At 59.5% G+C, this 57,238-nt stretch carries 50 protein-coding genes, 1 tRNA gene, 3 pseudogenes, 3 riboswitches and 1 other annotated feature (2 of these 58 only partly in view); of the genes and pseudogenes, 21 read left to right on the forward strand and 33 right to left on the reverse strand.

Annotation, left to right across the window (positions count from 1 at the left end; genetic code table 11):
* The 3 genes in view from FZE95_RS00260 to FZE95_RS00270 are tightly spaced (each overlapping or abutting the next) and all read right to left on the reverse strand, a layout consistent with a single transcriptional unit that may run on beyond the window.
* Positions 1-1,060: the 5' portion of an efflux RND transporter permease subunit gene (locus FZE95_RS00260; RefSeq protein ID WP_150298820.1), read on the reverse strand. It extends 2,081 nt beyond the left edge of the window; the window shows 1,060 of its 3,141 coding nt (coding positions 1-1,060); it begins with the start codon at positions 1,058-1,060; its stop codon lies off the left edge, out of view.
* The gene (locus FZE95_RS00265; protein ID WP_150298821.1) at positions 1,050-2,510 is read right to left on the reverse strand and encodes an efflux RND transporter periplasmic adaptor subunit; all 1,461 of its coding nucleotides are present in this window, start codon (positions 2,508-2,510) and stop codon (positions 1,050-1,052) included. Before FZE95_RS00265 ends, FZE95_RS00260 begins: the two co-directional genes overlap by 11 nt.
* Entirely contained in the window at positions 2,507-3,760 is a 1,254-nt protein-coding gene (locus FZE95_RS00270; protein ID WP_150298822.1) for a TolC family protein, read from the reverse strand. The genes FZE95_RS00265 and FZE95_RS00270 overlap by 4 nt, the downstream gene beginning before the upstream one ends.
* A gap of 225 nt (positions 3,761-3,985) precedes the next feature.
* On the opposite strand from FZE95_RS00270, the gene FZE95_RS00275 reads away from it, so the two are divergent.
* Complete coding sequence (locus FZE95_RS00275; protein WP_150298823.1) at positions 3,986-4,414, forward strand: hypothetical protein; 429 nt, start codon at positions 3,986-3,988, stop codon at positions 4,412-4,414.
* A gap of 104 nt (positions 4,415-4,518) precedes the next feature.
* Here the strand turns inward: FZE95_RS00275 and FZE95_RS00280 are convergent, their stop codons facing one another.
* The 7 genes and pseudogenes from FZE95_RS00280 to FZE95_RS00315 form a co-directional block, all read right to left on the reverse strand.
* A complete protein-coding gene (locus FZE95_RS00280) occupies positions 4,519-5,841 on the reverse strand; it encodes a substrate-binding domain-containing protein (RefSeq protein WP_150298824.1) in 1,323 nt (440 codons plus the stop codon).
* Positions 5,842-6,141: 300 nt separating this feature from the next.
* Positions 6,142-6,321, reverse strand: a complete 180-nt coding sequence (locus FZE95_RS00285; RefSeq protein WP_150298825.1) for a con-10 family general stress protein — start codon at positions 6,319-6,321, stop codon at positions 6,142-6,144.
* 48 nt (positions 6,322-6,369) lie between these two features.
* Entirely contained in the window at positions 6,370-6,660 is a 291-nt protein-coding gene (locus FZE95_RS00290) for a hypothetical protein (RefSeq protein ID WP_150298826.1), read from the reverse strand.
* A 56-nt stretch (positions 6,661-6,716) separates the two neighbouring features.
* A pseudogene (locus FZE95_RS20005) lies at positions 6,717-7,432 on the reverse strand (chemotaxis protein CheB).
* A 568-nt stretch (positions 7,433-8,000) separates the two neighbouring features.
* Positions 8,001-9,041 (reverse strand): DUF2955 domain-containing protein, encoded by a 1,041-nt coding sequence (locus FZE95_RS00305; protein WP_150298828.1) that lies wholly within the window; start codon positions 9,039-9,041, stop codon positions 8,001-8,003.
* Between the two features lie 7 nt (positions 9,042-9,048).
* A complete protein-coding gene (locus FZE95_RS00310) occupies positions 9,049-10,113 on the reverse strand; it encodes an HlyD family secretion protein (RefSeq protein ID WP_150298829.1) in 1,065 nt (354 codons plus the stop codon).
* Positions 10,110-10,601: a MarR family transcriptional regulator gene (locus FZE95_RS00315; RefSeq protein WP_150298830.1), complete on the reverse strand. Its 492-nt coding sequence runs from the start codon at positions 10,599-10,601 to the stop codon at positions 10,110-10,112. Before FZE95_RS00315 ends, FZE95_RS00310 begins: the two co-directional genes overlap by 4 nt.
* A 477-nt stretch (positions 10,602-11,078) precedes the next feature.
* Here FZE95_RS00315 and FZE95_RS00320 point away from each other — a divergent pair, with 477 nt between their 5' ends.
* Complete coding sequence (locus FZE95_RS00320; protein WP_150298831.1) at positions 11,079-12,149, forward strand: SDR family oxidoreductase; 1,071 nt, start codon at positions 11,079-11,081, stop codon at positions 12,147-12,149.
* A gap of 23 nt (positions 12,150-12,172) precedes the next feature.
* Here FZE95_RS00320 and FZE95_RS00325 read toward each other — a convergent pair whose 3' ends face one another.
* The 7 genes from FZE95_RS00325 to FZE95_RS00355 all read right to left on the reverse strand — a co-directional run bounded on the left by FZE95_RS00325 (position 12,173) and on the right by FZE95_RS00355 (position 18,890).
* Positions 12,173-13,153 carry an aldo/keto reductase gene (locus tag FZE95_RS00325; protein ID WP_150298832.1) on the reverse strand — a complete coding sequence of 327 codons (981 nt, stop codon included), beginning with the start codon at positions 13,151-13,153 and terminating at the stop codon, positions 12,173-12,175.
* Positions 13,154-13,163: 10 nt separating this feature from the next.
* Positions 13,164-13,988, reverse strand: coding sequence for an aldo/keto reductase (locus FZE95_RS00330; RefSeq protein ID WP_150298833.1), 825 nt, complete (start codon positions 13,986-13,988; stop codon positions 13,164-13,166).
* 89 nt (positions 13,989-14,077) lie between these two features.
* A complete protein-coding gene (locus FZE95_RS00335; RefSeq protein WP_150298834.1) occupies positions 14,078-15,184 on the reverse strand; it encodes an alkene reductase in 1,107 nt (368 codons plus the stop codon).
* Positions 15,185-15,325: 141 nt separating this feature from the next.
* Entirely contained in the window at positions 15,326-16,345 is a 1,020-nt protein-coding gene (locus tag FZE95_RS00340) for a zinc-binding alcohol dehydrogenase family protein (RefSeq protein WP_150298835.1), read from the reverse strand.
* A gap of 10 nt (positions 16,346-16,355) precedes the next feature.
* Positions 16,356-16,649, reverse strand: a complete 294-nt coding sequence (locus FZE95_RS00345; protein WP_150298836.1) for a putative quinol monooxygenase — start codon at positions 16,647-16,649, stop codon at positions 16,356-16,358.
* 89 nt (positions 16,650-16,738) lie between these two features.
* Positions 16,739-17,728, reverse strand: coding sequence for a zinc-dependent alcohol dehydrogenase family protein (locus tag FZE95_RS00350; protein WP_150298837.1), 990 nt, complete (start codon positions 17,726-17,728; stop codon positions 16,739-16,741).
* Between the two features lie 226 nt (positions 17,729-17,954).
* Positions 17,955-18,890 carry an LLM class oxidoreductase gene (locus FZE95_RS00355; protein WP_150298838.1) on the reverse strand — a complete coding sequence of 312 codons (936 nt, stop codon included), beginning with the start codon at positions 18,888-18,890 and terminating at the stop codon, positions 17,955-17,957.
* Between the two features lie 252 nt (positions 18,891-19,142).
* Here FZE95_RS00355 and FZE95_RS00360 point away from each other — a divergent pair, with 252 nt between their 5' ends.
* Entirely contained in the window at positions 19,143-20,039 is an 897-nt protein-coding gene (locus FZE95_RS00360) for a LysR family transcriptional regulator (protein WP_150298839.1), read from the forward strand.
* A gap of 320 nt (positions 20,040-20,359) precedes the next feature.
* On the opposite strand, the gene FZE95_RS00365 is transcribed toward FZE95_RS00360, so the two are convergent.
* Together FZE95_RS00365 and FZE95_RS00370 are read right to left on the reverse strand one after the other, a co-directional pair.
* Positions 20,360-21,454, reverse strand: a complete 1,095-nt coding sequence (locus FZE95_RS00365) for an MFS transporter (protein ID WP_397387065.1) — start codon at positions 21,452-21,454, stop codon at positions 20,360-20,362.
* Positions 21,455-21,893: 439 nt separating this feature from the next.
* Positions 21,894-22,243, reverse strand: a pseudogene (locus FZE95_RS00370) (carbohydrate porin); the annotation flags it as partial.
* On the opposite strand from FZE95_RS00370, the gene FZE95_RS00375 reads away from it, so the two are divergent.
* Complete coding sequence (locus FZE95_RS00375) at positions 22,230-22,637, forward strand: LysR substrate-binding domain-containing protein (protein ID WP_190324445.1); 408 nt, start codon at positions 22,230-22,232, stop codon at positions 22,635-22,637. The pseudogene FZE95_RS00370 and the gene FZE95_RS00375 sit on opposite strands and share 14 nt — an antisense overlap.
* 33 nt (positions 22,638-22,670) lie before the next feature.
* Here FZE95_RS00375 and FZE95_RS00380 read toward each other — a convergent pair.
* From FZE95_RS00380 to FZE95_RS00400, 4 genes are all read right to left on the reverse strand, one after another.
* Positions 22,671-22,766, reverse strand: a tRNA-Sec gene (locus tag FZE95_RS00380).
* 3 nt (positions 22,767-22,769) lie between these two features.
* On the reverse strand, positions 22,770-24,656 hold the full coding sequence (gene selB / locus FZE95_RS00385) for a selenocysteine-specific translation elongation factor (protein WP_190324446.1): 1,887 nt from the start codon (positions 24,654-24,656) through the stop codon (positions 22,770-22,772).
* Between the two features lie 69 nt (positions 24,657-24,725).
* Positions 24,726-25,262 carry a UGSC family (seleno)protein gene (locus tag FZE95_RS19950; protein WP_317845765.1) on the reverse strand — a complete coding sequence of 179 codons (537 nt, stop codon included), beginning with the start codon at positions 25,260-25,262 and terminating at the stop codon, positions 24,726-24,728.
* The gene (locus tag FZE95_RS00400; RefSeq protein WP_150298845.1) at positions 25,259-26,695 is read right to left on the reverse strand and encodes a thioredoxin family protein; all 1,437 of its coding nucleotides are present in this window, start codon (positions 26,693-26,695) and stop codon (positions 25,259-25,261) included. Before FZE95_RS00400 ends, FZE95_RS19950 begins: the two co-directional genes overlap by 4 nt.
* 188 nt (positions 26,696-26,883) lie before the next feature.
* On the opposite strand from FZE95_RS00400, the gene FZE95_RS00405 reads away from it, so the two are divergent.
* Positions 26,884-27,573, forward strand: coding sequence for an IMPACT family protein (locus tag FZE95_RS00405; protein WP_223824913.1), 690 nt, complete (start codon positions 26,884-26,886; stop codon positions 27,571-27,573).
* Between the two features lie 158 nt (positions 27,574-27,731).
* The gene (locus FZE95_RS00410; protein WP_150298846.1) at positions 27,732-28,388 is read left to right on the forward strand and encodes a glutathione S-transferase; all 657 of its coding nucleotides are present in this window, start codon (positions 27,732-27,734) and stop codon (positions 28,386-28,388) included.
* A 931-nt stretch (positions 28,389-29,319) separates the two neighbouring features.
* Here the strand turns inward: FZE95_RS00410 and FZE95_RS00420 are convergent.
* Genes FZE95_RS00420 through cbiE form a run of 3 tightly spaced genes read right to left on the reverse strand, consistent with a single transcriptional unit; the run spans position 29,320 to position 32,014 of the window.
* Entirely contained in the window at positions 29,320-30,045 is a 726-nt protein-coding gene (locus FZE95_RS00420; protein WP_150298847.1) for a (2Fe-2S) ferredoxin domain-containing protein, read from the reverse strand.
* A gap of 32 nt (positions 30,046-30,077) precedes the next feature.
* Complete coding sequence (locus FZE95_RS00425; protein WP_150298848.1) at positions 30,078-30,815, reverse strand: cobalt-precorrin-6A reductase; 738 nt, start codon at positions 30,813-30,815, stop codon at positions 30,078-30,080.
* On the reverse strand, positions 30,812-32,014 hold the full coding sequence (gene cbiE, locus FZE95_RS00430) for a precorrin-6y C5,15-methyltransferase (decarboxylating) subunit CbiE (protein ID WP_150298849.1): 1,203 nt from the start codon (positions 32,012-32,014) through the stop codon (positions 30,812-30,814). The genes FZE95_RS00425 and cbiE overlap by 4 nt, the downstream gene beginning before the upstream one ends.
* Before the next feature lie 61 nt (positions 32,015-32,075).
* Positions 32,076-32,278: riboswitch (cobalamin riboswitch) on the forward strand.
* Between the two features lie 96 nt (positions 32,279-32,374).
* Here cbiE and cobG point away from each other — a divergent pair.
* The 5 genes from cobG (at position 32,375) to FZE95_RS00455 (ending at position 37,677) form a co-directional block, all read left to right on the forward strand.
* Positions 32,375-33,727 carry a precorrin-3B synthase gene (cobG, locus tag FZE95_RS00435; protein ID WP_150298850.1) on the forward strand — a complete coding sequence of 451 codons (1,353 nt, stop codon included), beginning with the start codon at positions 32,375-32,377 and terminating at the stop codon, positions 33,725-33,727.
* Entirely contained in the window at positions 33,720-34,346 is a 627-nt protein-coding gene (locus FZE95_RS00440) for a precorrin-8X methylmutase (RefSeq protein ID WP_150298851.1), read from the forward strand. Before cobG ends, FZE95_RS00440 begins: the two co-directional genes overlap by 8 nt.
* Positions 34,346-35,092 carry a precorrin-2 C(20)-methyltransferase gene (locus FZE95_RS00445; protein ID WP_150298852.1) on the forward strand — a complete coding sequence of 249 codons (747 nt, stop codon included), beginning with the start codon at positions 34,346-34,348 and terminating at the stop codon, positions 35,090-35,092. Before FZE95_RS00440 ends, FZE95_RS00445 begins: the two co-directional genes overlap by 1 nt.
* Positions 35,092-36,753, forward strand: coding sequence for a precorrin-3B C(17)-methyltransferase (gene cobJ / locus FZE95_RS00450; RefSeq protein ID WP_150298853.1), 1,662 nt, complete (start codon positions 35,092-35,094; stop codon positions 36,751-36,753). The genes FZE95_RS00445 and cobJ overlap by 1 nt, the downstream gene beginning before the upstream one ends.
* A gap of 31 nt (positions 36,754-36,784) precedes the next feature.
* Positions 36,785-36,988: riboswitch (cobalamin riboswitch) on the forward strand.
* Positions 36,989-37,026: 38 nt separating this feature from the next.
* On the forward strand, positions 37,027-37,677 hold the full coding sequence (locus FZE95_RS00455) for an energy-coupling factor ABC transporter permease (RefSeq protein ID WP_150298854.1): 651 nt from the start codon (positions 37,027-37,029) through the stop codon (positions 37,675-37,677).
* 24 nt (positions 37,678-37,701) lie between these two features.
* Here the strand turns inward: FZE95_RS00455 and cobF are convergent, their stop codons facing one another.
* From cobF to cobW, 5 genes are read right to left on the reverse strand one after another with little or no spacing between them, the layout of a single operon-like run.
* Entirely contained in the window at positions 37,702-38,469 is a 768-nt protein-coding gene (gene cobF / locus FZE95_RS00460; RefSeq protein WP_150298855.1) for a precorrin-6A synthase (deacetylating), read from the reverse strand.
* 12 nt (positions 38,470-38,481) lie between these two features.
* Positions 38,482-39,177 carry a vWA domain-containing protein gene (locus FZE95_RS00465; protein ID WP_223824938.1) on the reverse strand — a complete coding sequence of 232 codons (696 nt, stop codon included), beginning with the start codon at positions 39,175-39,177 and terminating at the stop codon, positions 38,482-38,484.
* Positions 39,159-40,178, reverse strand: coding sequence for an ATP-binding protein (locus tag FZE95_RS00470; protein WP_150298857.1), 1,020 nt, complete (start codon positions 40,176-40,178; stop codon positions 39,159-39,161). Before FZE95_RS00470 ends, FZE95_RS00465 begins: the two co-directional genes overlap by 19 nt.
* A gap of 32 nt (positions 40,179-40,210) precedes the next feature.
* Complete coding sequence (gene cobN, locus FZE95_RS00475) at positions 40,211-43,954, reverse strand: cobaltochelatase subunit CobN (protein WP_150298858.1); 3,744 nt, start codon at positions 43,952-43,954, stop codon at positions 40,211-40,213.
* A 6-nt stretch (positions 43,955-43,960) separates the two neighbouring features.
* The gene (cobW, locus tag FZE95_RS00480) at positions 43,961-45,016 is read right to left on the reverse strand and encodes a cobalamin biosynthesis protein CobW (RefSeq protein ID WP_150298859.1); all 1,056 of its coding nucleotides are present in this window, start codon (positions 45,014-45,016) and stop codon (positions 43,961-43,963) included.
* A gap of 94 nt (positions 45,017-45,110) precedes the next feature.
* Positions 45,111-45,329, reverse strand: a riboswitch (cobalamin riboswitch).
* 101 nt (positions 45,330-45,430) lie between these two features.
* Here cobW and FZE95_RS00485 point away from each other — a divergent pair.
* Positions 45,431-45,853 (forward strand): cobalamin biosynthesis protein, encoded by a 423-nt coding sequence (locus FZE95_RS00485; RefSeq protein WP_223824914.1) that lies wholly within the window; start codon positions 45,431-45,433, stop codon positions 45,851-45,853.
* Positions 45,850-46,602 carry a precorrin-4 C(11)-methyltransferase gene (cobM, locus tag FZE95_RS00490; RefSeq protein WP_150298860.1) on the forward strand — a complete coding sequence of 251 codons (753 nt, stop codon included), beginning with the start codon at positions 45,850-45,852 and terminating at the stop codon, positions 46,600-46,602. The genes FZE95_RS00485 and cobM overlap by 4 nt, the downstream gene beginning before the upstream one ends.
* 451 nt (positions 46,603-47,053) lie before the next feature.
* On the opposite strand, the pseudogene FZE95_RS00495 reads toward cobM, so the two are convergent.
* Together FZE95_RS00495 and FZE95_RS00500 are read right to left on the reverse strand one after the other, a co-directional pair.
* Positions 47,054-48,292 (reverse strand): annotated as a pseudogene (locus FZE95_RS00495) (IS3 family transposase).
* Positions 47,883-48,014: a sequence feature (AL1L pseudoknot), on the reverse strand. It overlaps the preceding pseudogene by 132 nt.
* A 430-nt stretch (positions 48,293-48,722) precedes the next feature.
* The gene (locus tag FZE95_RS00500; RefSeq protein WP_190324447.1) at positions 48,723-49,532 is read right to left on the reverse strand and encodes a DUF2971 domain-containing protein; all 810 of its coding nucleotides are present in this window, start codon (positions 49,530-49,532) and stop codon (positions 48,723-48,725) included.
* A gap of 382 nt (positions 49,533-49,914) precedes the next feature.
* Here FZE95_RS00500 and FZE95_RS00505 point away from each other — a divergent pair, with 382 nt between their 5' ends.
* The 8 genes from FZE95_RS00505 to FZE95_RS00540 all read left to right on the forward strand — a co-directional run.
* The gene (locus tag FZE95_RS00505) at positions 49,915-51,300 is read left to right on the forward strand and encodes a tyrosine-type recombinase/integrase (protein WP_150298862.1); all 1,386 of its coding nucleotides are present in this window, start codon (positions 49,915-49,917) and stop codon (positions 51,298-51,300) included.
* Positions 51,297-51,830, forward strand: a complete 534-nt coding sequence (locus FZE95_RS00510; protein WP_150298863.1) for a hypothetical protein — start codon at positions 51,297-51,299, stop codon at positions 51,828-51,830. The genes FZE95_RS00505 and FZE95_RS00510 overlap by 4 nt, the downstream gene beginning before the upstream one ends.
* Positions 51,831-52,216: 386 nt before the next feature.
* Positions 52,217-52,405: a helix-turn-helix transcriptional regulator gene (locus FZE95_RS00515; protein WP_150298864.1), complete on the forward strand. Its 189-nt coding sequence runs from the start codon at positions 52,217-52,219 to the stop codon at positions 52,403-52,405.
* A 1-nt stretch (position 52,406) separates the two neighbouring features.
* Positions 52,407-52,718, forward strand: coding sequence for a hypothetical protein (locus tag FZE95_RS00520; RefSeq protein WP_150298865.1), 312 nt, complete (start codon positions 52,407-52,409; stop codon positions 52,716-52,718).
* Positions 52,715-52,924, forward strand: a complete 210-nt coding sequence (locus FZE95_RS00525; RefSeq protein ID WP_150298866.1) for a hypothetical protein — start codon at positions 52,715-52,717, stop codon at positions 52,922-52,924. The genes FZE95_RS00520 and FZE95_RS00525 overlap by 4 nt, the downstream gene beginning before the upstream one ends.
* Positions 52,921-55,281: a hypothetical protein gene (locus FZE95_RS00530; RefSeq protein ID WP_150298867.1), complete on the forward strand. Its 2,361-nt coding sequence runs from the start codon at positions 52,921-52,923 to the stop codon at positions 55,279-55,281. Before FZE95_RS00525 ends, FZE95_RS00530 begins: the two co-directional genes overlap by 4 nt.
* 572 nt (positions 55,282-55,853) lie before the next feature.
* Positions 55,854-56,213: a hypothetical protein gene (locus FZE95_RS00535; RefSeq protein WP_150298868.1), complete on the forward strand. Its 360-nt coding sequence runs from the start codon at positions 55,854-55,856 to the stop codon at positions 56,211-56,213.
* A protein-coding gene (locus FZE95_RS00540) for a hypothetical protein (RefSeq protein ID WP_150298869.1) crosses the window boundary here: on the forward strand, positions 56,210-57,238 show its 5' portion. Its footprint extends 366 nt past the window's final position; the window shows 1,029 of its 1,395 coding nt (coding positions 1-1,029); the start codon lies at positions 56,210-56,212; the stop codon falls past the right edge of the window. The genes FZE95_RS00535 and FZE95_RS00540 overlap by 4 nt, the downstream gene beginning before the upstream one ends.

Genomic DNA, 57,238 nt, shown 5'->3' on the forward strand with positions numbered 1-57,238 from the left:
CGCACACCAGCGCCACGATGATGAACTCTTCCAGCAACTTGTGGCTGAGGTTTTTTACGGCGTTGTCTATCAGTGTGCTGCGATCGTAGGTGGTGACCACCTCGACGCCCTCGGGCAGGCTTTTTTTCAGCTCCTCCAGTTTGGCGTCTACGGCGGTAATGGTTTCGCGGGCGTTCTTGCCGCTACGCAGAATGACCACACCGCCCACCACTTCGCCCTCCCCATCCAGTTCGGCAATCCCACGGCGCATTTCCGGGCCCAGCTGAATATGCGCAACATCACCCAGCGTGACCGGCACGCCGCCGCTGTCCAGGCGCAGCGGAATATCGCGAAAATCTTGCAACGACTCAAGATAACCTGAAGCACGAACCATAAACTCACTCTCGCCAAGCTCCAGTACGCTGCCGCCTGTTTCCTGATTACTCTCCTTGATCGCCTGCTTGATTTGCTGTTGCGTCACCTCGCGGCTAGCCATGCGTACCGGATCGAGCACCACCTGATACTGTTTGACCATTCCGCCGATCGTCGCCACCTCGGCCACGTTAGGAAGGGTCTTGAGCTCGTAGCGCAGAAACCAGTCCTGCAACGACCGCAGCTGGGCAAGGTCGTGCTGACCGGTGCGGTCCACCAGTGCGTACTGATAAATCCAGCCGACCCCTGTGGCGTCCGGACCCAGCGTAGGCGCGACACCGTCCGGCAGCCGACTTTGCACCTGACTGAGATATTCCAGCACGCGCGAGCGCGCCCAGTAGAGGTCCGTGCGATCCTCGAACAGGACATACACATAGCTGTCGCCAAAGAACGAATAGCCGCGTACGGTCTTCGCTCCCGGCACCGACAACATGGTAGTGGTCAGCGGATAGGTCACCTGACTCTCAACGATTTGCGGGGCCTGACCGGCATAGGGTGTGCGGATAATGACCTGCACATCGGACAGATCCGGCAGTGCATCGACGGCTGTGTTTTGTACCGCCCATACGCCCCACACGACTGAAAACAGGGTGGCTAGCAGAACCAGAAAACGATTGGTTACCGACCAGCGAATGATATTAGTGATCATGGCCGCCTCCGAGCTGCTCGATTTGCACGATGACGAGCCCTTTATCTTCCTCGCGAACACCGACGCGAACGCGGTCGCCCTCTCTCAGGCCTTCCAGCAACTGTTTGTCAGCGACTGGGAACGCCATGGTCATGCCGGGCATGTTCAATGTCTTGAAGGGCCCGTGGGACAAGCCGACCTTGCCATCATCCAGACTTGTGATGGTGCCTTCGGCTTGATGCGGTGCCGGCGCCACGGTTGGCTCCGGTTGTTCTGGTTCAACGACTAACCCACGCAGGCTGGCTTCGGAGTCGAGCAGAAACTGCCCGGAGACAACCACTTGCTGGCCTGCCTGCAACCCGCTCAAAACTTCGGTCTTGTTGCCGGCCTCACGGCCGGGCTGAACCTCAACCGGACGGAATGTCCCTTTATCCTCGGCAAGCATGACGAGCGTTCGCCGACCGGTACGGATCAATGCCTCAGCGGGCACCATCAACGCAGCATCCTGAGCTCGGCTCAAAGTGACGTGCGCCGTCATGCCGGGGTGCAGGCGAAGATCTGGGTTGGGTAACTCGATCCGCACTCTTACCGTGCGGCTGTCCAGGTTCGCCTGGGTTAATACCGCTTCGATAGATCCCTCCAGGCTTTCGCCCTTGAACGCGGGCAATCTGGCTTCAACGCTCTGCCCCACCGCAAGCTCGGCCACCTGAGCCTCAGGGACGGCCACTTCCAGCCACACGTTTTCCAGTCCGTTAATGCGTGCGAGTAACGCACCGGCAGACAACGTCATCCCTTCCCGGACGTCAAGCGAGCGAAGCACACCGGCGATGGGGCTGGTGATCGTCCAGCTCGACCGCGCTTTGCCGGTGCGCTCAAGTTCCGCGACCGCCTCAGCCGGCACACCAGCCAGACGCAGACGATGACGTGCTGCAGCAACCAGCTGCGGCTCGTTCATGCCACGCAAAGCCAGGTACTCCTCCTGGGCTGCGGCCCAGTCCGGCACGAAGAGATCTGCCAAGGGCGCATCTTTCGCTATCACATCTTCCGGCGCCCGGTCGTAGACCTTTTCGACAAAGCCACCGCTACGTGCCTGCACGATGGCCACATCACGCTCATCGAACACCAGGCTGCCGACGGCTTCTACGGTCTGATTGATGGCTTCCCGTTTAACCGGCGCTGTGCGCATGCCAAGGTTTTGCATCACGCTCGGATCGATGGTAACTGATGCGCCATCGCCTCCTTCATCGGCGTAACGCGGCAGAAGCGCCATATCCATGAATGGAGATGGACCCGGCGCATCAAAGCGCTCCTGCGGATACATGGGGTCGTACCAATAGAGGACTTCTCGTTCCTCCTGATCAGCCGCTTGAGCCTGAACGTTACCTGCGGCCAATATGAGTCCGGCACCGCCGGCATTGAGTAGCATCGGCAGGCTCATCAGCAGAGCCAGTCGCTTGATAGGAAAGGTCATGGCTGGATATCTCCAAAGGCAAAATACAGACGGGCACTGACGAGTGATTGATCGCGGGAAAGGTCGACACGCCGCATACGCAAGGTCACAAGCGCCTCGCGTGCGTCGATTACCGAGGTGAGTTCACCCTTGCCGGACCGGTAATCCGTCATCGCAAGGCGAATTTTTTCCTCAGCGAGCGGGAGCAGCGTTTCATCAAGTCTGGACACCGCCTGCTTGAGCCGCTGCAAGTCAGCGGCATCCTCAGCCAGCTGCTGCTCGTACAGGCGCAGCATGGCCTGCTGCTCCGCCTGCAGGCCGGCAAGGCGCGCACGCTCGGCGGCGATTCTCGGCTCCTGTCTGGACCCAGGGAAGACCGGCAGATCGAAACTGACACTGACGCTGACCATGTCGCCGAACCCACCGCCCCTGCGTTGATACTCCGCACCCCATCCCCAGTCAGGTTTTTTATCCGAGACGGCTTCCGCAATTCTCGCCTCAGCACGATCACCCATAGGACCAAACGCCATCAGCTCTGGATGGCGATTGAGGTTGTGGCGGTAGAGGTCTATATCGTTCCCCCAGGTTGGCCAGTTCCCGTCCAGCGGCGTACTTGCGGCTTCGCCGATCCAGCGCCGCAGCCCGGCACGCGCTATCGCCTGATCACGCTTGAGCAGATCTTGCTGCTCGGCCAACTGGGCAGCTTCCTGCCTGGGCAACAGGCTGTCGGCCGTCAAACCACGCCCTCCTGCGATTCTGGCTTGGACGGCCTGAGACGTAAGTTGATTTTCGGCATACAGCTGCTTGAAGATCTTCAGCTTCTGTTCCGCGGCCATTGCGTCAATCCAGGCCTGCGCTGTCAGCTGACGAATCTTGATGCGCTCAACTCTCTGCTGAGCATGCGCCAGCGCTGCGGTCGCTTCGGCGGCTTGCACACGTGCGTGTCGCTTGGCCCGGTTGGGCACTTCCTGCATCAGGCCAACCATCTGCATGGTCATTGGCTCAGCGTTCAGTCGCAGGCTGGCTTCGCCTTCGATAGGTACGCTCTGAAGACCAAGGGTCACTTTCGGATCAGGCAGCTCGCCTGCCGGACCAATAGCGCTTTGCGCGGCCAGCAGGTTTGCATTGCGCGCTGCCAATGAAGGCGCTTCGCGCTCGGCCAGTCTGAGGGCTTCTTCAAGGGTCAGCGCGGCTGAGATACCTGGCACAGCCAGTAGGCCAACCAACAGGACAGCTGCGGACGAACGCACCCCGATGATTCGGTAGTTCATATTTGTGATTCCGATGATGTTCTAGCGCATGCCAGCGGCATGCTTCGACCACCCGACCTGACGGGTCAGGCGAACCTGGAAACATGAGCGAAATCAGCTACGGGGAGGATGCCAGACGGTATCAGGGGCGCGGGTTGGGACTTGGTCCCGGAGAGAAACTGAAAGGAGTGGGCTGAGTGTAGGCAAACTGAATTCGCCAGACGCTAGCTGGAACAGACTACTGGTTTGACACTCTTCACCGGTGTCGCAAACAGCCCTTCCGTCACCCTGGGTGAGGCACTCCTGGGGACGATTTTCCAGCTCGGGTGTGGCGCTGTCGAAAGCAGGATCCGACTGGTGATCCGCATGAAATGCATCTGCATTTCTCATTTCCGCCGTCCCTGTCAGGGGCAGCGCAAGGAGCATGAGGATAATGAGAAACAGGTTTCGATAGCTGATCATGGTTTTGGCTGGCAGGTGCACAACACCTGCGACAAATCCTTTTCTGAATACGTCCGGTCAGTGGATGCCGCCAAGCTTATCAGGCCCTGCTGTCAGCAAACTGAGCTGAACATTACATTTATGTCAGCTTCGTTCAGCCTACCGGATCATCAGGCATTGGGACGTCGGGTGTGGATTGCTTCATTGTTGCTTACCGGCCATAGGGGCGATTGATTGATGAACAAACCCATTTGTGTGTCGCAGGTCAGTTCAGCCAAAGCGTGCGGGTTGCACTGGCAGCCGACCATGCATTGATGGGCAGCAAGTAATGGTCCCGCTCAGCGCCGGACCCATACCTCGACCCGCCCATTGCGCTGCGCACCGGTTGCTCCACCCGTTGAGCCAACGGGCATGTAATGCCCATATCCGGTATGGCCCAATACGACGGTGCCACGTTCGCGCAGTGCTTTACTGGCGGACAGGGCACGCAGTTCGGAAATCATCTGAGCGCGAAGCTCGTCGCTTTGCTTGTCTGCAAAGCCAATCAGCATTATGTCGCGCCCGGTTTTACCGGTTTGTTCGAGATATCCCTGAATGCGCATTAAATCTCGGTTGGCTTTGTTATCGAGCTTGGTGCGGCCCTCAGCGAAACGAATGTTTACAGAGAGGCGCTGATAGCGTTCGGTCAAGCGCTTGAAAGAGTCGGGAACGCTGCTGTCCAGTACTGGATCAACTGCAAAGGGGTTCTGGGAGAAGAATCCGGATTTGGCCACGATATCCTGCCCCGCCTGGCTCTGGGCATATTGGATAAAGGCTTGGGTCAAAGGTGAGCCGGTTGCCCCGGGTGTATAAAGGTATAGCCGGCGAGACAACGGATAGTCTTCAGTCGCCACCGATAGCCGACTGGGTTTGAGGGCCGGGGCGTTACCGTCAGCGATAGCCAACAGTTTGGCGTTACCCACCGAGGCGAAACCGGCAAAGCCGATGCCCGCCGGATCACCGCTGACATCCATCGACAGTTGGTCGTTTGACTCGTAGCGCAGGGCTTGGCCAGTCAGCTTGAAGTTGCCCGCCAGAACCAGATCCTTGAACGTGTCCCAGGTTCCCGAGCGGTCATCGCGGGCGTACACCTGAATCGCCCGGTCAGGACCGCCAACCGCTGACCAGTTGGTAATCTCGCCAGCGAAAATCTTCGCCATGGTGTCTATGCTGAGCTCATCGACCGGGTTGGATGGATGTACCAGAATCGCCAGGCCATCAATGGCAATGATGTGCTCGTTGTCCGCGCTGGTCATGTCAGCTCGTCCCGCCATGGCATCGACTTCATTTGCCTTGATGCGTCGTGAGGCAGCCCAGATGTCGGCGCCGTTGGACGCCAGCGAGGTGAAGCCGGTGCTGGTGCCGTGGGCGGCTACCAGCGCGGTCAACGGCTGACCGTCCAGCGTGGTACTGAGAAGCGTCTCGTTCTCGGTCCCGGTTGCCCTCGCTGCGACAGGGGCTCCACTCAGCTGTTCCATGAAGCTGGTCACCAGCATTGGAGCGAGCGTTGCGCCAATGGTGTTGGATCCGTGGATTTCCATGTCGTGGGCAACTACCAGCCCGGGTGCAAAAGCCAGAGTAAATCCCAGGTGGCGCAGGAGCCTGCCGCAAACTGATTGCATCGCTAACCTCACATCGGACGTCCATGTTTTAGCGAGCCAGAGTGCGGCGAAAATGTGTCATTCAGATTACAGGGGCATTACGAACATCAGCCAGTTTCCGCCCTGACGATACAGCCGTCTGGTATTACATCCGAGGTTTCGATGAATAGTTACGCTGCGGGTCGGCGGGATGTGTATTCAATATACCGCGACTTTTGCGATTAGGTAGGGAGACAGCTACGTGATCAGTGTGGTGACGGTGCCGGCCCTAATGAGGTAGGGGGCACGAAGAAACGGGGGCTTATGCCCCCGTTTTTGCGATCAGCTATTACGGCCGCCGCTGTGGCTGTTCTCGCCACCCTTCTTGCCTGCTTCTGAAGCCTTTTCTTTATCATTGGCGAAATTGCCGCCGCTGTTCTGACCGCCCTTCTGCCCGGCTTCGGATGCTTTCTCTTTATCATTTGCGAAGTTGCCTGGGTTGCCTTTGGCATCATTACTCATGATTTTCCTCCACGTCTCGGGGCTGACTTGAGTATCAAGCGCCTCTATTCAATGGAGGCCCGCATGCTCGATAAGTTCTTGGCGTTTCAGCAACGCCGACGAAAGGATGTCTTGCAGAATCAATATGATATCGTCGAGAAAAAATAGCGATTTTGCCTGGATCAGCATCTTTTTCGAGTTCGTGACCGCCTGTTCAAGCTTGAAGAAATCCCCGTCCAATACCGGCTCCCGCAAAGGCTTGAGCCGAGCCTCCGCATCTGCAGCAAGCGCTCGGTAACGTTCCGCTTCTCCAGAACACTGGTCTGCCTCAGCCAAACTGGCCATTTGACACAGTAGCATGACCCTTTCTTCAACCGCTCTCAGCGTGCCCCACAAGCCTACATCAATCGCCGCGTTCACTTCGGCAATGAGGGTTTTGATTGAAAAGCATGCCCTGTGTGGCAGCGAAACCTGACAATCGAGCCTTCATTGATCTGTACCAGAACGCCATGGCAGTCCGGACAGGTGTAATTGGAAACCTTCCCAGGATTCATCACGCCTGCGCCAAGCCCGTTACCATCAACACTGATCCCGTTTTCGACCCGATATCGTTCGTTGTCCGGTCGTGGCGCGCAGGGCTGCAGCGAGATTTTGACTGTTGTCGTGATGCGTTCCGCAAGCTCAACAAGCGTACCAACGGAGTCGGTTTCAACGTGCTGAATAGCGCTTTTTGGCATGGAGTCGTAAAGCGCTTCTGATGGGTACTGAACAAAGGCAAGCCCACTCCTGTCCTTGATTGCCAGAGGCCGGCGGTGCCATCGTCCAACGCACCACTCAATACAACCCCGATTATACGCTCTTGAAAAACAACCCCGATTACACGCTCTTGAAAAACAACCGAAGCCGATCGGAACAGCACGTCGATCGCCGGCCTTACCCTGCACTCCTTGGGGCCCCTCGTAATACGGATGCCTTCGTCTGCCAATAGCAGGTGGTGGTCCGCGCTAGCCACGTATACGGTGGCGGCTTCCAGCGGCTGGTTGGCATCAACGGAAACGACAGGCACCTCGGTTTCTAGCGAACGTATCTCTCTCAGTTCGCTGCGCACGTAGGGTGGGATATGCAGCACCACTAAAAACGCAGCCGGCAGGTCGCCCCTTCGGGCTGCTCGTGTGTGTCTCGGTAGAAAGACAGCATAGGCAGCCTGTTATGAGCTGCCAAGCCAGCGGACGTGATCATGTGCGGGGTGATTGAGCAGGTATTAGTGCTTCAGGGGTGGGCCCGGTTCTGCTCACTCGCTGGTCGGCACATTGGAACCCGCCGGATAGAAGCAGCGAGCATCTGCTTTCCCGAAAGCGTTTTGTTCAGCGCGCTAATCGTCGTCGCGAAATGTTCTCGTGCGATCGATAACGGAGTAGCGGCTTCGAGAATCATGGGTATCGTCGTTGGGTTGTTTTTCTTTCGGGTTGCCCATTGATTCCATGCGCAGGCCAGCCGGCAACAAGTGCAATCGGTGCCAATTGAACCAATCCGCAGCACGTCAAATGAGGGAGGAAGCCTTTTCTTTGATGGGCAGTCCCGTTCGGAGGCTTTGTCGGGGGAAGACGTGTGCTTGTGACCGAAGCAGGTAGCGCATCCGTACATCGGCTTTTCGGCTATCCGTGGACGCTCGTTCAGCTGCTTGGCTACCTCATCAAGCCCTATGCTTGCATAAAGCGCGTTGCTTGAAACCGATTCAGAATCAGGTGCAGCAAGTAAACTGCGATAAGTGACAGCGTCACCGAAATCGACAGAGACCAGAAGCGATACAGATCGCTATAGAATAGGTCCTGGCGCGGCGAAAGATTCTGACCGAAGAGAATGGCCATGGTCGTCAGGGCGGCAAAGCCGGCGCCGGACCCGCCTTCAAGCAGGTGGACTCGAGCGAAGAGCATCAAGCTGAGCCAGAGTCCGGCGGCAACGAAGGGAAGGACATCGAAATGGTCCATTAGCACGAATTGTACGACCAAGCCCACGTTGCAACCCACCAGTGTGCCCAGTACCCGATTCCAGCCTGCCGGGCCTGCGCCTTTCCAGTTAAGCGGAAACAGCACCAGAATGCTGGCTACCTGGGCGGACAAGCCGCCCTGCAAGTTGAATATCTGGAACACCACGAAGGAGAGTGTTGCCACCGTTGTGGCCAGGATCACCTCATGGCGCTGGTTGGTCAGCGGTTTGCTCGGTAGCCGCCGAGGCTCACGCGGCGCGACGTCGCCGAACAGCGCGTGCATCAACATGACGATGAACAGAGTGGTGAATAACGATGCGATGTTCGAGGCGACAATATCGCCGAGATCTGCCGTCGGGTAACTGGCGAAATGCAGCTGCATTGACAGGTTGACCACCGACATTGCGCCAAACAGAAAATTGGCGCCCCGGCTCATCTGTCTGAATAGCAGTGCGAACATGGCAATCACCAGGAGGATCATCGGCACCGGCTTATCGCCAAACATCCCCTGAATGACCAGCACCGCAAAGCTCACTAGCAACATGTTAGCCAGGAATTGCCGCATCACGTGGCCATTGAGAGTTGGCACCATTCCCAGCAGCAGTATCGGCTGTACCACGAAAAAGGCGCCGTAGTTCCATCCCATGTACTTGCACAACAGAAAACCCAGCATGCCGCCGAAGGCGATCCGCAGGCACTGACGCACATCATTGGCTTCCAGCTGTCGCTTACTGACCAGCAGTATGGGTCTCATCGCGGCCTCAGTAGATGTAATGCATCAGGCTGACCAGACGAATCTGCAGACTGCCGAGCAGCTTGGCCAGACCGGTCACCGGATACAGCTGCACGGTCGCGCGGGAACCGGAGGGCAGCTGTTCCAGGAGCCCGGGCGCATCCTGCACTGCTAGATGGATCCGCTGGCGCTGCGCATCACGAACCCAGCGATCGGAGCTCTCCGGCGACGCCAGGCTGCCGTCGGGCAGCAATTGTCCTTGTGATGTACCGGCATCGAGCGCCATTACCCGGGCATCGAATACCCGGCCCGGCAGGGCATCGAATACAACCGCCGCCGTTTCGCCAAGCGCCATGTGCACCAGCGACTTTTCGCGAAAGTCAGCAATGACATCCGCTTCATCGCTGACCAGTGCAGCCAGTGCGCTGCCGGCCGAGGCGTAGGTGCCCGGCTTGACTTGCAGATTGGATACGATGCCATCGATCTCGGCGCGTATCTCCGCGTAGCTCAGATTCAATTCTGCTTGCTCCAGATCATTGCGAGCCTGGCGCAAACGCAGGTTGCTCTCGTCGGTGAGACCACGTTCCACTCGTAGCTGCTCGGCTCGCGCCTTGGCACTGGCAAGGCCCGACTGCGCCGCCTCGTAGTTGGACCGGGTCTGCTCGTAGAGCTGCTGCGAGACGTTGCGACTAGCCAATAAAGTTTCAAGACGCTTGTGCTCGCGCGCAAGCTCGTTGAGCTGCACCTGTGCCGCACGCACCTCGGCTTCCGCCGCAGCCAGCGACGCATCGTAGCCGGCATTGTCACGCTCGGCCGCTTCCAGCTTCAGCTGCGCATCGCGTAGCGCCAATCGGTAGGGGCGCGGATCGATCCTGAAAAGCAGATCGCCCGCACGCACATGCTGGTTGTCAGTTATCGCGACCTCAACGATTTGCCCGCTGAGCTGCGGCGCGACACGAATGACCGGATGGATGACCCGGGACTGCGGTGTTAACGGCATCCATAGATCAGCGGCAAGAAAATAACCAAACATCAGAGCAAACACGATCAGTGCAGCGCGCACCCAGCGGGCGAAAATCTGATCTGGCGTCATGCACTCAGCTCCCCGGAACGGCCCAGCAGCGAGCGTACATTGCGCTCCATGCTCAATAGCACCTCAGCAAACGCATCGAGCTGCTCGGCGGATATGCCTTTGTAGATTTCAGAGCGAACCTGCGCCATGTGATCTTCCAGCAGACGTACCTGTTTACGGCCTGCGGTGGTGAACCATAGGCAGTGAGCACGTCCGTCGGTCGCGCTACGGCGCCGCTCGATAAGTTGCTGCTGCTCCAACTGGTTCAGCGTGCGGGTAAGTGATGGCATTTCAATCACCAGTTCCGTCGCCAACGCCTGCTGCGTGGAGCCTTCGCCAATCTGGTCCAAATGGATCAGCACCGCCCAGCGCGCCTCGGTCATGCCCAGCTCGCCGACCGCCTGATTGATCGCGCTACGCCATAGTCGATGCACCCGCCCCATGGACGCCCCCATGGAGGGTTTGAGTGTCTGATGCAAAGGCAACGCTGAGTTGGCTGATGTTGTCATCGGGTCCTCCAAGGGTGACCAAAAAGGCAGAAACTAATTAGCACGCTAAGCATATAGCTTACGCTCATGGTGATACTTAGCAAGCCAATTTGTTCACTCGATTGGCTAGAAGGGGATGCTTACCAAGCATTACTTCGGGGCGAATACCGGCGGTGAACTAAACGGAGTGGCTCAAGGTGTTGTACGCGTTTCGCGAGTCCGCTTCTGGCCCGAAAGCGGTCTTTCGGCTTGGGGATCCGAAACGAACCCCTAGGGCTACGACTCAACTCCCCGTTCGATATAGCGTCTACTGCCGACCCGTGGCCAGCTATGCTTGCTCTTCCGACCACCCTCCTCACCTTGCGACACTCTGCCAACAGCAAGAAGGCGCGACACTGGCTTCCATCTGGAATCGGATGCGATTTTGCTTGTCTCTGGAAAGTATGCGAAAGATTTTCTTACTCGGTTGCCCATCTCGGGCCGCGACGCGGAGTACTCATGTCAGATTCAAAAGTGGCTCTGGTGGTTGGAGCTAGCGGCATCATCGGTCACGCGCTGGTGGAAACCTTGCTCGAACAAGGCGATTGGACGGTCCGGGTCGTCAGGCGCAGCTTCATCGCCGACGTTGAGACAATCGACCTTGACCTCACCGATGCTCACGCCAGTCATCAGGCCCTAGCGGCGGCTGGTGACACCACCCACGTCTTCTACGCAGCACTGCGGCCGGACGCGAACCTAGGGCGCGAAGCGATGATAAACGGTGCCATGCTGCGCAATTTGCTGGACGGGCTGAATGCGGCCGGCGCCAATCTCGAGCGAGTCATCCACTACCAGGGCGCCAAGGTCTATGGCGTGCATCTGGGGCCGAGCACGGCGCCATTCTATGAAGACGAAACGCCGCGCCATGTCGGCCCCAACTTCTACTACGATCAGGAAGACTTGCTTCGGGAGCGCGCCGAGCGAGGCGACTTCGAGTGGTCGATCCTTCGCCCTGACGTGGTGGTCGGGGATATCGCCGGCAATCCGATGAACATTGCCCTGGTCATCGGCGCCTTCGCCGCGCTCAGCCTCGAAACCGGCGTGCCGCTGCGGTTCCCCGGTTCGGTACGTACCTACCGTGGCGTGCTGGCGCAGCTGACTGACGCGCGCTGGCTGGCACGGGCTAGCCTCTGGGCTGCGCTTGACCCCGCCGCACGCAATCAGGCATTCAACCTGGTTGGCGAACCGTTTCGCTGGGAGCGCATCTGGAACAAGGTTGGCAATGCATTGGGCATGGAGGTGGCCGAGCCGCTGCCGTTCTCCCTCGCCCGGCAAATGCCGGAAATGCGCGATACCTGGCAGCGACTCGCCGAGCGTCATAATCTGAGACCGATCCCTTTCGACAAATTGGTGGGCTGGCCCTTCGGCGACTTCATCTTCAATACCGAGTTCGACATGATCTCGGACATGGGCAAGATCCGCCGCGCCGGCTTCAGCGAGGCTGTGAATACCGAGGACTGCCTTATCGGCGCGATACGCCGGCTGGGCGAGAAAGGCTACATCCCGACCTTCGCCGGCGGTCACTCATGAAACGGCTCGGATGAAGCGAATCATTAGCTGAAGCCGACCACAGCATGTGGCACATAAGGCGCTTCGAGCTGAGTGATTTCTTCCTCTGTTAGCTCTAATTCCAGCGCGGCGACCGCATCCTCAAGATGGTGAGGCTTGGAGGCTCCTATGATTGGAGCTGTGACTTCGGCCTTCTGTGCCACCCACGCCAGTGCCACTTGCGCCCGCGGTACGCCCCGCGCCTCGGCAACTCGAGCTACCGCTTCGACGACCTGGCGATCGGCATCCTCGGCTGCGCCATAAAGCGTGCGACCGAAGGCATCGGTATCGCTACGCTCGCTGGTTGCGTCCCAATCGCGGGTCAGGCGGCCGCGAGCGAGCGGGCTCCACGGAATCACGCCAATGCCTTCGGCGGCGCAAAGCGGTAGCATCTCGCGCTCTTCTTCGCGATTGAGCAGGTTGACGTGGTTCTGCATGCTAACGAAGCGAGTCCAGCCGTGACGCTCGGCGGTATATAACGCCTTGGCGAATTGCCAGGCGTACATCGACGAGGCGCCGATGTAACGCGCTTTGCCAGCCTTGACAACATCATGCAGTGCCTCAAGCGTTTCTTCGATTGGCGTGGCATAGTCCCAGCGATGGATCTGGTACAAGTCGACATAGTCGGTGCCCAGGCGCTGCAGGCTTTCGTCGATGGCGTTGAAAATGGCCTTGCGCGATAGTCCGCCGACGTTGGGCTTGTTGCGCAGCGGCATGTACACCTTGGTCGCCAGCACTACTTCGTCCCGGCGCGCAAAATCCTTCAACGCGCGCCCGACGATTTCTTCGCTGGTTCCATCGGAATAGGCGTTAGCCGTGTCGAAGAAGTTGATTCCCTGCTCCAGCCCCTGCTGGATCAACGGCCGGCTTTGCGCTTCGTCCAAGGTCCATGGATGAGTGCCGCGCTCGGGCACGCCATAGGTCATGCAGCCCAAACAAAGCCGTGAGACCTTCAGTCCGGTTCGTCCAAGATTGATGTAGTCCATTCGGCCTCCCTTAGTTCAGCTCTGCCGGATCGGGGCCGATGCGCTGGCCACGGTCGAGGGAAGCGATTTGCGCCAGGTCATCAGCTTCGAGCGCAAAATCGAAGAGATCGAAGTTTTCGCGCATACGCTCAGTGTGGACCGACTTCGGGAAGATCACGAAATCGTTATCGAGGTGCCAGCGCAGCACGACCTGCGCCGCGGTCTTGCCATGCTTGTCAGCCAGCGCCTTGATCAGCGGGTCGGCAAGGATATCCCCGCCACGCGCTAGCGGGCTCCAGGCCTCAGTGACAATCCCCTTGGTTGCATGATAGCGGCACAGTTCCGGCTGTTGCAGGTACGGGTGCAACTCGATCTGGTTGACTACCGGAACCTCGCCGGTCTCGCTGATCAGCAGCTCGAGATCCTGCACACGGAAGTTCGATACGCCGATCGAGGTCACCCGGCCCTCGTCGCGCAGGCGTATGAACGCCTTCCAGGTGTCGACGAAGTCGCCCCGTTGTGGACAGGGCCAATGGATCAGATAAAGATCGAGCCTGTCGAGCTGCAGCTTGGCCATACTCTCATCGAAGGCCCGCAAGGTGCTGTCGTAACCCTGCTGGTCGTTCCACAACTTGGTGGTAATGAACAGCTGTTCGCGCGGCAGACCGGCGCTGGCGATCGCGTCGCCCACGCCCTGCTCGTTCTTGTAAATCGCTGCGGTATCCACGTGCCGGTAGCCGATATCGAAGGCATCGAGCACAGCCTGCCGGGTCTGTTCCGGCGGGATCTGGAACACGCCGAGGCCGAGCTGGGGGATTTCGTGGCCATTTCCGAAGGCGATGGTGGGGATTGTCATTCAGGACCCTCATGTTAGAACAGATAGTGCGGCAACCAGGCGGCGACGCGACGCGACGAAACCAGCCGACGAGCGACCCGCGTCGGCAATCAGTCTGAGAGCGTCGGATAATCCGTATAGCCGCGCTCATCGCCGCCATAAAACGAGCTGGCATCCCACTCGTTAAGCGCAGCGCCTTGCCGGATCCGCTCCGGAAGATCGGGATTGGATATGAACGGTCGACCAAAAGATGCCAGATCACATTGTCCCGCTTCGATACGCTGACGTGCCTCATCACCGGTGTAGTGGCCATTACCGATATAGGGCCCTTTGAAATTTTGGCGGATGGCATCGATGACCGCCTGGGGCCGCCCTTGCTCCAGGTTGCCCTGGAACGAGTCCTCCACCACTTCTATGTAAGCGATGCCTGCCTCATTGAGACGCTTGGCAAGCGCGCCGTAGGTTGCAACAGGGTCGGCGTCGCGCATGGCATTGGCGCTGCCGGTGGGACTAACTCGAATACCTGTACGCTCAGCGCCCCATACCCCAACGACCGCTTCGACGACCATCATGGGGAAACGCAGGCGGTTCTCTACCGAACCCCCGTATGCATCGGTGCGCTGGTTGCTCTCGCTGCGTAGAAACTGGTCCAGCAGGTAGCCGTTGGCTGCATGGATCTCTACTCCATCGAAGCCCGCGCGCTGGGCATTCTCTGCGCCGAGCCGGAACTGCTCGACGATACCCGGAATTTCCTCCTCGCTGAGTGCGCGGGGCTCGGGGATATCGACCATCCCGGATTCAGCGCTGATGTATGTCTGGGCGCCCTCGGGCTTGATGGCCGACGGTGCCACCGGCTTCTCGCCATTAGGTTGCAGCGAAGGATGAGAAATTCGGCCAACATGCCACAGCTGCAAATGGATTCGCCCTCCCGCCTCGTGCACCGCGCTGGTGACTTTGCGCCACCCTTCAACCTGAGCGTCCGAATGAATCCCGGGGGTGAAGGCGTACCCCTTTCCTTGCGGTGAGACCTGAGTCGCCTCGGCGATGATGAGACCCGCCCCGGCGCGCTGCCGGTAGTACTCAGCGTTGAGGTCGTTTGGCACGTCGCCTGGCTGAGAAGAGCGCGACCGAGTCAATGGCGCCATGACAATTCGGTTGGGCAGGGTCAGGTCGCCGAGCTGGAAAGTACTAAACAGGATGTCGTTTCGTTCGGCCATGGGATGCTTCCTCGGTAGCGGTTTCTCGAAAAGGAGATGAAGCCCGGTGTATCGAACCTGACACGGCAGCCGGACCTCGAGTTTCATCTGGGTGACGAATGCCATGCCTCGCCCGTTGTTGGCTCTGCGGCATCAGGTTCATCAGAAGCCTTCCAGCACGATCTTCCCTTTCGCCTTCCCGCTTTCCAGCAGTGCATGGGCGCGAAGAAGATTAGCCGCACCGATTCGCCCGAAATTCTCGCCAACGGTCGTGCGCAGGACGCCTGCATCGATCTGCCGCGCTACCTCGTTCAGAATGTTGTGCTGCGCCTGCATATCTTCGGTCTCGTACAAGGACCGCGTGTACATCAGCTCCCAGTGCAGCGACAGGCTCTTACGCTTCAGGGGCAGCGCGTCCAGAGTCTCCGGGTCATCTATCAGGCCCAGCCTGCCCTGGGGCTTGAGCGACTCGACGATCTGCTCGTAATGCCGGTCGGTCTGGGTGAGGCTTGCAACGTAGCTGACCTCGCCGACACCGATGCGCTTGAGCTCTTCGCTGAGCGGCTTGCTGTGGTCGATCACATGGTGTGCGCCAAGCTCGGTGACCCAGGCCTGGGTTTCGGGCCGGGACGCGGTGCCGACAATGGTCAACCCGGTCAGCTGTCTGGCCAGCTGCGTTAGGATCGAACCCACCCCTCCCGCAGCGCCGATGATCAGCAGCGTTTGGCCTCGGTCAGTGGTATCCCGCGCGACACCCAGACGATCGAACAGCAGCTCCCAGGCGGTCAGAGACGTCAGCGGCATTGCGGCAGCCTGGGCGAAATTCAGGGACTCGGGCATGAAACCGGCGATGCGTTCATCGACCAGTTGCAGCTCGCTGTTGCTGCCGGGGCGGATCAACGACCCGGCGTACCAGACCTTGTCGCCCGGCTTGAATGATGTGACGTCCGACCCGACCGCTTTGACTACGCCAGCTGCGTCCCAGCCAAGAATCCGCGGCTGGCTTTCGTCTTCATGCGGTACGTAGCCCTGCCGCACCTTGGTGTCGACGGGATTGACCGATACGGCTTTGACTTCCACGAGCAGGTCGCGCAGGCCTGGCGACGGTTCAGGGACGTCAATTTCCACCAGGGCGTCTGGATGATCAACAGGCAAGCATTTGAAGTGTGCGATGGCTTTCATCTGGCGTTCCTCAAGAGAGACGGTACATTTTGGTGATGGAGAACTTTTCGGCGGCGTGTTCGATGGCTGGCAGAGCCGCCTGGAAATGCGCCGTCGCTTCATGTGCGTTCAGCGCAGCTTCGTCTCGCCACTGCTCGATCATGTGGAAGGTGCGCGACTGCTCGGCATCACGGTGAAAGTCGTACTGAATGCAGGCTTCCTCCGCTCGACTGGGGCCTTGCAGGCCTCGCAGCGTTTGCTCCAATTCGGTTTCGAAGCCGTCCTTGGCGACCAGCGTGGCGACCACGGTGAGAGGGGTTGTCATGCAAGCTCCTGTTTGGTTGAAAATGCGAAAGCGCTACTCGACCGACCTAGGGCCAAAAATCGGCCGCCGATGTCGGTCGTGTGCGCAACTCAAAGGGTCACGACCAGTTTCCCTACCTGAGCATTGGACTCCATATAGCGGTGGGCCTCGGCCATATCCTCGAACGCAAAGGTACGATCGATCACCGGCCGCAGTTTCCCCGAAGCGAGCCCCTCGTTTATGAAGGCCTTCGCCCGCTCCAGCTTCGCGTCGTCTCCAGTGATCTCGAACAACTGATAGCCTTTCAGCGTCAGATGTTTGCCGAGCAGGTCCATGACCGAGACGGGGATATCGCGGCTATCCAGCGCACCGTACTGGAAAAAGATGCCATGGTTGGCCAGCACCTTGAGGATCTGCGCTACTTCCGGTCCGCCAACCGGGTCGAAGGCCATGCGGGCGCCCTGCCCGCCAGTGATAGCCGTGACCTCCTTGACGAGATCTTGCTCCTGGGTCGCGATGACTGCTGCCGCGCCTGCCTCTAGCAGGGCCTGACGCTTGTCACCAGTGCGGGTTAGCGCCACAGGGGTCGCGCCCACCATGTTGGCTATCTGAATCGCAGCCAGCCCCACACTGCTGGACGCAGCACGAATCAGCACAACCTCGCCCGCCTGCAACGCGCCTAGTTCAATCAAGGCGCCGTACGCCGTCACGAACTGCATCCAGGTCGCCGCTGCCTCGGCGAACGAGAGCGCTTCAGGATGCTTCACCACGGCCCGTGCCGGTGCGTTGACCAGCTCCCCGTACAGACCGTACTCGGCAAAGGAAAAGGCCGGAACGACACTCACTGCATCGCCGACAGCGAAGTGGGTCACGCCGGGACCGACCTGTTCCACCGTGCCCGCAGCCTCATAGCCGAGCATCGCTGGAAACTGCGGTTCGATGACGTACTGTCCTGTGCGGTACATCACTTCGGCCCGGTTGATGCCGAGCGCCTTCACACGGATTTGTATCTCGCCCGAGCCGGGCGCAGGCACGTCGACCTCGTCGATCTGGAGTACTTCTGGACCACCGGTACGATGGAAGCGTATGACGCGAGACATAAAATGCCCTCTGTTGAAAAGTCGTTGTGTTGTCAGGCGGCGTCAGGCGAAGAGCGGAAGCACGTGCTCCCCCAGTTCCTGAATTGTGTCCTTCACTGATCCAGGCTGTGTAAAAACGCAGACGTCTTTCTAATGTATGCGCTCCTACGTGAAATCTGTAAGCGCTCGGTTAGCCAGCAGACCTAGATTTTGCGTAGGAGCGTAGTATTCGCATTGATTTGGACTGCTACGCTTGATCAAAAGAGTTTTTACACAGTCTCGATCGATGGGAGACGCGCATGTTCAAGGCAACGTGCGAGACGCCCTGATCGCGCTGGGCCCGCCATAGATCAATAAGCGCCTTGCGCCCGCCGCGGACGCCTTGCCCCCAATTCAGCGGCGCATTTGGATCGCTATCCAGTTCGAAAAACGTGCCATAGCCGTACGGCTTGAATGTCTCCGGCCCGCAGGCTGACCGCCACGTCTGGATGACATCGGGCAGGCGTGCCAGGTTGCTCTGATGCCAGATCCAGCCATCCAGGTTCTGCGCTAGCCAGGAAATCTCCTGACCGCACCGACCGACAGCCACCATCGGCAAGCGGGCGTGATGAGCTTTGGGTATCAGATCCAGAGAACCATCCAGGGAGCCAAAGTGGCTCGACTCATAGACGGGGAATGACTCGTTGGCGAGGACCTGGATCAAGGAGCAGGCATCGCGAAAGAGGTCAGCGCGCTGCTCGAAATCGATCCCGAATGCGGGATACTCCGACGGCCGATCTCCGGTGGACACACCCAGCAGAAACCGACCGTTCGAGAGCTGATCGACTGACAGCGCCTGCTTGGCAACGGCAATCGGATCACGCAGCGGCAGGATCATCCCGGCGGTGCCGATAGCAATGCGCTGCGTGACAGCGGCAAGCCAGCCTGCGTACACCATGGGATCGTAGATCTGGGCCACATCACCGAAAGCGGGATCACGGAATGGCACATCGCGCAGCCAGAACGCTGCGAAACCCGAGTCGTCTGCCTGTTTCGCCAGCGAGGCGTGTCCTTCCATAGTGGGCGTGTCGCTCAGCGGATGCCCCTCGAGCGGTGCCAGCAGCCCGAAGGTCAGCTTGTCCGGGCGGAAGACCTCGCTGAACACGCCTTCAGGTGTGTCGGTGGGTTGCGGAGCTCTAGACATAACCTACCTCTCTGCTTGAAACATCCAGTCGAACATGCCCGATGGCTGGTACCGTGGCCTTGGGGTCAACGGCTGACCCGGCGACAGCGTCAAGATCGTCTGCACCTATTCTTCAGCAGCCGCAGAGCATGATAAATGCGCAGCTGGAGACAAGACTGTTATGCTTTTACGCAACAATCTCGCCGCGGCCCGGCTCGAATCTAATAAAACCGAATACCTGAACGAGGACGTCCCGTGGAGCTGCTCCAGTCAATGCAACTTTTCGTGCGATTAGCCGAATTGGGCAGTTTCACCCGTGCGGCAGACGCCATGCGCGTCGGACGTCCTCAAGTCACGCGAGCGATTCAGGAGCTGGAGGCCTCCTTGGGCGTACGCCTGTTTCAACGCACGACCCGCAAGGTGCGGCTGACCAATGAAGGGGAGCGGTTCTACGAACGAGCAAAGCAGATTCTCGGCGACGTCGCTGAGGCGACGTCCATGTTCGGTCACCCAGACGCAAGCATGCGCGGGCGGCTACGCGTTGACATTCCAACCGCATTCGCTCAACCGGGGCTCATCGCGAGCCTGCGGAAATTTACCACCTGCTATCCGGATATCGAGCTTACACTCGGCGTGACGGACCGGACCGTTGATCTCGTAGCGGAAGGCGTGGACTGTGTATTGCGCATTGGCGAGCTGCCCGATTCCAGTCTCGTAGCCCGACGAATCGGTCGAGCGATCATGATCACTTGCGCTTCACCACGCTATTTGAAGGAACACGGCGAGCCGGTGAACCTCGACGACCTGCGTGCACACGGCGGAGTAACGTTTTTATCAGGGCAAAACAAGCGGTCGCTGCCCTGGCAGTTTCTCAATGAAGGTAGCGAGCAAACATACGTGAGCAGCTACGGCATCAGCGTCAACGAGTCAAATGCTTATGTTGAATGCGGTGTGGCCGGGTTCGGCATTCTCCAGGCACCTGGCATCACACTTGACCGCTATCTCGCAGACGGGTCGTTGATCGAAGTGCTACGACCTTATCGTCCTCGCCCTCGGCCGGTCTCAATACTGTATCCCAGCAGGTCCCATCTGGCGCCGCAGGTACACGCCTTCATCGACTGGGTAAGCGAGCAGTTTCCGGTGCTCTATACTGGCTGGCTGGAAGACTGAGCGGTCTGGCCAATTTAAAACATCGTTCTGGCTAGGGGACCGCGCCCTTCCCTGCCTCGGCTGATCGAGCTCCAACGCGTCGCGGAGCGGATGCGCAGGCCAAGACGCAGCGAGACAAGTATCGCTTCGAGCCCAGTATTGTTTTTGCAGACTGAGGCAGCAGCTAACGGCCAAAAAAGCGGTCGCTCGGCTATGGCCGCGTTCGACCACGGATTCAACTGGTGAACGCAGCATACTAAAACCTGCGTAACCCGGGGGAGTGTTGCAGACGATGCGCTGCGCGACGTTTCAGAAGCCCCTACCCCACCTGACCTACCTCATCAGGCGTACTTTGGGTTCGCCAGGCCCAGCCGAAGACGAATAGTCCGGCGGCGGCCGGCGCTGACGGCCAGTCCCCCCAACCAGGGTCCGAGAGCATTGGAGAGGTTGAAAGCGGCGTGATTCGAAGCCGCTGCGAGTGTCTGGGCACCCATCGCCACGTCCATCAGGTGGATCTGCAGGGCCGGTGCCAGCGCAATCATGGTTCCCACGAAGAACGCTGCCAATAGCATGCTCCAGAGCGACTGCGCCGCCAGCGGAAACGCCAACAGGACAACCGTACTCCAGATCAGGATCAAGGCCACCGCTCTAAATTGGAAGCGATCGAACAGCCAGCCACCGGCGAGGTTGCCGACGATGCCGCCGAAACCGAAAGCGATGAGAGCCACGGGAATCCAGCCGGGATCGGCGTCGGTCACTTCCAACAGAGTCGGTGCCAGATAGCTGAAAACGCAGAACATTCCGGCGAAGCCGATCGAACCAATGCCTAGAGCCAGCCAGACCTGGGGGCGGTTAAAGGCTCTGATCTCCCGGCGTGGATCGCTGCGTTCCTCCTGACGGTCGAGCGGCATGAAACGTGCCACCAACGCCATCGTAAGCACGGCAATAATCCCGACAGCTGTGAAGGCATGCCGCCAATCGATCAGTTGCCCAAGCCAAGTTGCCAATGGATTGCCTATCAGCAACGCGATGGTGAGCCCCATCATCACCCTGCTCACCGCTTTGGCACGCTGGTTCGGAGGTGCCATCGTGGCCGCCGCCAGCATCGCCACACCAAAGTAGGCGCCGTGGGGCAATCCAGCGATGAACCGAAACAGTATGAGCGAGCCGTAACCCGGCGCCATAGCGCTGGCAAAATTTCCGGCGGCGAAGAAGCCCATCAGCAGCACCAGCAAATGCTTACGGAGCAGCCGGGCGCCGAGCACTGCCAAGACCGGTGCGCCCACTACCACGCCGAGCGCGTAGGCGCTGATCAAATGCCCGACCTGCGGCTCGCTGATGCCTAGGTCGTGCGCGACGTTGGGCATGAGGCCCATAATGGCGAACTCGCCAGCCCCGATGCCGAAGGCGCCCATAGCCAGAGCCAGTTCGATCATCAGGATTGCTCTGGGCGATAGTGATCCTGCGTCTGCTGTGGCGTTATCCGCCATGTTTAACCTCAAATATGGATAAAAAAGGAAAAGACCACTGCCTGTCCGCCGCAGGAGGCTGCTTAGCCCATGCGGCCGATATCGAAACAACATCTCAAGGCTTTCGAGCGAGGCGACAGTAGCTCTGTATGTACCCTGTCGGAGCGACAGGGCAATTCTTCGGAGTCTTGGCAAGCTGCGCCAAGATCGTAACGAGGCGACATTTTAACGGCATTCGCGGCGGGCCTGATAGTCCCGCTCGGGATTTCAAGCTGTACCTGGCGTTGGCCGCTCGGGCCGACAGCTTGCGCGTTTACCCTTTGTCGCTGCACCGACGGTGCCGGGCTGGGACTCGTCACAGGTTGGATATGCGTATGGTGCCGAGAGGAGGTACTTATGCGAGGTTCGCGTCAAACAGGCCGCTGTAGACAACCCCGATATTCTGAAAACTATCGATGCTGCTGGTGTCTTTATCATGGAACGTGAAATTGGCGAAAGCATGGATGCCACGGGAGGCGTCGCTTCGCGAGCCGTAAGCTGCTGCCGACCCATTACCCACCAACCACTTTTACTGCTGCGTGACTTGAACGCCAGTCCGGTCACCCCGTGCGGGCGGCTATCTATATCCTGGTATACATCGTCGGCGCTCGCACTGCTGTGGTAATAGCCCAGTCGATATTCGCCAGGTAACGCCTGGACAGATACCGCCGGCTTCCAGATAAGCTCGACCGGAACCAAGGCTTTGGTCGCGGCGCCCTCCTATCTGTCGCGCTACGGCACGCCCGTCCACGCTGCCGACCTGAGCGCCCATGTCTGCCTGCGCTACCGTTTTCCAAGTAGCGGAAAACTCTCGTCCTGGCCATTAATCGAGCAGGGGCAACCATCCTCCGCCGAAATACCGGAATCAGTCATCGCCAACGCGACCGGGGCCTTGCATGCCATGGCCGAAGCAGGCGTAGGCATTGCGCTATTACCGGAAGTCATCATCGCTGACGCCCTCGCGGACGGGCGACTGGTCAAGGTGCTGGAAAAGCAGGTGCAAGATCAGCGCAACGTCCGCCTGCTATGGCCATCGGGACGCCAGTCTCTACCCAAGGTCAGGGCCTTCGTCGACTTCATGGTGGATCGGCTGGGTACACCGGATGCGTGAAAATCCTCTTGCGGCACTGATCGCAGCGATAAATGGCGGAAGGACATGGGAGTCGAACCCACCAGACACGCGTTGCGCATCTCACCGGAGTTGAAGTCCGGGCGCCCCAACCGGGGGCGATGTCCATCCTAATCAATTGTCTTCTGCTTGCTGGCGTTGCCAGGCCGGTTGTAGGTAGCGACGTTGCCGGCGATACCAAGTCACCCCGGCGCGATCAAGGTACTCCAGCACCTGTATGGTCAGGTTGCGACCGATGCGTGATCTGTCGCGGTACTCGGCCGCGATAAAACCGCCGTCTTCAGACTCACCACAGAGTGCAGCCGCTACAGCGGCCAGCTGATCCAGTTGCTGAGGCAGGTAAAAGCGATTGGGCGCCACGCCCAGCAGATAGCCCCAGGCTTGCATGCGGCGCATGAAAGCCAGCATCTCCTCCCGGCTGGTACCGAGTCGTTCTGCCAGTTCGCCAACTATCGGTGGCCGTAAACCTGCCTGGGTCAGTTCAGAGGAAACTTGCTCCCAGAACGCCACATCGCTTTCAGCAAGCTGCGGCTGGTGATCGGGCAAGGCGAAGATGCCGCCTTCTTGGCGCAATAGGCGTTTATCCACCATGCGCTTGAGTAACAGGCCACTACTCGGTGGTGACAGGCCCAGTGCAGCACGGCGCAGGAGTGTATGTAGCGTCAGCCCCCGTTGCTCCGGTTGTTCGGCATGGCTTTGCTGCAAGGTGGTGACAATGGTCTGTTCGGCGTGCGCTACTCGTTGCGGGTGCAACGCCTGATCCCCGAGGCGAACCACAGGCACTTTGCTCAGGCTGTTTGCCAGCTCTGTTTCGGTCAGTTGCCAGCGCAAAGCAAAAGCGGGTATTGCAATTTCGCTCTGGTGTTCAAGCTCTATTGCCAGCGCCTCTGTTGGCGAAGTAACTCCATGCAGCGCGGCTAAGCGGGCAAGATAGTCCTGTTTAGTGCGTCCGCGTTGGCGGCCCAACGGATCAATCACTCGGCCTCCGCCGAGCGTCTGGTTCGCCGCTGGCTCGCGTACGATCACACAATCACCCACCGCGACATGCACAGGTTGGTCGAGCAATACCTGGGCGAGGCCTGCCGATTCATCCAGCCACACCACGCGTCCGCTGGTGGCCGTGGCACCGGTCAGAATCTGCAAGGTGCCGCGGTGCAGACGAGTATCGCTTACCAGACGCAGGGAGATATCCAGGCGATCGGTCAACTGGTGCATAGCTGCATTCAATAGCCAGTCGCCGCGCTGGGGATGTTCGGCATCCAGCTCACCCGCAAGGTTCAGTGCGGCTCTTTGGCCGGTCTGCAAGCGGCTTACTGGCTGACCGTCCTGTTGCATGCCGCGAATCCGCACCTTGCGCGCATTCGGAGTCAGGGAGAGTTGGTCGCCAGTATGCAACTCACCTCGGAGCAAGGTGCCGGTGACGACGCAGCCACTGCCGGTAACGCTGAAACGTCGATCAACCAGAAAGCGCGGATGCCCTGAAGTATTGAATGGCTTAGCATCTTGCTCGAGCTGCTGAATGGCCAACCGCAGGGTATCTATACCCTCCCCGGTCAGGATTGAGACTTCCAGCGGTGAGTGCTCGGCCAGTGCGGTGCCCTGAACCAGCTCGGCAATGGCCTGCTGCGTTGCTTTCAGCTGTTCAGTACTGGCGCGGTCAATCTTGCTGATCACCACTCGCCCACGGGCAATGCCCAACAGGTTCAGCAGTGTCAGATGTTCGCGGGTTTGTGGCATCGGTCCTTCATCAGCCGCGACCACCAGCAAGGCTGCGTCGGCCCCGGCAAGGCCAGCGAGCATGGTGCGAACAAAGCGTGCGTGCCCGGGCACATCGACAAAGGCTAACGGCCCAAGCTGCGGATCATGCAACCAGGCAAAGCCGAGATCGATGGTCAGACCGCGGCGCTGCTCCTCGGGCAGCTGGTCGGTATCCTTGCCGGTAAGCGCCTTGATTAACGCGGTTTTGCCATGGTCCACATGCCCGGCTGTGGCGATGATCACTGGCGCGCCTGCCACGACAACGGGAAGCGCGCGTTCATAACTCCAACCAGTGCCCGATTAGCGCTGACTTCAAGGCTCGCCAGCATCCTCAGCACGCAACAGCCGAAGAATGTCGGCCAGCGCACCATCGGCCAGCGCGCGCATTTCCGCGTCGGTGCGGTCCTGAATCGGATGCGGCACGAAGACCATGGCCGGATCGAACCCCAGCGCTCTGGACTGCATTGCCGCTGCTTCAACAAACTCACTGGAGGCAACCCCTACTCCTGGGATCTGACGTGACTCCAGATCGGCGATGTCATGCATACAGCACGACGTGCACGATCCTCAGTCGGCCAGACCTTCCACCAGCAGATCCACTTCAGCGGCAATCTGCTGTTTGAGTTCGGTCGGTGCGATACGGGTAAAGGTCGGCTTGGCGTAACGTTTGACCTCAATGCCCATGCCACTCAGTTGCTCCTCGATCCGATCGAGAAACACATTGCCACGCGGCTTGGAAATATCCAGCAGGCCAACGACCTTGCCGTTCAGGCTGTCTGGCCGAGCCAGTCGCGCACGTTCGGCCGGTGCTCGCTCGGCCGTGGGGTCGAGCAGTATGCTTTCGTTCATGATGTCACCTCGCAGGTTACCGGTGATGAGCCCACCGGGCCGGATGCGGCCCAGCCGGCGATAATGGCAGAAAACAGGCCGGCGGTGCCGCCAACCCGCACGATCAACAGGCCGCCAGGGCGAAACTTGGGTACCTGTTTATCCTTGAATCGATCTGGAATGCCCTCGGTAATCCCGCCGGCACCGGCCACCAGATCGGCACCCGGCGCCAGCAGCAGTTGTTCCAGTTCTTCGCGCAGGCGCTGCTTGGACCAACCCGCGTCGATGAACACCCGCGCATGTTCGGGTGATACCGCCAGCACGGCATCGCCAGCCATAGCCAGCTTGGCGTGATCGACTGTGCGAAGGGATAACGCAAAGGAACGTGCCAGCGATTCAGGATCGCGGGACTTCTGGTCGACGATGCCCTGCACGCCCTCACCGGGAAACAGCGTGACCGCAGAGCGGCCAGCCGGAACGCCGCGTTCCTGTGCCAGGGGCAACCAGTCACTGTCTTCGGCTTCAGCAAAACAAAAGCTGTACTTGCCAGGGTTACCCATGGCCGAGCGATCGATCTCGCCAGGCCGGCCGCCACCCACATTACGCACGATCAGTTGCAGCGCGCGGCCAATGGTCGCGTTGGCGCGGTTGCCCTGCCCCAGCGCATTGACCCCGGAATTCATCCCGATTGCCCTGGTGATCGGGCCGTTGACCACAATCATCGGGCTGCCAAACATGGTGGTGCAGGTCAGCCCGTGCAAACCGAATTCATCGGTCAAGGCTGCCTCGACGGCCGCCAACAGGACCGGCATGTATTCCGGCTTGCAGCCGGCCATCACGGCATTGATCGCTACCTTTTCCACGGTGCAGGGCACCAGATCAGGCGGCATCAAACCCAACACCTGATCACCAGCACGCTCGGTGCCCTTGAGCATACGTAGCACGCGCACCGGAGTTGGCGGAACCACCGGCAGCCCATCACTCCAGCCACGTTCATAGCAGGCCTCAATGGCATCATCCGCACTGCTGATATCAATTTCCCGCGACTGCAGCTGCACATCCCCAAAGGCCAGCTCCAGCTCCTCGGCAATGCCCGGGTCCAGGGTTTTTGATCCGCAACCGGGGCGCATGACGGGTAAGTCTTCACCCAGATCACCAATGCCGGACAGCACACGCCAATCCTCTTTATGCCAACCATAGGTACGCTCGACCTCCACGCCCTGCTCCACCCGGATCAATGTCGGCACAAACTCGATGCCCAAACGAAAGGACTGCTCCAGCGTCCGGTCATACCGGGTGCCAGGCAAAGCAGCGGCGTACTCTTCGGAATCCTGCACCAGCACCGTCAGCGACCCGCTCTGGTCCAGCTCTGCCAGCAAAGGCTCAATCAGGCGGCAGGTCGGGCAGTCAGCTTTGGCAACTACAATCAGCCCATCGGGCAAGGATAAGGTCATGTCGGGCCCTTTGGGCTGCTCGTGCTTGTCTCGGTAGAAAGACAGCATAGGCAGCCGGGGATGTGCTGCCAAGCCAGCGGGCGTGATCATGTGCGGGGTGATTGGAGAGGTATCAGTGCTTCAGGGGTGGGCTCGATTCTGCGCACTCGTTAGGCGACTGTTTCTTCCTGCACGCCGGTTTGTAATCGATGACATGGGTCCGTATGCAAGCTGTGGGCTCTGTGAGGGCTTCGCGCCAGACACTGTATGCACAGCTGACGCCGGGTTATGCTGGCACCATGTACAGTCTTGCTCACCCCGTCACCAGTGTTGTGGAAATCCGGAAAAGTCGCTTTCTTGCCTTCGTCGAACCCGTCGCCGATCGCAGCGCGGCGCAGGCTCGGGTGAACGAGCTGCGCATCCTGCATCCCGGCTGCGCTCATGTGTGCTGGGCACTGCTGGCTGGCGGGCATAGCGCGGCAGTGGACGATGGTGAGCCGTCGGGTACAGCGGGCCGCCCGATGCTCGAAGTATTGCGCCATCAGGAGCTAGACGGTGTGCAGGCTACAGTGGTGCGCTATTTCGGCGGGATCAAGCTGGGCGCCGGTGGACTGGTGCGTGCCTACACCGATGCTGTAGCCCAAGCGTTGTTGCAGGCTGAAAAAGTCGAGCACATTCCCAGCCAGACGCTGTGCTGCGAGCTGGCTTACGCCCACGAAGGAATGGCTCGCAACCTGATTACGGAGCTTGGCGGCGAGCTGCTCGCAGTCAGCCATGGGCAAGTAGTGCGGTTGCAAGTGCGCCTGCCTGCCACCGCAGCCGGCGCGCTGCGGGAGCAGCTTTTATCGATCACCCGGGGCGAGCTCAAGTGGGAGATTGGCGTTCCCCCAGCCTCCTGATCCACAGCGCAACAACGATCAGGCTGCCGGCGTAGCCAGCAAAGGAAAGCAGCAACTTTCGCGCCACAGGCAAGGGCCGCCTTCATTCACCTTACCGCCTTTTTTGGGGTCGGCCACTAGCCTGCCAGGTAGTGGTTCATTCAGTCAGGAAGCACATCATGTCTATTTCACTACCTCGCTTGTACTCCTTCCGCCGTTGTCCTTACGCCATGCGTGCTCGATTAGGCCTACTGTTTGCGGAGCTGCAGGTGGAGCTGCGGGAGGTAGTGCTGAAAAACAAGCCGCCGCAGATGCGGGCTATCAGCCCGAAAGGCACTGTTCCTGTTCTGGAGGGTGTTGAGGATGGAAACGCTGAGAGGCTGGTTATCGAGGAAAGCAGAGAAATACTGGAATGGGCGCTGCGACAAAATGATCCGCAAGGTCTGCTGAACGTCGACCTAGCCAGCGCTAATAGCCTGATCGACCAGAACGATAACGGATTCAAATATTGGCTGGATCGCTACAAATACGCCGATCGCCATCCAGAGTTAACCCAGTCGGAGTATCGGCAGCGGGGCGAGGTGTTCTTGCAGGTGTTGGAGCAGTTGCTCGCTAAGAACAAGTATCTGCTGGGAGGCAAAATCAGCATCGCTGATATCGGCATCATGCCGTTTGTACGCCAGTTCGCCCATGTAGATCAGGAGGTGTTTTACAACCTGCCCTATCCGCATCTACAGCAATGGCTGAGGGATTGGCTGGAACACCCGGTTTTTCAGCGAGTCATGATCAAGTTTCAACCCTGGCAGAAAGGCAATGAAATAGTGGTGTTTCCCTAGGGCGGGATGGAAGCTCGATCGTGCCTCGGCACTGTCCTGGACATTACACCCTGCTCAAAAATGCCCCGAATCAACCCTTCTTAGGTTGCAGGGCATTTTGTTGGGTGTAAACCAGATAGCGTCATAAGCTATTGATTAACAAATAATTAATGGAGGAATGACAGCCCGCCGCCGCCCGTACACGTTCGCGCTTTTTTGTCCAAGTTCGTATGGTAGCAACGGAAATATCTGGATTTATCCGAAATTCTCATCCGGTGCCGTTTAATCTCACCGCTGATGTTGGGTAGCTGGGCTCGAATGCCGCTCTTATAAGGTTCGGTCCTATTGCGTCCTCAGGCGATTCAGGAAACAACGCAAATTGGCCCGAGAAGCGTTCGACACAATCAGTAGTCGCACCTATCTCAGTGCACTAGAGCGGGGGTTGAAGACCCCGACTATCGAGGTGGGGCAACTAGCCTCAGTGCTCGAGTCCACCCGCTTTCGCTGTTTGTGGTTACATACCTTGAAAAAGACAAAACACTGAGCCTCGAAGATTTGTGCGCCAGGTGCGCGAAGAAATCGAAGCGCTCCACGAACCGCGCTAGCTGCATTGCGTATTCGACCCTAAAAACACATTCGGTACATCAGCAGCAAAGCGCGCCGACGAGTTCCTCTTCTTCGGAAGCAGAGTCAGCTATCCCCGATGATTTCTATCCTAGGTCGCGCCGACACTGGGAGCATTCTCTTGGGCTATCTTCTAGCGAACGCGCAAACCGACTTCGGCCTCCAATTTCAAAAGCGGCAACGAGATACCCAGGACGCAAGCACGGCGGATTCTCTTCGGTGCGTTCAATCGGCGGTTAAATGGCGATAGGCCGCTGAATTTTGACTCAATATCTCTGCCGCCAGGCTCCGATCCGTTCGACGTCACGCGGCACCAAGCTACTCTGCCTCAGCCTTCCTTCTGTATGAGATTCGGGACTTCGCCACCTGCAATCAATACCTCGTTGACCAGACAAACGACATCTTCTTCGTTTGCAATCCGGTACCAACGGCCACCGGGATAGACGCTCAGGGTCGGCCCTTGATCGCAGGGAAACTGACATTGTGTTCGGGTGATGTGCGCACCGCCGTCACACTCCAACCGCCCCGCTGCCTTCAGGTTCGCCCGCAAAAGCTTCCACAGCGGCAACGCGCCTCGTCTGACACATCGGGGGCCGGCGCAGGCAAGCACACGGTAGGTGTGACGCGGAATATGCGACCAGGCATGGGTTTCGGGCAAGCTAGGCACGTCAGCGCAATCAAGATGGCGTTGCGGCTGATCGATGAGCTCACAGGCACTGGCGGCAGAACTGGCTTCCCTCGGACTGGCGACAAAGAGTTGGTCCGCCGCCTCGTATTCCTGGGCTATGCGATGCAATTCGCTACGCAGCCAATCGAGCTGGGGGCTGCTCGTCTGGGGGTCAACATCCAGAACCAGCAGTGGTAACTCACCGAGCGCCAGGCATTCGCGTACGCGCTGCCAGAGCGGAGCGGGACCGGCGGTGACGTCCACCACATCATCCAGCGTTTCCGCGCCTCTCAGGTCGGCGAGTTCCCGGCAAAAAAGCTCGGCGAAGGAGCCTTGTTCAAGATCGGGACCGGCGAACAACACGCGGGCATACTGAAGATCAGACATGAAAAATTCCTTACATCGATTTGACCACCAGTCTAACCGAGGGCCCCTGGCAGCGTCTCCAACGCATCCAGAAGCGCTTGCCGGTCGGTAAATTGGCGGTCGACTGCAGGCAACGCCGGGCGGGCCAGAATAAATACTGGGAGTTGCCGCTCACGCGCCACTTGCAACTTGGGCTCGGTCGCACTGCCACCACTGTTCTTGCTGATCAGAACGTCAAACTGGCCTTCAGAGAACAAAGCCCGCTCTGCTTCAAGATCGAAGGGGCCGCGGTCTCCAATCACCCTAGCCCGCGCATTGCCTGGATGGGCGTCTAGCACTCGTATTGTCCAGTACCGCCCGCTCGGTATTTCGTCAAGATGCTCGAGGGCCTGACGACCGAGTGTGAAAAAAGGACGGCGATAAGGTTCCAGAGCAACAGTCAACGCCGTCCAGTCGACTACCTCCCGCCAATCGTCATCCGGACCCGCCTGCCAACCCGGGCGACGCAGCGCCCAGCATGGAACGCCCGCTTGCTGCGCTGCCAGGGCTGCATTAGTCGTTATCTGTGCGGCGTAGGGGTGCGTGATATCGAGCAGCAGATCGATTTTTTTATCGAGCAGAAACCGCGCCAGCCCCTCTGCCCCACCGAAGCCGCCGGTTCTGACGATACAGGGCAAATCTGCAGGTATGCGGCCGAGGCCGGCAAGACTATATATATGCTGCGGCTGTAGCTGGCGTGCAACATGCAACGCGTCCCCTACTCCGCCCAACAGCAGTATCCGTTTGCTCACGGTTTGCGACTCTCGAGTAGCGTGATCGGCAGGGCTGCACGCCAGGTATCGAAGCCGCCAAGAGGTTGGGCCTGGACCACGCTCAAACGAGTAAGACTGCCTCCGACCTTGGCGCGCCAGGCTACCAAAGCGGCCTCGCTTTGCAGCGTAACGGCATTGGCTACCAGACGGCCGCCGGGTTTCAGCGCGGCCCAACAGGTGTCCAGTACCCCCTCTACCGTTACGCCGCCGCCGATAAAAATCGCATCGGGTGCTTGTAGGCCGCGCAGGGCTTCCGGCGCGCGTCCCGATACCAGCTGTAACCCCGGCACGCCCAGCGCGTCGCGGTTATGAAGGATATGCTGATGCCTGCAGGCATTGGCTTCGATGGCGATTGCCTGACAACGCGAGTCGGCACGCATCCATTCGATCCCGATCGAACCGCAACCGGCGCCGACGTCCCATAGCAGCTCGCCCGGCAAGGGTGCAAGCCGCGCCAGGGTCACGGCGCGCACGTCGCGCTTGGTCAGCTGTCCGTCGTGCTGGTAACACTCATCGGCCAGGCCGCAGGTCAGCGGCAGGCTTGGCAGCTGCGCCTGGGCAATACACTCGATGGCGACGACATTCAGCGCGGCCACCGGAACAGCGCCCCAGTCGTCGGCCAATCCGTCGAGTATGCGTTCGGCGGGCCCGCCCAAATGTTCCAAAACCGTCAGCCGGCTCGCGCCCAGGCCCCGTTGGCGCAGCAGTTCCGCCACGGCGGACGGGCTGTCCTGGTCATTGCTGAGAATCAACAACCGCGCCCCGGGGGCCAGCTCGTTGGTGATCTGCGTCAATGGCCTGCCCACCAATGATGCGACGCAAACGTCCTGCAACACCCAGCCCAGTCGCGCCGCGGCGAGCGAGACCGATGACGGCGCTGGCAGCACATGCATTTCCTCCGGTAATAGTTCCCGGGCAAGGCTCGCACCGACGCCGTAGAACATGGGGTCGCCGCTGGCCAGCACACAAAGTTCAGAGCCTCGCCGCGCCAGAACCGGTTGGAGGGAGAATGGCGACGGCCAGGTCTCTCGTTCGGCTCTTAGTTGCTCAGGTAGTAGCGCAAGCTGGCGTGGCGAGCCGATGATCAGCTTGGCCTGCTCCAGTGAAAGGCGTGCCGCCTCGCCGAGCCCGGCATAGCCGTCTTCTCCGATACCGACCAACGTCAACCAGCACGTCATAGGGATACCTCGGTTTAGTCATGTAAGGCGCCAAGGGTGTCATGTCGCCGAGCAAAGCTGGCATAATACCGTCTTCGTCGGTGCCCGGCGCCATTCAATGGCAAGGGCCTAAGAGGGAACGCGGAGCAACCCCTGGTTGCAAGCCGCGGCTGCCCCCGCAACTGTGAACAGCGAGCCGGCACGCCAAATGCCACTGGGAGACCGGGAAGGCGGCGTGCGGTGAAGACCTGCAGCCAGTAGACCTGCCTACGAAGCCAGTCGCGAGTGCCAACATCGGGCGGGGTGTACCGATGCCGTGGAGTCACCCTTGTGTGAGTCCGTTGGTTCGGTCGCCGCGTCACTGTAATAGGTAACCGAGCGATGCCTCACCATCCTCTCAACGCCAGATCGACCGTTCGCCCCTCGGCTTGCCCGGGACTGCTGCGTATCGTCCAGGCACTGGACGGCGGCATCTGCCGCGTCAAGCTCGCCGGCGGGCTGCTCACCAGCGCCCAGGCCCAGGCCATTGCGCTGGCGGCGCAGCGTTACGCCAGTGACGTGCTCGAGCTGACCAACCGCAGCAATCTGCAGATTCGCGGCGTACGCCCGGAGTGCGAAGAACAGCTCATTCAGGCTGTGATCGACGTCGGGCTGGGCCCCGAGCAGGAGGCCAGCGACGATGTGCGCAACCTGATGCTCAGCCCCGCCGCCGGGCTCGATCCCCATGCAGTGCTCGATACCCGCCCCCTTGCCGCCGAACTGCTGGCCCTGCTGCAGGGCACGCCAGCTTTCCATGCCTTATCGCCCAAGTTCGCCATCCAGCTTGACGGTGGGGAAGCCCTTGCGATGCTGTCCCATCCGCACGACATCTGGCTGAGCGCGCTACCTGGCGCACCGCCGCGGCTCGCGTTCGGTCTGGCCGGATGCCCGACCGACGCCCCGCTGGGCACTATCCTGCCCAGCCAGGCTGTTCCGTTTATGACGCACCTGCTTTCGCTGTTCCTTGAAATGGCTGATGAACGTCACAGCCGGATGCGTCAGCTTCTGGAAGCAACGCCAGCGACCCAGCTGTTGCAACAGTTGGAGAAGCGTCTGCCGTTCAGCATTGAGCCGCCCGCCAGGACGCCAACCGCTGGTAAGTCTGACGCGAGCCGTACGCTGCTGCGCCCGCCTGGCATCTTCAAACAGCGTCAACCGGACCTGGCGATGGTGACCGCAGGAGTGTCTCTGGGCCGTATGGATAGTCAGCAAATGGTGCAATTGGCGCGTATTGCCGAGCAGTACGCAGGCTCTCGCTTGTTGCTTACCCCCTGGCAAGGCGTGTTATTGCCCGAGGTGCCAGCGCCAAGGGCAGCTGCGGCTTTTGATGCCCTGGCTGCCATGGGTTTGTTGACCGATACCTCCGAGCCGCTCACCTCATTAATCGCCTGCACAGGCGCTACCGGCTGCGCCAAAGGGCTGGCCGATACCAAGGGTGATGCACTTGCGCTCGCGGTAAAGCTGAAGGCGAGCGGCGCCCGACCGGTTGTGCATCTAAGCGGGTGCGCCCGCTCCTGCGCTGCCGCACACACAACTCCCTTTACGCTATTAGCCAGTGACAATGGCCGCTATCAGCTTCATCAACAGACGCCTGGAGTAACCGGTTTCGGTCAGCTACGGGCAACCAACCTCGACATGGACACGGCAGCCGACTGGTTCGCCAACCACTGCCCAGCAGGAAATACCGATGCTTGATTACATTCGCGACGGCCAGGAAATCTACCGCCAATCCTTCGCTACCATACGGGTTGAAGCCGACCTCAACGTCATTCCTTCTGATATGGAAAAACTCGCGGTGAGGATCATTCACGCCTGCGGGATGGTCGATATCGTTTCCGATCTACGCTTTTCCGAGGGCGCCGGAACAGCCGGCCGCGCTGCGCTGCAAACCGGTGCGCCGATTCTCTGCGATGCTCGGATGGTCGCCGAAGGGATTACCCGGCCGCGACTGCCCGCCAATAACGAGGTAATCTGCACGCTGCATGAGAGCGACGTGCCTGAGCTTGCGCGCAGCCTGGGTAATACCCGTTCGGCAGCGGCACTGGAGCACTGGCGAACACATATAGAAGGCAGCGTGGTAGTCATCGGCAATGCGCCAACGGCGCTCTTCTACCTGCTGGAAATGCTCGATGCCGGCGCGCCCAAGCCAGCCCTGATCATCGGGATGCCGGTCGGCTTTATCGGTGCGGCGGAGTCCAAAGACGCGCTGGCCGCAGACAGCCGAGGCGTGCCCTACGTGATCGTACGCGGTCGCCGTGGCGGCAGCGCTATGGCGGTGGCTGCGGTCAATGCCCTGGCCACGGAGGTCGAATAATGGCGAGCAAGGGACGGTTGATCGGCGTGGGCGTGGGGCCTGGTGACCCGGAGCTGATCACCCTCAAGGCGCTGCGGCTGCTGCGCAGTGCTGACGTGGTCGGTTATTTCGTGGCCAAGGCCAAGGCGAACAAGGGCCAAGGTGGCAACGCCTTCGGCATCATCGAACAGCACCTTACCGACCAACAGCGGCGGATACCGTTGGTCTATCCGGTAACGACCGAAAAGCTTCCAGCGCCCTTGAGTTATGAGGATGTCATCAGCGATTTCTACGATACCTGCGCGAGCCAGATTGCCGAGCAGCTCGATGCCGGACTGGATGTGGCGGTGATCTGTGAAGGAGACCCCTTCTTCTATGGCTCCTACATGTATCTGCACGATCGCCTCGCCGGGCAATATGACGTGGAAGTGGTGCCGGGGGTTTGTTCCATGCTCGGCTGCGTGTCGGTGCTGGGGACGCCCCTGGTGTACCGCAACCAGAGCCTGTCCGTGCTTTCTGGCGTGCTGCCCGAAGAGGAACTCAAGCGTCGGCTCCATGATGCCGAGGCGGGGGTGATCATGAAGCTGGGCCGCAACTTCGATAAGGTATTGCGCGTGCTGGTCGAGCTGGGCCTGGACAGACGCGCGCACTACGTCGAGCGCGCCACCATGGAGAATCAGCGCATCGTCCCTCTACACGAGGTGGAGGCGATGTCGTCTCCCTATTTCTCGATGATCGTCATTCCCGGCGACAAGTGGCGCGGCTGATGAACAAGCTCCCCGCCATTATCATCCTCGGCTCCTCTGCCCTGCCCACCGCCCGGCGGATTCAGACGCTGTATCCCGGCTCATCCGTGCTTGGCTTGCGCGAGCGGGTAGAGGGTGCTGACCGCTATTACGCCAATTTCGGCGACACCCTGCGCGCACTCTACCGCACCAATACGCCGATCATCGCCCTGTGCGCAGCCGGTATCGTCATCCGCAGCCTGGCGACCCTGCTGGGCGAAAAGGGCAGCGAGCCACCAGTGCTGGCAGTCGCGGAAGACGCCAGCGCGGTGGTGCCGCTGCTCGGCGGCCTGGGTGGGGTAAACCGCATGGCGCGCGACCTTGCTGCGGCTTTGGACACTCACGCCGCCATTACCACCAGCGGCGAGTTGCGCTTTGGCACATGCCTCTTGGACCCGCCACCTGGTTATCAACTCGCTGACCTGCAACAGGGCAAACGCTTCGTCTCTGACCTGCTAAGTGGCGAAGCCGTCCGCGTGGAGGGCGGTGCCCCTTGGCTGGAGGCCGCGCAGCTGCCCCTCGATGACGCCGCTCAACGAGTGATTCATGTGGATCCATGCGCACGCGCCCAGCGCGACGACGAATTACTGATCCATCCCAAGCAGGTCATGGCATTGATTGTTCAAGCCGATACACAGCTCGCAGAAGAGATCGCCGACGCCATGCACCAGGCCAACCTCGCAGTGCCCGCCCTCGCCTGTTTGGTCGCCCAGACGGACTTGATGGCAGAACCCTTGCTGCATGAAGCGGCTGCGGCGCTCGAAGTACCGGTGCGCTTTATTGAGGACATAACCGGCCTGCCCGCCGCCCTGTACCGCAGTGCCACGGTGCAGCTTTTGTTAGCCGACCGGCCCGTCGATCCGCGTGAGATCGGGCAACCACGAGGTCAGCTGACCGTCATCGGCCTAGGGCCTGGCGCCGCTGACATGCTGATACCTGCCGCTCGTCAGGCCCTGGACGAGGCCGAAGACCTGCTTGGCTACGAAACCTACGTGACCATGGCCGGCCCCTTCCGCAACGATCAGGCGATCCACTGCACCGACAACCGTGAAGAAATGCAGCGTGCGCGTCATGCCTTCGAGCTTGCAGCCAGCGGGCGCCGCGTGGTGGTGATTTCATCGGGTGATCCGGGCGTATTCGCCATGGCGGCTGCGGTGCTGGAGGCACTCCATGAATCCAGCGATCCGCGCTGGCAGGCCGTCGATCTCGAAATTCTGCCGGGCATATCCGCCGCGCTGGCTGCCGCTGCCAAGGCCGGAGCACCGCTGGGCCATGACTTCTGCCTGCTGTCGCTATCGGACAACCTCAAGCCCTGGGCCGTTATCGAGAAACGCCTCTATCACGCGGCGGCAGCCGATCTGGTGATGGCCTTCTATAACCCGATTTCCAGGGCGCGCCCCTGGCAGCTTGGCCAGGCGCTGGACCTGGTGCGTGAGCAGCGCAGCAGCGACACCCTGGTTGTGCTTGGGCGCGATATCGGCCGGCCAGCAGAAAAGCTAACCGTAACCACTCTGGGTGAACTCAAACCCGAACAGGTGGACATGCGTACCCTGGTGATCATCGGCTCGTCGCAGACCTGCCGCTTCGATAAGAAAGGAGGTGACGAGTGGGTCTATACCCCACGCTGGTATCCAGCTGAATAAAGTTCAAGTGCCCATGGGACGCAATACGTTTACCATGGCGACGCTGGATGGTTCTGCCGAACACGCTTGGCAGAGGCAACAGGGAAGCAGGTACGCCCTTGGGCTATTCCTGCGCTGCCCCCGCAACTGTAAACGGGTAGTCGGTCTGCAACTTGCCACTGGTTCATCGAACTGGGAAGGCGCAGACAGACGATGATCCGCGAGCCAGGAGACCTGCCGTTCAGCATGCCGATATAGGCAATCCTTAAACCTGCATCCCTCGGAGGGAGAGTAATGCATATCGAACCAGGCGTTCTCAACGCCGCCAAAATTGTTTTTGCCAACGCTGCTGCCATTTCCACACTGGCGGTTTTCGCACCCAAGCTGCTGGGGCGCCCGCAGAACTGGGTCAAGACCGTACTTGCCGCCCTGTTCTTTTCGATCTTCATGGAAGTGTATTCGGTGCCGGTCGGGCCGTCGGAGCTGCACTTCATCGGCGCCTCTGCGGTGTATCTTCTGTTCGGCTTCGTCCCCGCGCTGTTCGGCTTCGCCATCGGGCTATTGCTCCAGGGCTTTCTATTCGAGCCTTCGGACCTTATGCACCTGGCGGTCAATTCGCTTTCTCTGCTGGTGCCCTTGATCGCGGCCCACGGCCTGTTTGGCCGGCACTTCCATCGTGAAGGCGGCCGGCGGATCAGCTGGGCGGAAGTGGTCAAGTTCGATGCCGTGTTCTACGGCGGCGTGGTGATGATGGTCGGCTTCTGGCTGTCGCTGGGTCAGGAACCTGCGGCGCTGAGCAACTGGGCGATGTTTGCCGCAGCCTATATGCCGATCATATTGCTTGAGCCCGTGTTTACCTGCCTGATCATTCGCGCACTAAAGCGCTATGAGAACAATGGCCTGGTGCAGCGCTTCACCACGGTGAAATCCCTTACCGCAGCCTGATGTCCGGCTGAGCGGCGTTGGCGATCAACCGCCAGCGCCGCCCCGGCGTAACAGGTAGCTGTCCATGATCCAGCCGTGTTGCTCACGCAGCGCTGCGCGCAGATCCCGAATTTCCTGTGCCAGCTCATCGAGCGGACCGGCGCGCAACACCTCATCCTCGGTACCCACGTACGCCCCCCAATAGATGTGCATGCCCTGCCCCACGAACTGTGTGTAGGTGTCCTGCGCATCGAGCATTACCATCAGGCTGTCCAGCCCGGCCGGAAAACCTTCGGCCAGGCGGCGCGCGGGCGTCACCTGGAACGCCTGGCCAATACTGTTGAAGCAGATCTTGTGGCGCGCGGCTAGGGCCTGCAGGCTGGTGATGCCGGGGATGACATCGTAGTCAATCTGATGCCGGCCGCTGCGCTGAATGTCCTCCATGATGCGCAGGGTGCTGTCGTATAGCGCAGGATCGCCCCAAACCAGAAAGGCCCCGCATTCGCCGTCGGCCATCTGATCGCCGATCATGCGCTCGAACACCTGCTGCTTGTCTTCGTTCAGATCCACCACGCTGCCGTGGTAATCCGCCACGCCGCGCACGCGCTCGGGGCACTGATCTTCGACGAAGCGATAGTTGCGGTCCTTGATGAAGCGATCACAGATGATCTTGCGCAGAGCGATGAGCTTTTCCTTGGCGTTGCCCTTGTCCATCAGGAAGAACAGATCGGCGCGGTTCAGGGCGTTGATCGCCTGCACCGTGAGGTAATCGGGGTCACCGGCGCCTATGCCGATGATCAGGATGGTCTTCATGCCGCGAGGCTCCTACTGGGCCACCGGCAGCGCCGGTAGCGTATCGATATGATGGTATTGGGCGCCCAGCGTCTGCGCCAGCTGCCGGGCGCGGCCAATGCGAACCGGCGCGCTTTCGATGTCGATCACCAGCGCCGGGCAGGCGCTGGGCGCCAGCGCTGGCCATTCACGGATGCGGCCGTCGGTGATCACCCACAGGCGGTGGTTCTCCGCGGGGTGCAACCCTTGCCTGCGGGCCTGCCATGCGGCAGCCTCCTGCAGTGCTGGCAGCAACGGCGTGCCGCCGCCGGCGCCGAGCCCGTCCAGCCAATTTCGCAGCGCGGCGCTTGCCAGCCTGCCGTGGCCTAGCCACTGCGCCTGGCTGCCCGCCGCCTCCAGCATGACCAGCCGCACGCGCTGCTTGCGCGCGGCTGCCAGTATCTCGGCGAGCAGTCCCTTGGCTTTGGCCAGCGCGCCATGGCGGCGGGTGGACGCCGAGGCATCCACCACTACCAGCCACAGCTCCTGCTGGCGGGCACTGCGGGGGCGCAGCTGTAGATCGGCTCGACAACGGGGTCTGCCCTTGAGCAGCGTTGCGGGCCAGTCGATACGGCCAATCGCGCCGCTGCGGTTGGCACCGGCTCGTCCACCTTTGATACGGCCTGGCGCCGATCGAGCATCCGCGCCGGCGGCCGAGCGCGGGCGGATGCTCAGGGCTTTTTTGACCAGCGGGGCGGGTCACGCCGAACGCCGGTGGCCTGGGGCTGCGGTGGCAGCTCGCCCCACTGGCCTTGGCCCTGCTGCTCCGATGGGCTCTGCGATTGCGAGTCTTCCTGCTTGTCGGCCGGACCGTCCTGTTGAGGTGACTGATCAGCTGCCGATTCGGCGTGCCGGCGGTGGCGCAAAACAAAATCCTCCACCGCGTCGATGTCGATGGTCTCGATGGCAGCCGCGGCGCGCCAGGCCGCATGGGCACGGGCAGAGCGCAGCCAGACCAGGTCGGCGCGCATGCCGTCGACCCTGGCAGCGAAGCAGCGCTGACTGATTTCCGCCAGCGCCGTATCGGTCAGCGGAATGCTCGCGAGCCGCTGGCGCGCCGCCTGACAACCCTCGCGTAACGCGACCTGATGCTCCTGCCAGTCACGCAGGAACGCGGCGGGGTCGGCATCGAAGGCAAGGCGGCGGCGGACGATCTCGGCGCGCTGTGCGGGCTGCGGCTGGGCATCAAGCGACAGGTTGAGTCCGAAACGGTCGAGCAGTTGCGGGCGCAGCTCGCCCTCTTCAGTGTTCATGGTGCCGATCAATACAAACCGCGCGGCATGCCGGTGGGATACGCCGTCGCGCTCGACATGATTGACGCCGCTGGCGGCCGCATCCAGCAGCAGGTCGACTAGATGATCGGGTAACAGATTGACCTCATCCACATAGAGCACGCCGCCATCGGCCTTGGCCAGCAGCCCAGGCGAGAAGCGTGCGCGCCCTTCGGACAGCGCGGCGTCCAGATCCAGGGTGCCGACGATGCGCTCCTCGCTGGCCCCGAGCGGCAGATTGACGAAGGTGCCGCTCTCAAGCAGATCGGCGAGCCCGCGGGCCAGGGTCGATTTGGCCATGCCGCGCGGGCCCTCTATCAACACGCCGCCTATGGCCGGATCGATTGCCGCCAGGCATAGCGCCAGCTTGAGGTCTTCGGTGCCGACGACAGCGGCCAGGGGAAAATGCTGTTCGGGCATGGTGTCGGATCCAGCGCTAGAGGTATGTGTCGTCATGATTCTTCACTGTCCAGCAGCAGGTTTTCCAGGCTGGCCTGATAGTCTCCCGGCTCCTTCCACAGCCCGCGCTGCTGGGCTTCGAGCATGCGCTCGAGCATGTCCCTGAGCGCGCCGGGGTTGTTCTGCTGGATAAAGCTGCGGGTGTCGTCATCCAGCAGATAGGCATCGGCCAGTAGTGCGTACTGATGATCATCGACCAGCTCGCTGGTGGCGTCGAAGGCGAACAGATAGTCGACGGTAGCGGCCATTTCAAAGGCGCCCTTGTAGCCGTGGCGCTTCATGCCCTCGATCCACTTGGGGTTGGCCGCGCGGGCACGCACCACGCGGTTGAGCTCTTCCTTCAGGGTGCGCACGCGGGGCGAATCGGGTTGGCTGTTGTCGCCGTGGTAACTCGCCACGCGGCTGCCGCGCAGGGTTTCCACCGCGGCAAGCATGCCGCCCTGAAACTGGTAGTAGTCGTTGGAATCGAGGATGTCGTGCTCGCGGTTGTCCTGGTTGTGCAGCACCGCCTGCAGGCCCTGCAGGCGCTCGGCGAAGCGCTCGCGGGCGGCAACACCGTCGGCGCCCTTGCCGTAGGCGTAGCCGCCCCAGTTGAGATACACCTCGGCCAGGTCCGCGCGGCTCTCCCACAGGCGCTCTTCGATGGCATTCTGAATACCTGCACCATAGGCGCCGGGCTGCGAGCCGAACACCCGCCAGCCAGCCTCGCGCCGCGCCTGGCGCTCATCCAGCCCGGTATCCTCCAGCCGCAGGGCTTCCTGCCAAACCCGTGCCGAGATCGGGTTCATGTCCTCGGGCTCGTCCAGCTCGGCAATGGCCTGCACCGCATCGTCGAACAGGCGAATCAGGTTGCTGAAACCATCGCGGAAAAACCCCGATACTCGCAGCGTCACATCCACGCGCGGGCGGGCCAGCTCCTGCAGCGGGACGATCTCGAAGCGCTCCACCCGCTGGCTACCGGCCTGCCACACCGGACGCGCACCGATCAGCGCCAGCGCCTGGGCCATGTCGTCACCACCGGTGCGCATGGTGGCCGTGCCCCACATCGACAGGCCCAGCTGCGCCAGATGATCGCCCTCATCCTGCAAATGCCGCTCCAGCAGCCGCTCCGTGGCCTGCACGCCGATACGCCAGGCGGTCGGTGTGGGCAGGTTGCGCACATCGACGGTGTAGAAGTTTCTGCCGGTAGGCAGCACATCGAGCCGGCCGCGGCTGGGCGCGCCGCTGGGGCCGGAGGGCACGAAGCGCCCATCCAGGGCGGTCAATAGACCTTGAATTTCACCGGGACCGCAGGCGTCCAGCATAGGCGCTACCTGCTCGGTCAGCGCGTTCAGCACGGCAGTGCTATGCGCGCCAAGTGCCGGAGTTGCGCTCTCCAGACTCGCCTCGATCAGCTGCATCGCGTACAGCTCCAGACGCTCGCGGGTATCGGCGGCGGTACGCCATAGATCGTCACTGACCGCGAGCAGGGCCTTGGGCTGCGGGCCGGCCCAGGGCGCGGCCATATCGCTGTCCAGCGGATCGAACCCCAGCTCCAGCTCAGCGGCCAGCGTTCTCAGCAAGCTCGCATTACCGCCCTGGCCATCCCCACGGGGAATGCGCAGCAGCGCCAGCAGCGTGTCGCGTCGCAGTGCGCCCGCAGGCGACTGTCCAAACACATGCAGACCATCACGGATCTGCGATTCCTTCAGATCGCACAGATAGGCGTCCAGCTGGGGCAGCCAGCTGTCGGGATCATCGGTTACCTGCAAATTCAACTCACGGTCCAGCTGCGTGACGCGCACCAGCGCAAGTATTTCACGGCGCAGCTCCTCGGCCCGGCGCAAGTCGAGCTGGCTGGCTTCGTAATATTCATCGGCAAGCCGCTCGATATCGCGCAGCGGCCCATAGCTTTCGGCGCGGGTGAGCGGTGGCATCAGGTGGTCGATGATGACGGCCTGGGTGCGGCGCTTGGCCTGCGCGCCCTCGCCGGGATCGTTGACGATAAAGGGATAGATGTTGGGCAGCGCGCCTAGCACTGCCCCCGGCCAGCACGCCGGCGACAGCCCGGCGCTCTTGCCCGGCAGCCATTCCAGATTGCCATGCTTGCCCACGTGGATAACCGCATGAGCGCCGTAGATTCCTCGAACCCAGCAGTAGAACGCTAGATACCCGTGGGGCGGCACCAGGTCGGGGTCGTGATAAACGGCGCTGGCATTGAGGTTATAGCCCCGCGCCGGCTGGATGCCGACGAAGCTTTCACCAAAGCGCAGCCCCGGCACCATCATGCGTCCCTGGCGGAACATGGGGTCCTGCTGGGGCGAGCCCCAGCGCTCGATCACCGCCTGCTGATTGGCCAAGGGCAACTGGCGAAAGAAGCGCTCGTAATCATCAAGCGCAAGACTCTGCGGGCAGGGGCGCTGATCGTTGTTGTCCAGATCATTGGTGACGCCGCCGAGCAGCTGATAAATAAGAGCCGTGCCGGACTCTGGCAGACCCTCGACGGGATAGCGCTGCTCACGCAGCGCAGCAAGAATGTTCAGCGTGGCCGCCGGCGTATCTAACCCCACGCCGTTGCCGATACGCCCGTCGCGGGTCGGGTAATTGGCGAGCACCAGCGCGATGCGTTTGTCTGCGTTGGGAATACGCGCCAGCTCGGCCCAACGCCGGGCCAGCTCAGCGACATGATCCATGCCGGGAAGGTGCGGCACGTAGCAGACCACATCGCTCTGGCTGCGCTCGCTGCGCCAAGCCAGCCCCTTGAAACTGATCGGCCGGGTAATCAGCCGGCCGTCGAGCTCGGGCAAGACGATATTCATCGCCAGATCGCGCGAGCCCAACCCCTGGAGATTGGCCTGCCACTGCTCGAGATTGTCCAGCGCGCAGATGGCCTGCAGTACCGGAATGTCACGCCGGAACGGTCGCGCATGGGGCGTGTCGGGGTTGGATTGAGCGAAGCTGGTGGTATTGATGATGACGGCGGCGCCGGTTTCATCCAGCCAATCCTGCACCTGGGCCAGGCAAGCGGCCTCCTTGAGGCTGGCAACCGCGATGGGCAGCGCATTCAACCCCGCACTGCTGAGCCGCTCGCAGAAGGTATCGATAAAGGCGGTGTTGCCGGCCTGAACCTGGGTACGGTAGAACAGCAGCGCGGCAACCGGCTGCTCTGGCTGCCACTGCGCCTGCCAATCGCTGATAGCAGGGCTGGCCTGGGCTGGATGATAGAGCCCCACACGCGGCAGAGGCTGGGGCTCGTGCCACGAATAATCACGCTTGAGCCAGCTGCTTGCGATGCAGTGAAACAGCTGCCGCGCATTCTCCATGCCGCCCTGGCGCAGGTATTGCCAGAGCCGTTCGCTTTCCTCGACCGATGCATTGCCCAGGCGCATCAGATCCTGATCAGGGCTGTCGTCCCCCGGCACTAAGATCACCCTGGCGCCCTGCTCTGCCAGCTCGATCAATCGCTCGACACCATAGCGCCAGTAACTGACCCCGCCGTGCACCGACACCAGAATCACCTTGGCATGCTGCAACACCTGATCGACGTAAAAATCGATGGAGGCGTTATTGCTCAGCTGCGCCGGGCTGGCCAGGCGCAGGCTGGGGTAATCCTCAGACAACTGCGCAGCCGCTGCGGCCAGCAAAGACAAGTGCGAATCCCCGGTGCACAGGATCACTAGCTCGGCAGGCGTCTGCTGCAGATCGGCAATGCTGTCGGCGGGAATTTGAGCGCCGGGTTGGGTGCGCAATAGGTGCATGAGTTATCAGCTTTCCAGCGCGGCTTTGAGTTCGGCTTCCACCTTGGCAGCGTCCAGCGTCTGGCCGATCACAACCAGGCGCGTCACCCGCGCCTCGTCAGTCTGCCAGGCGCGGTCGAAATGCCGGTCGAAGCGCTGCCCGACACCCTGCAGCAACAAGCGCATGGGCTTGCCGGGAATGGCCGCAAAACCCTTGATGCGCAGGATGCCGTGGCGCACCACCGCCTCCTTGAGCGCCTGCAGCAGTTGCGCCTCCGGTGCGGCCGGCAGCTCCAGAGAGAAGGAGTCGAACGCCTCGTGGTCGTGCTCCTCGTGATCTTCAAGATCGTGGTGGGTCTTGCGCCCATCGATATGCGCCTCGGTTTCGCTATTGAGGCCGAGCAGCACATTCAACGGCAGCTCGCCACCCTGGGCCTCGACAACCTTGACTGCCGGGGGCAGTTCTTTCTGCACTTCAGCGCGTACAGCAGCCAGTGCCTCGACCGAGAGCAGGTCGGTCTTGTTGAGGATCACCAGGTCGGCGCTGGCGAGCTGATCGGCGAACAGCTCGTGCAGGGGCGATTCGTGGTCCAGGTTCGGGTCCAGCTTGCGCTGGGCATCGACCTGATCGGGGAAGGCGGCAAAGGTGCCGGCACTAACGGCCGGGCTATCGACTACGGTGATGACCGCATCGACGGTACAGGCATTGCGGATCTCCGGCCAGTTGAAGGCCTGCACCAGCGGCTTGGGCAGGGCCAGGCCCGAGGTCTCGATCAGAATGTGATCCAGATCGGCGCGGCGTGCCACCAGCTCGCGCATCACCGGAAAGAATTCCTCCTGCACGGTGCAGCACAGGCAACCGTTGGCCAATTCGAACACGCGGCCGCTGGCCTCTTCCTCGGAGCAGCCGATGGAGCATTGCTTGAGCAGGTCGCCATCGATACCCAGCACGCCGAATTCATTGACGATGACGGCGATACGCCGCCCTTCGGCATGATTGAGCATGTGGCGCAACAGCGTGGTTTTACCGGAACCGAGAAAGCCGGTAACGATGGTGACGGGCAGCTTGGAGAGTGATTTCATGTTCGGCCTTGCGTAGCGAAAAAGTGGCGAATACGCAGGCGGACAGTTTTGGCAGGACGCACCAGAAATGCACCACCGGAGCGCCCCGCCCGGTTGTTCAAACAGTTGCGAGGCAGGTCTCCTGGCTCACGTCCGGACAACGCTAGCGTCGTCACTTCCCTTCGCCTTCCCGCCGGTGCAGTGGCTGTTTGCGCGAAAGATAGCGCAAACCGAAGAGTACAGAACGTTTACAGTTGCGGGGGCAGCCACGGCTTACCGTGTTCCCTCTTAGCTTCGGCGGCTGAGCCGAAGAACCTCGAATCGAAAGTAGGCTACGCAATCGCCCCATGCAGGTCAACTGGGCCGGCTGGTTGACACCCCGCCCATGGCCGTGGTGTGCTCTGCCGCTTCATGACCTGCAGGTAACAATCAGCCATGCACATGCCCGTCTACGTCGCCGGCCTGGGGTGCCGCAAAGGGTGCTCAGCACCGGAATTGCTGGAGCTTCTGCAGGCAGCGCTTGCACAATCGGGACTGGCAATGAGCGAGCTGGTCTGCCTGGCTACCAGCGAGCATAAACAGACTGAAGCGGGACTGTTGATACTGACAGATCAAATCGGCTTGACGTTAGCGACGCTGTCGGTCGCTGAGCTTGATGGGTATGATGCGCGCCTTGAGCAGCGCTCAGCCCTGAGCCTGAGCATTACCGGCAGCGCCGGCGTAGCCGAAGCCAGCGCGCTGGCCCAGGCAGAGCGGCTCGGCGGCCGACCCGCTCGGCTGCTCTGCTCCAAGATCCGATCGGCCAATGCCACCTGCGCCATTGCCGTTTCGCCACTTGCACCCGAGGAGAACGCATGACTGTTTATTTCATTGGCGCAGGCCCGGGCGATCCAGAGCTGATCACGGTCAAGGGCCAACGCCTAATACGCAGTTGTCCGGTCATTCTGTATGCAGGCTCCCTGGTGCCCACGGCTGTGCTCGAAGGACACAGCGCTGAACAGGTGATCAACAGTGCCGAACTGCATCTGGAACAGATCATAGCGCATCTCGTTCAGGCCCATTCACGGGGGCTGCACGTTGCACGGGTACATTCCGGCGATCCCTCCCTGTATGGCGCCATCGGCGAGCAGATCCGCGAACTGCGTGTTCGGGACATCCCCTTCGAGATCATTCCAGGGGTCACCGCCACCGCCGCCTGTGCGGCGCTGCTGGAGTCTGAACTGACGCTTCCGAAAGTCTCCCAGACGCTTATCCTGACCCGCTACTCCGGCCGGGCCGATATGCCTGACGGCGAGCAGCTGCGTGATCTTGCCCGCCACCGTGCAACCATGGCCATTCACCTCGGCGTTAGTCACATCGCGCGAATAGTGGAGGAGCTCCTTCCACATTACGGCCCCGACTGCCCTATCGCCGTGGTACACCGCGCGAGCTGGCCGGATCAGGACTGGGTAAAAGGCCGACTGGCAGATATCGAGGAGCTAGTGCGCGCCAAGGGTTATCGGCGTACCGCGTTGATTGTGGTCGGTGAAGTACTGGATCCGGGGGATTTTTCGGATGCGGCGCTCTACCGCGCGAGCCATGCTCATCTTTACCGCAGCAATTCATAATTTGTCGAAAGAGAAGACTCAACTAGACGCATCAAACGCAGAACATCGGCATCACCGCAACCCAGAAAGCTACGCTTTAGAAGCGGCTCCTCCCCCCGCTTGCCGCTCCCGGCGACGACCGGGCGTGCGGCCGACCAACAGGCGGACAATATACCTGTTCGCGAAATAGGAAACGCCCACTCGTTGTAGTGGGCTTTTCTCTTACGGGTCGGGAGGCTGGCAGACAAAAAGATTCGGTACAATCACCCTACCTTTAGCGGTCGCGTCACCGCGTGACGGTACTCATACTGCAGAAGACCGGCTGGGTCCCCATTCCGATCCTCCAGCCGCGTTCTACCGCGGTAGTGGTTTCGAACAGGTCATATTTCTAGGTCTTGTTTGACCCCTCCTGGCCGGACAGCGTCAGTGTGATTGAATCACACCGGGTTTTATGGAGGCCGTTTCATTTAAGTCAGGCTGCCATGGCCTGACCGGGGTGTTGCTGGTAGAAGTTTGCCTCAGCTTCTGCAGGCGGTATATATCCAATCGAACCCAGTAGGCGCTGGTGGTTGAACCAGTGAACCCATTTCAAGGTGGCGATTTCCACTGCTTCGCGGCTCCGCCAGGATTGCCGGTAAATCAACTCCGCTTTGTACAATCCATTGATGGTTTCAGCCAGAGCATTGTCGTAGCTATCGCCTTTGCTACCAATAGAGGGCTCTATCTCGGCCTCAGCGAGACGCTCCGTATACCGGATGGAGACATATTGGCTGCCTCGGTCGCTGTGATGGATCGGTTTCCCTGCGCGTTCGGGCTGACGGTCATACACAGCTTGCTCCAACGCATCCAGAACAAACTCTGTCTTCATGTTGTTGCTGACGCGCCAGCCAACGATTCGTCGTGCAAAGACATCGATCACTAAGGCCACATAGAGCCAGCCCTGCCAGGTAGAAACGTAGGTAAAAATCTGAGACCCACAGTTGATTTGGTCGACCAGCATGGAGCTGACGCTGGACCTTGTCGAGCGGGCAAACCGCTTTCTCACCAGGCATCGTGGTACGGATCACATGACCGCGCCGAACGCCCTGTAGACCAAGCCGGCGCATCAACCGTTGCACAGTGCATCGGGCGACGTGAATGCCTTCTCGCTTGAGTTGCTTCCACACCTTCACGACGCCGTAGCACTGCATGTTGTCATCCCTGACACGCTGGACTTCGTCGCTTAACAGCTCGTCCTGCTTGGCACGCGCGCTTCGTAGCTCGGGTTGGCGCGCTCTGGCTGCATACTGGTAGTAACCAGACGGAGCGATCTGTATCACGCGACAGATCGACTCGACTCCATAACGGTCACGATGCTCATCCACAAAGGCGTTCAGGGTTTGTTGCGGCGCCGGGATGCCGGCCAGTCGGGCTCCGCCTGGGCAAAATAAGCACTGGCTAGACGCAAAATCTCGTTCGCTTTGCGCAACTCACGGTTCTCGCGTTCCAGCGCCTTGATGCGCTCGCGTTCCTCAGTCGTCTGGCCCGAACGTTGGCCGCTATCGGTCTGGTGCTTGCGCACCCAGCCATGCAGCGTCTGCGGGACACAACCAATCTTGGGCGCAATGGATTCGATGGCGGCCCATTCGGACGGGTAGTCTTTCAGGTTCTCTAGAACCATGCGGACAGCACGTTCACGAACTTCAGGGGAGTAGCTGTTGGATTTCTTCATGCCTCATTCTCTCAAGAGTTGAGGCCTCCACGAAACCCGGTGTTATTCAGGCGTTGAGATCCGAAGGTTTAGGAAAGAAATCGGTGTCGTAAAACGCGAAGATATGATTACGAGCAAAGTCTAAAGACCCTTCGGTTAGCATTTCTTTTCCGAGGTAACGAACGAGGCTCGAGTCTAGCCGGTTTGGGGCGGCTGATACCAGTGAGCCCCTTTTTCGATTCCGACGCAGCACGGCTCAAAACGGGTAGGCTCATCCGCCGTAGGGGCGGGGTGAAAGTTCGCCATCCTGAAAACCGGAAACCGCGCCCCCACTCTCTCCACAGCTCCGCATATTGGAGTCCGGGGGGTCAAAATATGACCAGACGCCAAGAAAAAGTTCTGCCCGTCGCTTCAGGCATCTGGCTGTCTCCAGCGCAGCGCCTAACAGACGTCAATCCTCTGAAAACAAGGGGTTCGGATGCTTAGGAATCAGTACCTTGTATTTGGTTTGGGAAAGTTGCGCGTCGTATACGGGAACGTCTCTGCCAATATCGAGTGAAGCTTTCCGAGCAGCTTCAATCAACGCTTTTCCATCGCTTGGGTCCATTCGGCAACCCGCTACGACAGAGACAAGAAGATGTTCGCGCGAGTACGGTTGGATTGTCCCGTCGCCCACTTGCCGCAGACTTCTGAGCTCCTCCTCATAACTCCAATCGACACTTTTGGTCCGATAGCACTCCGCCTCAGCGCTTTCATCCCCTAGTTGCAGGATGGGTCGATCAACTGAGTAAACGACTGGCATCGGAAAATGGTGGAAAGCTATAGGCGCTGGCGTGGTGGTTAGGTCGAGACGAAACTCCACGACAAAGCCTTGGTGCTGCTGAGCGTAGTGAGACCACATGAGAAGATTCGTTGGATTGAGAGTGAAGCAGCAAACGCCTATCCCTTCTACTAACCCCCGATTGAACTCGCCCGAGGCGACCGCTTGCTCAAGTTTTTTTAACATCCTCTGTTTATGTTCTATGCGCTTCGCGGGGCTATAGCCTTTGTGCTTGGCCGCAGCAGCGAATATTTCTGGACGTTTACGAACAAATGATGCTGCGCTTAGGGGGTCAAGAACAGGTGAGCAGTCGAAAGGATCGTTGAAGCGGGCGGGGTGAGTGTATTTCCATGTACCCTCCCGTAATACATTCAAGCTACCTTCGTTGAAAGGCAGGTACTTGAAAAAGGTAATGGACTGGGTTCCGTCATGGTCGTTCATCGCACCATCTCCTTTGGTTGATGGCGAGGATTGTAACGCAGCCTCAGCCATCCCTTGGATGGCTAATACGAAACCGCCCATCCGCTCCAGACGCTACCAAAGCAGCCGACACCATCTAAGGCATGGCTCCCCCCTTTCCGCACAGTGGGGGATCAGCCAGACTATAGAAACACAAAAGCCCCGGAATACGGGGCTTCGGTGCTCATGAATGGCGGAGGGACAGTCTGCCTTTTACGCTATCGCATGAGACGGCATGAGACTGATTATCACAGCTACAGCCCCCGCATTTACTGACTTTACCTCCCTTCCCTTGTAACCACCTGTCGCATGGCGTAGCATCCTGTTTTATACTTTATGTGTGAAACGATGTGGGGAACAGGATATGCCGAAGGAAGCGAAAAGGTTATTTGATAAGCAGGTCGCGGCGCTGAAACAGCCCGGCCTGTACCCCGTAGGCGGCGACGTCCAGGGCTTAGCACTGAGAGTGACCGCCAAGCGCGGAAAAGGCGCGAGCGGTGTGGCGCGTTCGTGGGTACTGCGCTTGTCTACGGGAGAAACCCGCACCAGCCAGACGGGCAAGCCTTTTGCCGTTCGCCGCGATTTCGGGCTGGGCAGCTATCCCGAGATTAGCCTATCAGAAGCACGCCAGAAGGCAGCCGAGCTAAGAGCACTATACCGTTCGGGTGTTGATCCCGGCGCAGCGCGCAAAGCCGCCAAGGTCGAGCAGATAAAGCTACAAGCCAAGCGCCGGACGTTTAAGGATGTAGCGCACGAGTGCCACGGCTTGAGAACCGAAGAGTTTTCAAACCCCAAGCACGCCGCCCAATGGATCAAGACGCTTGAGAGTTACGCATTCCCAACTATCGGTGCACTGCCGGTTAGTGAGATTGAACCCAGCCATCTAGCCGACCTCCTCCGCCCTATATGGGTAGAAAAGCACGAGACCGCCACAAGGGTGCGCCAGCGCATCGGCAGCGTGCTTGATTTTGCCATTGCCAAGGAATTACGCCCAGGACCAAACCCCGCCGACATTAAAGGCCCGCTAGGCGAACAACTGCCGAAATCCAAAGGAGTGCGCAAAAAGTCTGGAGGCAAAAAGCACCATGCCCGCGTACCTGTGGAAGCTATGCCGCGTTTCCTGGCAGACCTCCGCACCCGGACAAGCATCAGCGCGAAGGCACTAGAGTTTGCCGTTCTGACCGCTGCCCGCTCCGGTGAAGTAAGGGGCGCAACATGGGGAGAGATCGACTTGGAAGCCCGCGTATGGCGACTGTCTGCGGAGCGAATGAAGGCCGACCGCATACACAGGGTGCCTCTCTCTGACGCTGCTGTGGCGTTGCTGGAGTCCCTACCCCGTGGGCCTGACACGGCACTGGTGTTTACTAATAGCAAGGGTGGCGCGCTGTCTGATGCAACGCTGGGCAAAATGCTCAAAGACCTGCACGCCGCGAGCGTAGAGCGAGGCGGTGTAGGTTACGGCGACCCTGATCAACCGGGCCGCATTGCTACCCCACACGGCACAGCGCGTTCCAGCTTCAAGGATTGGAGCCGTAAGAGCACAGCCCGAGTTATGGCGAACGGCAACCGCTCCAGCTTCCCAGATGAATGGAGCGAGCTAGCGCTGGCACACATCAACAGCGATGAAACCAGAAGCGCCTATGCGCGGGATGAACTACTAGAAGAACGACGGGAGCTGATGCAGACGTGGGCTGATTACTGCAAAGGCGCGAAGAGTGACAACGTGGTGGCCATTGGAGGGCAACGATGATGAATCTTGATAATTGGGGGCCTCACCCGGTAGACCTAGAAAACAATCAGCCAGCAGAGCTTGGTTTCGATATGGCTCCGTCGGTGTATAAAAACACTAATTGGATAGTAGCTATCGACGCTTGGGATCACTGTGACTCCAGCATCCTAGAAGAAATGCTAAAGCGGCATCCTTTACCGTTTGAGTTACAACCTGTTATCGCCGGCATTGTTTCAGGTGCTCGAAAGCAAAGACGGAAGGCGGCCGCTAAGTTGAGGGTGCCAGCGGGGCATCGAATGTTTGTCGCTGGATTGTATGCGGAATTGAAGCGAAGCGTCATTGATACAACCCTAAAGCGCAAAAGTTGTAACGATTATCACGATGTAGCCGACGCCAAGGGTATAGAGGTCGCTGAATATCGGAAAGAGCTTCTGAGATATGCGGCGGACTTTAAAAACGAATGGGCTGAAAACGCTGGAATCAGCGTTGAGACGCTGGACAATATGGTTGATGAGATAAAACTCAAAATAAAAAATTACCCGAAAATTTAAGAGGTTACGGCCCCTCAGGTAATACAGCGCCCTGTTGTGATACCTGACGCTTTTCGAGTGTCGAGAGTCTTAGCTATTGAATAGGAACCGTCGCAATTCACAACAGGACGGTTCAACATGAGCAATACAAACGCAGTTAGTCGCACTAAAGGGGCGGGCCACCGATGTGACCAGATGCAACGTGGTGTTACACCTCGTCGCAATGGAGTAATGCCAATGAACATCACATCACAACCCGCCGCTTTCACCGTGTGTCGCTCCATCGGGGGTGGTTCACACACGGTACCTCTCACCGCTGCACACAACATGGCTGTGTCATTCAACAACATACCAACGCAGGGCGTTTCATATAGCCGCCTAGCGTATGTGTATAAGCGAGGCACGCTATGAAAGTTACAACCGATCTAGTTACCCGTTATGTTTCTGATATTCAACTGGCAGAGATGTTCGCAGTTAGCCGCGCCACCATTTGGCGCTGGACTAAGGCGGGGAACCTGCCGGAACCTGTCAAGCTATCCCCTGGAACTACCCGCTGGCGCTTGGCTGATATTCAACAGTTGAACGGGGCCGCATAAAATGACCAACAAAAAGGCCACTTCCCGTAAAGAAAGCAGCCCTAAAAGTTCACCCTGTAAGTCTACCCTGCATCTCGATCAACTTAAAGTCGCCCTTCATGATGAGATGAGATATCGCGCCCATACTCTGCGCTTTGATCAGCTTCAAGAAATAGGCCGCCGTATGGGTTACACCCGAGCTGAAGTGATCGCCGCGATTAATGAGCATGTAGAGAGCGGAGTGTTTGAGTATGAAAACCGCATACTTACCGGGGGATCATTTTGCAGCCCTAACACCCGCGTTCTTGTGAAGTTGGCCGGGGGTGAAGAATGAGAACCACAAATTCAACCGGCAAATACGGCAAGAAAACCTATGTCGGTGGTGACTTTTCCGTCCGCTTCCGTATGCGTAACGACAACAGCGTCGAGGCTCAATGGTCGCCGCGTGTGCCGACGGCGCATGAACTGGAAACGCTGGTTTCAACCTTTGAGTACACCAGCGCCTTGGTCACGTTCATCCGTGGGGAGGTGCAGCAATGAGCGCAGCCAGTATAACCCCTGCCCACGTCAAATATACTGTATTTGGCAATAAAGCAGCGCTGTCCATGAGTGCTGTGGAGCAGTCCTGGGATAAATTCTGCAAGCAGCTTGAGGATCTCAAGCCGACGCACAAAGACAGCTCCAACTTAATTAAGTTCGCCTTATTCAGCGGGGAGAAAACCGAGCCGACCGCTAGCGGAAAGGGTGGATGCTTGCGGGCTGATAGCTTTGTAACTTGCATCACCGGCATTGAGGGTGACTATGACGGCGGTATTGTAACGCCTGAGCAGGCACGCGATTTACTAGAGCAGCACGGCATCAAAGGTGTGATTGTCACTAGTCACAGCCACACACCAGAGAAGCCCCGGTGGCGGGTCTACTGCCCGTTGAGCAAGTCTCATTCGCCTAATGACCGAACTCGTTTTATTCAGCGTTTGAACGGTGCCCTAGGAGGGATTCTAGCTGGCGAGTCGTTCACCCTAAGTCAGTCTTACTACGTGGGCCGCCCGCAGCATGGAGGGGAATATAAGGTGCTGCCCACCTGCCCTATCGACGAGTCTTGCATTGACGAGTTAGATGCGTTGGACGCTATCGCCATGGGCAAGACGGGCAACACAGTGACCAGCGCTCGCACCGGCACTGGCGGCAAGCCGCGTAGAGAGATTCTTGAGCAGCTGCTCCAAGGCGAGGACGTGCATGGCAACGCGCTAGTTTTGGTCGGTAAATGGCTGGCGCGAGGCATGACGGATGATGAGATTCGCCTGCTCATGGAATCAACAGCGCCATATGTCGCCGAGCAGCGAGACGCGGAACGTGCGGGTTGTTTGCTTGGATCTGAACTGCAACGAATGATCGACGGCGGACGGGCAAAGGGCTATGGCGAGAAAGCCTCACAGGGGAACAGGCAGGCGGCTGAAAGGTTAGCGTATGGAATCACTCAAAGCCTTTGCAGTGTTCTGGCAATCGACCCTGAGAAGGAGCCAGCGAAGGTAGAAAGCCTAGGAGTGGATCTGGACGTAATTCACGCTATCGTAACCGGTTGTTTTTGGTCCGGGGTGAAGGCCAAAGTTTTTATGCTCGGAGATGATGACGAATTGCTTCAATTCATAAAAGACGATGCCAGCGGATTTATCGTCAAACGGTTTGGCAATTACTTCAATGCTGAGGCGGTTGAGGCGTTGGCGTTGGACCTAGCAGCGAAGCAGGAACTAACAGATAGCAAAGCCGAAAAGCTGATTATGCGTGCGTGTGGCGTGCCAGGGAGCGCGATTATGCGTCATCTGAAATATCACAACCAACGCGACAGCCTAGAGTGGCGAGTGGATATGTTTGCAGAGCACAGCCGCATCGAAATCATTGAAGACAAAGTGCGCGTAATCCTGCGCCACAAGCCGCTTTTTGCTGGCGCACACATCCATGACGCTCGTGTGGTTCCTGATTATAGGGAACACTTCCCGCGCATAGATGACTTTATTGAACTGCTAGTGGCCGCACGCTTCGCGGGGGACCGGAAAAAGGCTTACTTATGGTTGTTCGCAGAAACCGATTGGGGCAAAGGAATTTTGCTAGGGGCATTGTCGCAGCTTGGGCTGGTCGTAAACCTTAGCGTCAAGGAAGTAGAAGCCATGTTTGAAGGCAGGCCGGTGGGACGTTCGCCGCTCGACTTCAAGCGTGCATTTATCCTAGCAATTGACGAGTTCAAAACGGTAAAGGCTGAGTTGAAGCAGCTTCAATCGACGATTGAGCTTGCACCCAAGCACCAGCTGACGTCGAGCGTGGAGGTGTTCACTAAGTTGTTTTTGTCCGCCGAGAGCGTCGCCAGCTTGGTGGGTGAAAACGGCGTTGAAGATCAGTTTGCCAACCGCATGAGCATATTCCGCGAGCACGGCAGCATCGAGAAAAGACCTCTGTTCAATGAAGTCGGCAAGAACGCATATAGAAACGCTATCGCTGATTACGTTGCTCAGAGGATTAACCATGCAGTGCATGAGCTACGCAAACTAGGGCGCGACGGGGCAACCAGGGAGGCGGATGCGGCAGTGACCAAATTCCACAAGCGATACGGGCTTGATACCGTCTATCAGCGTTTTTCGGAGTCTTTGCCAGACTTGGTACAGCAGTTCATGGCCTGGATAAAGAGCAACGAGATCATGTACTTGGTGAAGCATAGAGAAAATGTATATCTACTCTCACCGAACCTGACTATAGACGAGTTCATAAGCAAAAACCTGACCCAATCGGAGGCGGGAGCAATGAGGCGGAAAAAGCCTGAGATCATTGATTTGATCAGCGTCGATGGAAAAGGTGTTCATTCATATCGAATACCTGCCCCCACAAAAGCTGTGATGATTGGATGATCACACTACCCCGCTCTGGCGGGGTTTTTTGTAACCATGTAACCGGCTGTAACCAGCGAAAACCGGGCTTTGGTTACACGCTGAAAGGCCCGTTCTAGAGCGCTTAAAGCAGTATTTGTAACCATGTAACCGCCATTTACTGTATTTCTCAATTTTCAAAAAATCAGGTGATAAAAAGTAGGAGAAGGGTAAAGCGTAAAACCGTGGTTACACGGTTACATTTCACCCCGCAAAGCGTCTATCTCGGGGGTTTCAGGGCGTAACCAGAATCAGTTTATGCGCGGTTACACCTGGTTACGGCGGTTACATCCCAATTGCTTTTAACTTTCACATTCCATCTGAAATGTTTGTGGCGATCATCGCTTGAATATCAGCCCCACGAATCACCCATTTTCAGGCCCCTACCCCACTAAAAGCGAAACGGCAGACACTTACTCCGCCGTCGCGCTACAAGCCGCGCACCTTATAGCCTAAAGCCGTTCTGTTACCAACAAAAAAACCAACATAAAGTAAAAAAAAGGGCTAGAATGGAACCTAGATAGGCAGCAGATACACCACTTATAGGCCCGAATATGTCCAAACTCAGCACCCCGCCCGACAAGTTCTCGCAAGGCTGGCTTGACCAGCTCGACGGCAGGACTGGTATTGCCCAGGTTATGCGCGAAAGGTGGCAGGCGCTAACTGATGATCTTGGGGGCGCGTCTCGCCTGTCGTACCAGCAACGCAGCCTAGTCAGTCGCGCTTTGTGGTTGGAGCATCACCTGATCGAGCAGGAGCGGACCCTAGCCAATGGCGGTGATTTTGATTCTGGGAAATGGGTTCAGGCTTGTAACTCATTGCAGTCGATATTCTCAAAGCTGGGCCTTGATCGCCAAGCGCGTGACGTGCCAGACCTTGCGGCCTTCCTTAGCGCCAAGCAGGCCAAGCAGTGAGCGTTTCAATCATCGACGCTATGACTGACCCGGCATTGTTCGGGAATCAGTATGGCTCCGATAGCTGGGCTAACTGGCGTCATTTGCTGGCTGGGTTCTATGGATTGCCTACTGATGCCGAGGTATTCCGCGCCCTGACCCAGCGCGAGCCGTTGACCACTCCCGCTGATGACCTCGCCCTTGTGGTCGGTAGGAGGGGCGGAAAATCTGCTATCGCGGCCTTGCTGGCAGTCTATGAGGCAGTGTTTCGTGACCACCGGGCCAAGCTGGCACCGGGTGAAGTCGCAACGGTAATGATCATTGCCGCTGACCGGAAGCAGGCCCGCGCCGTTATGCGCTACGTTCGGGGCTTGCTCGAAAACCCTATGCTGGCCCGCTTGGTTTGGCGTGATCAGGCTGAATCAATCGAGCTGACCAATCGTTGCGCCATCGAGATCATGACCGCCACGCACAGAGGCACCCGAGGGTATAGCGCGGCTTGCGTGATTTGCGACGAAATCGCCTTTTGGCACTCAGACGGGGCTAATCCTGACTCAGACATAATCGCGGCAATTCGCCCATCACTGGCTACCTTGGGTGGCAAGCTTATTGCATTGAGCAGCCCGTATGCGCGTCGGGGCTGGCTGTGGTCCACCTATAAGCGCCACTTTGGCCGCGCCTCTAGCCGTGTGTTGGTAGCCCAGGCACCTAGTAGGATGATGAATCCTGACCTCCCTCAGCATATTGTCGATGACGCACGCGCAGAAGATCCCCTTTCTTGTGCTGCCGAGTTCGATGCTCAGTTCAGGTCCGACGTCGAGTCGTACGTTTCCATTGAAGCCGTGGAAGCCTGCACACGCCCTAGCCCGCTAGAGCTACCCAAGTGCAGGGGCCAGCGTTACATGGCCTTCACCGATCCTAGCGGCGGGGTTGCTGACGCCTTCACGCTCGCCATTGCCCACCTTGAAGATGAGACGGTTGTGATCGACTGCACCCGCAGCCGGAAGCCCCCATTCAGCCCTGAATCAGTCGTTGCCGAGTTCTGC

Source organism: Pseudomonas profundi, from assembly GCF_008638305.1.
Taxonomy (GTDB): domain Bacteria; phylum Pseudomonadota; class Gammaproteobacteria; order Pseudomonadales; family Pseudomonadaceae; genus Halopseudomonas; species Halopseudomonas profundi.

Coding starts and splice junctions, on each gene's coding strand:
- FZE95_RS00350 (WP_150298837.1), bottom strand. CDS start 17,728: ATGTCTCGCGTCATACGCTTCCATCGTACCGGTGGTCCAGAAGTACTC.
- FZE95_RS00500 (WP_190324447.1), bottom strand. CDS start 49,532: ATGAACGACCATGACGGAACCCAGTCCATTACCTTTTTCAAGTACCTG.
- FZE95_RS00345 (WP_150298836.1), bottom strand. CDS start 16,649: ATGACAACCCCTCTCACCGTGGTCGCCACGCTGGTCGCCAAGGACGGC.
- FZE95_RS00285 (WP_150298825.1), bottom strand. CDS start 6,321: ATGAGTAATGATGCCAAAGGCAACCCAGGCAACTTCGCAAATGATAAA.
- FZE95_RS00290 (WP_150298826.1), bottom strand. CDS start 6,660: ATGCTACTGTGTCAAATGGCCAGTTTGGCTGAGGCAGACCAGTGTTCT.
- FZE95_RS00365 (WP_397387065.1), bottom strand. CDS start 21,454: ATGATCGAACTGGCTCTGGCTATGGGCGCCTTCGGCATCGGGGCTGGC.
- FZE95_RS00360 (WP_150298839.1), top strand. CDS start 19,143: ATGCAACTTTTCGTGCGATTAGCCGAATTGGGCAGTTTCACCCGTGCG.
- FZE95_RS00310 (WP_150298829.1), bottom strand. CDS start 10,113: ATGACGCCAGATCAGATTTTCGCCCGCTGGGTGCGCGCTGCACTGATC.
- cbiE (WP_150298849.1), bottom strand. CDS start 32,014: ATGACGTGCTGGTTGACGTTGGTCGGTATCGGAGAAGACGGCTATGCC.
- cobW (WP_150298859.1), bottom strand. CDS start 45,016: ATGAAATCACTCTCCAAGCTGCCCGTCACCATCGTTACCGGCTTTCTC.
- FZE95_RS00325 (WP_150298832.1), bottom strand. CDS start 13,153: ATGGACTACATCAATCTTGGACGAACCGGACTGAAGGTCTCACGGCTT.
- FZE95_RS00510 (WP_150298863.1), top strand. CDS start 51,297: ATGATGAATCTTGATAATTGGGGGCCTCACCCGGTAGACCTAGAAAAC.
- FZE95_RS00455 (WP_150298854.1), top strand. CDS start 37,027: ATGCATATCGAACCAGGCGTTCTCAACGCCGCCAAAATTGTTTTTGCC.
- FZE95_RS00340 (WP_150298835.1), bottom strand. CDS start 16,345: ATGAAAGCCATCGCACACTTCAAATGCTTGCCTGTTGATCATCCAGAC.
- FZE95_RS00525 (WP_150298866.1), top strand. CDS start 52,715: ATGAGAACCACAAATTCAACCGGCAAATACGGCAAGAAAACCTATGTC.
- cobN (WP_150298858.1), bottom strand. CDS start 43,954: ATGCACCTATTGCGCACCCAACCCGGCGCTCAAATTCCCGCCGACAGC.
- cobJ (WP_150298853.1), top strand. CDS start 35,092: ATGAACAAGCTCCCCGCCATTATCATCCTCGGCTCCTCTGCCCTGCCC.
- FZE95_RS00320 (WP_150298831.1), top strand. CDS start 11,079: ATGTCAGATTCAAAAGTGGCTCTGGTGGTTGGAGCTAGCGGCATCATC.
- FZE95_RS00440 (WP_150298851.1), top strand. CDS start 33,720: ATGCTTGATTACATTCGCGACGGCCAGGAAATCTACCGCCAATCCTTC.
- FZE95_RS00505 (WP_150298862.1), top strand. CDS start 49,915: ATGCCGAAGGAAGCGAAAAGGTTATTTGATAAGCAGGTCGCGGCGCTG.
- FZE95_RS00270 (WP_150298822.1), bottom strand. CDS start 3,760: ATGAACTACCGAATCATCGGGGTGCGTTCGTCCGCAGCTGTCCTGTTG.
- FZE95_RS00315 (WP_150298830.1), bottom strand. CDS start 10,601: ATGACAACATCAGCCAACTCAGCGTTGCCTTTGCATCAGACACTCAAA.
- FZE95_RS00265 (WP_150298821.1), bottom strand. CDS start 2,510: ATGACCTTTCCTATCAAGCGACTGGCTCTGCTGATGAGCCTGCCGATG.
- cobM (WP_150298860.1), top strand. CDS start 45,850: ATGACTGTTTATTTCATTGGCGCAGGCCCGGGCGATCCAGAGCTGATC.
- FZE95_RS00445 (WP_150298852.1), top strand. CDS start 34,346: ATGGCGAGCAAGGGACGGTTGATCGGCGTGGGCGTGGGGCCTGGTGAC.
- FZE95_RS00335 (WP_150298834.1), bottom strand. CDS start 15,184: ATGGCCGAACGAAACGACATCCTGTTTAGTACTTTCCAGCTCGGCGAC.
- FZE95_RS00410 (WP_150298846.1), top strand. CDS start 27,732: ATGTCTATTTCACTACCTCGCTTGTACTCCTTCCGCCGTTGTCCTTAC.
- FZE95_RS00520 (WP_150298865.1), top strand. CDS start 52,407: ATGACCAACAAAAAGGCCACTTCCCGTAAAGAAAGCAGCCCTAAAAGT.
- cobG (WP_150298850.1), top strand. CDS start 32,375: ATGCCTCACCATCCTCTCAACGCCAGATCGACCGTTCGCCCCTCGGCT.
- FZE95_RS00470 (WP_150298857.1), bottom strand. CDS start 40,178: ATGCCCGAACAGCATTTTCCCCTGGCCGCTGTCGTCGGCACCGAAGAC.
- FZE95_RS00330 (WP_150298833.1), bottom strand. CDS start 13,988: ATGACAATCCCCACCATCGCCTTCGGAAATGGCCACGAAATCCCCCAG.
- FZE95_RS00400 (WP_150298845.1), bottom strand. CDS start 26,695: ATGACCTTATCCTTGCCCGATGGGCTGATTGTAGTTGCCAAAGCTGAC.
- FZE95_RS00305 (WP_150298828.1), bottom strand. CDS start 9,041: ATGAGACCCATACTGCTGGTCAGTAAGCGACAGCTGGAAGCCAATGAT.
- FZE95_RS00280 (WP_150298824.1), bottom strand. CDS start 5,841: ATGCAATCAGTTTGCGGCAGGCTCCTGCGCCACCTGGGATTTACTCTG.
- FZE95_RS00355 (WP_150298838.1), bottom strand. CDS start 18,890: ATGTCTAGAGCTCCGCAACCCACCGACACACCTGAAGGCGTGTTCAGC.
- FZE95_RS00405 (WP_223824913.1), top strand. CDS start 26,884: ATGACATGGGTCCGTATGCAAGCTGTGGGCTCTGTGAGGGCTTCGCGC.
- FZE95_RS00420 (WP_150298847.1), bottom strand. CDS start 30,045: ATGTCTGATCTTCAGTATGCCCGCGTGTTGTTCGCCGGTCCCGATCTT.
- cobF (WP_150298855.1), bottom strand. CDS start 38,469: ATGAAGACCATCCTGATCATCGGCATAGGCGCCGGTGACCCCGATTAC.
- FZE95_RS00485 (WP_223824914.1), top strand. CDS start 45,431: ATGCACATGCCCGTCTACGTCGCCGGCCTGGGGTGCCGCAAAGGGTGC.
- FZE95_RS00515 (WP_150298864.1), top strand. CDS start 52,217: ATGAAAGTTACAACCGATCTAGTTACCCGTTATGTTTCTGATATTCAA.
- FZE95_RS00530 (WP_150298867.1), top strand. CDS start 52,921: ATGAGCGCAGCCAGTATAACCCCTGCCCACGTCAAATATACTGTATTT.
- FZE95_RS00535 (WP_150298868.1), top strand. CDS start 55,854: ATGTCCAAACTCAGCACCCCGCCCGACAAGTTCTCGCAAGGCTGGCTT.